General features: G+C 47.4%; 48 protein-coding genes and 1 rRNA gene (1 of these 49 running past the window's edge). 22 read left to right on the top strand and 27 right to left on the bottom strand.

All coding sequences use genetic code 11. From position 1 onward, the window contains the following. Nucleotides 1-256: the 5' portion of a hypothetical protein gene (locus tag MO387_RS09770; RefSeq protein ID WP_006079655.1), read on the bottom strand. Its footprint begins 92 nt before the window's first position; only the first 256 of its 348 coding nucleotides appear in the window; its start codon is at nucleotides 254-256; the stop codon falls past the left edge of the window. Between the two features lie 374 nt (nucleotides 257-630). On the opposite strand from MO387_RS09770, the gene MO387_RS09765 reads away from it, so the two are divergent. Further along, on the top strand, nucleotides 631-2,502 hold the full coding sequence (locus MO387_RS09765) for a methyl-accepting chemotaxis protein (protein WP_107949832.1): 1,872 nt from the start codon (nucleotides 631-633) through the stop codon (nucleotides 2,500-2,502). A gap of 82 nt (nucleotides 2,503-2,584) precedes the next feature. Here MO387_RS09765 and MO387_RS09760 read toward each other — a convergent pair whose 3' ends face one another. Beyond that, complete coding sequence (locus MO387_RS09760) at nucleotides 2,585-3,556, bottom strand: LysR substrate-binding domain-containing protein (protein WP_107949830.1); 972 nt, start codon at nucleotides 3,554-3,556, stop codon at nucleotides 2,585-2,587. A gap of 113 nt (nucleotides 3,557-3,669) precedes the next feature. On the opposite strand from MO387_RS09760, the gene MO387_RS09755 reads away from it, so the two are divergent. Both MO387_RS09755 and MO387_RS09750 read left to right on the top strand, forming a co-directional pair. Further along, nucleotides 3,670-4,878 carry a multidrug effflux MFS transporter gene (locus MO387_RS09755; protein WP_106649064.1) on the top strand — a complete coding sequence of 403 codons (1,209 nt, stop codon included), beginning with the start codon at nucleotides 3,670-3,672 and terminating at the stop codon, nucleotides 4,876-4,878. A 156-nt stretch (nucleotides 4,879-5,034) separates the two neighbouring features. After that, nucleotides 5,035-5,658, top strand: coding sequence for a tRNA-uridine aminocarboxypropyltransferase (locus MO387_RS09750; protein WP_107949827.1), 624 nt, complete (start codon nucleotides 5,035-5,037; stop codon nucleotides 5,656-5,658). Between the two features lie 504 nt (nucleotides 5,659-6,162). On the opposite strand, the gene MO387_RS09745 is transcribed toward MO387_RS09750, so the two are convergent. Next, nucleotides 6,163-8,283 carry an EAL domain-containing protein gene (locus tag MO387_RS09745; RefSeq protein WP_107949826.1) on the bottom strand — a complete coding sequence of 707 codons (2,121 nt, stop codon included), beginning with the start codon at nucleotides 8,281-8,283 and terminating at the stop codon, nucleotides 6,163-6,165. 293 nt (nucleotides 8,284-8,576) lie between these two features. Between MO387_RS09745 and MO387_RS09740 the strand changes: the two genes are divergently transcribed. Both MO387_RS09740 and MO387_RS09735 read left to right on the top strand, forming a co-directional pair. Continuing rightward, on the top strand, nucleotides 8,577-8,948 hold the full coding sequence (locus MO387_RS09740) for a hypothetical protein (protein WP_199908772.1): 372 nt from the start codon (nucleotides 8,577-8,579) through the stop codon (nucleotides 8,946-8,948). A 104-nt stretch (nucleotides 8,949-9,052) separates the two neighbouring features. Then, nucleotides 9,053-9,703, top strand: a complete 651-nt coding sequence (locus MO387_RS09735; protein WP_107949824.1) for a methyltransferase domain-containing protein — start codon at nucleotides 9,053-9,055, stop codon at nucleotides 9,701-9,703. A gap of 85 nt (nucleotides 9,704-9,788) precedes the next feature. On the opposite strand, the gene MO387_RS09730 is transcribed toward MO387_RS09735, so the two are convergent. Both MO387_RS09730 and MO387_RS09725 read right to left on the bottom strand, forming a co-directional pair. Next, the gene (locus MO387_RS09730; RefSeq protein WP_107949822.1) at nucleotides 9,789-10,118 is read right to left on the bottom strand and encodes an antibiotic biosynthesis monooxygenase; all 330 of its coding nucleotides are present in this window, start codon (nucleotides 10,116-10,118) and stop codon (nucleotides 9,789-9,791) included. Beyond that, the gene (locus MO387_RS09725) at nucleotides 10,115-10,498 is read right to left on the bottom strand and encodes an NIPSNAP family protein (protein ID WP_107950384.1); all 384 of its coding nucleotides are present in this window, start codon (nucleotides 10,496-10,498) and stop codon (nucleotides 10,115-10,117) included. Before MO387_RS09725 ends, MO387_RS09730 begins: the two co-directional genes overlap by 4 nt. A 64-nt stretch (nucleotides 10,499-10,562) precedes the next feature. Between MO387_RS09725 and MO387_RS09720 the strand changes: the two genes are divergently transcribed. The 6 genes from MO387_RS09720 to MO387_RS09695 all read left to right on the top strand — a co-directional run bounded on the left by MO387_RS09720 (nucleotide 10,563) and on the right by MO387_RS09695 (nucleotide 18,036). Continuing rightward, the gene (locus MO387_RS09720) at nucleotides 10,563-11,294 is read left to right on the top strand and encodes a winged helix-turn-helix domain-containing protein (protein WP_107949820.1); all 732 of its coding nucleotides are present in this window, start codon (nucleotides 10,563-10,565) and stop codon (nucleotides 11,292-11,294) included. A 145-nt stretch (nucleotides 11,295-11,439) separates the two neighbouring features. Next, nucleotides 11,440-11,874, top strand: a complete 435-nt coding sequence (locus MO387_RS09715; protein ID WP_107949819.1) for a hypothetical protein — start codon at nucleotides 11,440-11,442, stop codon at nucleotides 11,872-11,874. Between the two features lie 194 nt (nucleotides 11,875-12,068). Next, nucleotides 12,069-12,968, top strand: coding sequence for an Imm49 family immunity protein (locus MO387_RS09710; protein WP_107949817.1), 900 nt, complete (start codon nucleotides 12,069-12,071; stop codon nucleotides 12,966-12,968). A 678-nt stretch (nucleotides 12,969-13,646) separates the two neighbouring features. Then, nucleotides 13,647-15,077: an amidohydrolase gene (locus MO387_RS09705; RefSeq protein WP_107949815.1), complete on the top strand. Its 1,431-nt coding sequence runs from the start codon at nucleotides 13,647-13,649 to the stop codon at nucleotides 15,075-15,077. Nucleotides 15,078-15,214: 137 nt separating this feature from the next. Continuing rightward, nucleotides 15,215-16,546, top strand: coding sequence for a pitrilysin family protein (locus tag MO387_RS09700; RefSeq protein WP_012090519.1), 1,332 nt, complete (start codon nucleotides 15,215-15,217; stop codon nucleotides 16,544-16,546). After that, nucleotides 16,543-18,036, top strand: coding sequence for a pitrilysin family protein (locus tag MO387_RS09695; RefSeq protein ID WP_234420974.1), 1,494 nt, complete (start codon nucleotides 16,543-16,545; stop codon nucleotides 18,034-18,036). Before MO387_RS09700 ends, MO387_RS09695 begins: the two co-directional genes overlap by 4 nt. Nucleotides 18,037-18,167: 131 nt before the next feature. On the opposite strand, the gene MO387_RS09690 is transcribed toward MO387_RS09695, so the two are convergent. Continuing rightward, nucleotides 18,168-20,189 carry a S9 family peptidase gene (locus MO387_RS09690; protein WP_107949813.1) on the bottom strand — a complete coding sequence of 674 codons (2,022 nt, stop codon included), beginning with the start codon at nucleotides 20,187-20,189 and terminating at the stop codon, nucleotides 18,168-18,170. A 294-nt stretch (nucleotides 20,190-20,483) separates the two neighbouring features. On the opposite strand from MO387_RS09690, the gene MO387_RS09685 reads away from it, so the two are divergent. Further along, a complete protein-coding gene (locus MO387_RS09685; RefSeq protein ID WP_107949811.1) occupies nucleotides 20,484-21,038 on the top strand; it encodes a hypothetical protein in 555 nt (184 codons plus the stop codon). Between the two features lie 42 nt (nucleotides 21,039-21,080). On the opposite strand, the gene trmL is transcribed toward MO387_RS09685, so the two are convergent. Then, nucleotides 21,081-21,545, bottom strand: coding sequence for a tRNA (uridine(34)/cytosine(34)/5-carboxymethylaminomethyluridine(34)-2'-O)-methyltransferase TrmL (gene trmL, locus MO387_RS09680; RefSeq protein ID WP_107949810.1), 465 nt, complete (start codon nucleotides 21,543-21,545; stop codon nucleotides 21,081-21,083). A 159-nt stretch (nucleotides 21,546-21,704) separates the two neighbouring features. Here trmL and MO387_RS09675 point away from each other — a divergent pair, with 159 nt between their 5' ends. The 3 genes from MO387_RS09675 to MO387_RS09665 all read left to right on the top strand — a co-directional run bounded on the left by MO387_RS09675 (nucleotide 21,705) and on the right by MO387_RS09665 (nucleotide 24,432). Then, nucleotides 21,705-22,478 carry a transporter substrate-binding domain-containing protein gene (locus tag MO387_RS09675; RefSeq protein WP_107949808.1) on the top strand — a complete coding sequence of 258 codons (774 nt, stop codon included), beginning with the start codon at nucleotides 21,705-21,707 and terminating at the stop codon, nucleotides 22,476-22,478. Between the two features lie 126 nt (nucleotides 22,479-22,604). Then, nucleotides 22,605-23,462, top strand: coding sequence for an EamA family transporter (locus tag MO387_RS09670; RefSeq protein ID WP_107949806.1), 858 nt, complete (start codon nucleotides 22,605-22,607; stop codon nucleotides 23,460-23,462). Between the two features lie 28 nt (nucleotides 23,463-23,490). Then, nucleotides 23,491-24,432, top strand: a complete 942-nt coding sequence (locus tag MO387_RS09665) for a LysR family transcriptional regulator (RefSeq protein ID WP_012090512.1) — start codon at nucleotides 23,491-23,493, stop codon at nucleotides 24,430-24,432. On the opposite strand, the gene MO387_RS09660 is transcribed toward MO387_RS09665, so the two are convergent. Next, nucleotides 24,416-25,297 (bottom strand): patatin family protein, encoded by an 882-nt coding sequence (locus tag MO387_RS09660; RefSeq protein ID WP_107949804.1) that lies wholly within the window; start codon nucleotides 25,295-25,297, stop codon nucleotides 24,416-24,418. The genes MO387_RS09665 and MO387_RS09660 overlap by 17 nt on opposite strands. A 78-nt stretch (nucleotides 25,298-25,375) precedes the next feature. Then, a complete protein-coding gene (locus tag MO387_RS09655; protein ID WP_107949802.1) occupies nucleotides 25,376-26,389 on the bottom strand; it encodes a LysR family transcriptional regulator in 1,014 nt (337 codons plus the stop codon). A 124-nt stretch (nucleotides 26,390-26,513) separates the two neighbouring features. Between MO387_RS09655 and MO387_RS09650 the strand changes: the two genes are divergently transcribed. Continuing rightward, nucleotides 26,514-28,514 (top strand): ligand-gated channel protein, encoded by a 2,001-nt coding sequence (locus tag MO387_RS09650; RefSeq protein WP_107949800.1) that lies wholly within the window; start codon nucleotides 26,514-26,516, stop codon nucleotides 28,512-28,514. Nucleotides 28,515-28,598: 84 nt separating this feature from the next. Here the strand turns inward: MO387_RS09650 and MO387_RS09645 are convergent, their stop codons facing one another. Then, nucleotides 28,599-28,847, bottom strand: coding sequence for a hypothetical protein (locus MO387_RS09645; protein ID WP_107949798.1), 249 nt, complete (start codon nucleotides 28,845-28,847; stop codon nucleotides 28,599-28,601). 131 nt (nucleotides 28,848-28,978) lie between these two features. Next, on the bottom strand, nucleotides 28,979-30,316 hold the full coding sequence (locus MO387_RS09640; protein WP_107949795.1) for a coproporphyrinogen III oxidase family protein: 1,338 nt from the start codon (nucleotides 30,314-30,316) through the stop codon (nucleotides 28,979-28,981). 379 nt (nucleotides 30,317-30,695) lie between these two features. On the opposite strand from MO387_RS09640, the gene MO387_RS09635 reads away from it, so the two are divergent. Further along, the gene (locus MO387_RS09635) at nucleotides 30,696-31,607 is read left to right on the top strand and encodes a bile acid:sodium symporter family protein (protein ID WP_063882367.1); all 912 of its coding nucleotides are present in this window, start codon (nucleotides 30,696-30,698) and stop codon (nucleotides 31,605-31,607) included. A 72-nt stretch (nucleotides 31,608-31,679) separates the two neighbouring features. On the opposite strand, the gene MO387_RS09630 is transcribed toward MO387_RS09635, so the two are convergent. Continuing rightward, entirely contained in the window at nucleotides 31,680-33,071 is a 1,392-nt protein-coding gene (locus MO387_RS09630; protein WP_107949793.1) for an SEL1-like repeat protein, read from the bottom strand. A 198-nt stretch (nucleotides 33,072-33,269) separates the two neighbouring features. Here MO387_RS09630 and MO387_RS09625 point away from each other — a divergent pair, with 198 nt between their 5' ends. Further along, entirely contained in the window at nucleotides 33,270-33,455 is a 186-nt protein-coding gene (locus MO387_RS09625) for a hypothetical protein (protein WP_107949791.1), read from the top strand. On the opposite strand, the gene MO387_RS09620 is transcribed toward MO387_RS09625, so the two are convergent. The 3 genes from MO387_RS09620 to MO387_RS09610 form a co-directional block, all read right to left on the bottom strand. Next, entirely contained in the window at nucleotides 33,418-34,308 is an 891-nt protein-coding gene (locus MO387_RS09620; RefSeq protein WP_107949789.1) for a hypothetical protein, read from the bottom strand. The genes MO387_RS09625 and MO387_RS09620 overlap by 38 nt on opposite strands. A 133-nt stretch (nucleotides 34,309-34,441) precedes the next feature. Next, a complete protein-coding gene (locus MO387_RS09615; protein WP_107949787.1) occupies nucleotides 34,442-35,983 on the bottom strand; it encodes an esterase-like activity of phytase family protein in 1,542 nt (513 codons plus the stop codon). A 353-nt stretch (nucleotides 35,984-36,336) separates the two neighbouring features. Further along, a complete protein-coding gene (locus MO387_RS09610; protein ID WP_107949785.1) occupies nucleotides 36,337-37,920 on the bottom strand; it encodes a methyl-accepting chemotaxis protein in 1,584 nt (527 codons plus the stop codon). 666 nt (nucleotides 37,921-38,586) lie between these two features. Here MO387_RS09610 and MO387_RS09605 point away from each other — a divergent pair. Beyond that, a complete protein-coding gene (locus MO387_RS09605; RefSeq protein ID WP_107950378.1) occupies nucleotides 38,587-40,644 on the top strand; it encodes a TonB-dependent receptor in 2,058 nt (685 codons plus the stop codon). 80 nt (nucleotides 40,645-40,724) lie between these two features. On the opposite strand, the gene MO387_RS09600 is transcribed toward MO387_RS09605, so the two are convergent. From MO387_RS09600 to MO387_RS09545, 12 genes are all read right to left on the bottom strand, one after another. Beyond that, complete coding sequence (locus tag MO387_RS09600) at nucleotides 40,725-41,708, bottom strand: formate dehydrogenase subunit gamma (protein ID WP_106649085.1); 984 nt, start codon at nucleotides 41,706-41,708, stop codon at nucleotides 40,725-40,727. A 77-nt stretch (nucleotides 41,709-41,785) separates the two neighbouring features. Beyond that, on the bottom strand, nucleotides 41,786-42,355 hold the full coding sequence (gene fdh3B, locus MO387_RS09595; protein WP_105250558.1) for a formate dehydrogenase FDH3 subunit beta: 570 nt from the start codon (nucleotides 42,353-42,355) through the stop codon (nucleotides 41,786-41,788). A gap of 29 nt (nucleotides 42,356-42,384) precedes the next feature. Further along, complete coding sequence (locus MO387_RS09590; protein ID WP_107949783.1) at nucleotides 42,385-45,237, bottom strand: molybdopterin-dependent oxidoreductase; 2,853 nt, start codon at nucleotides 45,235-45,237, stop codon at nucleotides 42,385-42,387. A gap of 17 nt (nucleotides 45,238-45,254) precedes the next feature. Continuing rightward, nucleotides 45,255-45,455, bottom strand: coding sequence for a twin-arginine translocation signal domain-containing protein (locus tag MO387_RS09585; RefSeq protein WP_006084531.1), 201 nt, complete (start codon nucleotides 45,453-45,455; stop codon nucleotides 45,255-45,257). Between the two features lie 384 nt (nucleotides 45,456-45,839). Next, on the bottom strand, nucleotides 45,840-46,868 hold the full coding sequence (locus MO387_RS09580; RefSeq protein ID WP_006083567.1) for a formate dehydrogenase subunit gamma: 1,029 nt from the start codon (nucleotides 46,866-46,868) through the stop codon (nucleotides 45,840-45,842). A gap of 49 nt (nucleotides 46,869-46,917) precedes the next feature. Then, nucleotides 46,918-47,514, bottom strand: coding sequence for a formate dehydrogenase FDH3 subunit beta (gene fdh3B / locus MO387_RS09575; protein ID WP_006083566.1), 597 nt, complete (start codon nucleotides 47,512-47,514; stop codon nucleotides 46,918-46,920). Nucleotides 47,515-47,540: 26 nt separating this feature from the next. After that, complete coding sequence (locus MO387_RS09570; RefSeq protein ID WP_012090497.1) at nucleotides 47,541-50,393, bottom strand: molybdopterin-dependent oxidoreductase; 2,853 nt, start codon at nucleotides 50,391-50,393, stop codon at nucleotides 47,541-47,543. Nucleotides 50,394-50,410: 17 nt separating this feature from the next. Then, nucleotides 50,411-50,608 (bottom strand): twin-arginine translocation signal domain-containing protein, encoded by a 198-nt coding sequence (locus tag MO387_RS09565; RefSeq protein ID WP_006083564.1) that lies wholly within the window; start codon nucleotides 50,606-50,608, stop codon nucleotides 50,411-50,413. A gap of 174 nt (nucleotides 50,609-50,782) precedes the next feature. Continuing rightward, nucleotides 50,783-51,460 carry a molecular chaperone TorD family protein gene (locus tag MO387_RS09560; protein WP_107949781.1) on the bottom strand — a complete coding sequence of 226 codons (678 nt, stop codon included), beginning with the start codon at nucleotides 51,458-51,460 and terminating at the stop codon, nucleotides 50,783-50,785. A 10-nt stretch (nucleotides 51,461-51,470) separates the two neighbouring features. Next, nucleotides 51,471-53,132 carry a 4Fe-4S binding protein gene (locus MO387_RS09555; RefSeq protein ID WP_199908828.1) on the bottom strand — a complete coding sequence of 554 codons (1,662 nt, stop codon included), beginning with the start codon at nucleotides 53,130-53,132 and terminating at the stop codon, nucleotides 51,471-51,473. A 189-nt stretch (nucleotides 53,133-53,321) separates the two neighbouring features. Beyond that, nucleotides 53,322-53,987: a DUF3306 domain-containing protein gene (locus MO387_RS09550; RefSeq protein ID WP_107949776.1), complete on the bottom strand. Its 666-nt coding sequence runs from the start codon at nucleotides 53,985-53,987 to the stop codon at nucleotides 53,322-53,324. Next, the gene (locus MO387_RS09545) at nucleotides 53,987-54,451 is read right to left on the bottom strand and encodes a DUF3305 domain-containing protein (protein ID WP_006083560.1); all 465 of its coding nucleotides are present in this window, start codon (nucleotides 54,449-54,451) and stop codon (nucleotides 53,987-53,989) included. Before MO387_RS09545 ends, MO387_RS09550 begins: the two co-directional genes overlap by 1 nt. 319 nt (nucleotides 54,452-54,770) lie before the next feature. Between MO387_RS09545 and MO387_RS09540 the strand changes: the two genes are divergently transcribed. The 3 genes from MO387_RS09540 to MO387_RS09530 form a co-directional block, all read left to right on the top strand. After that, on the top strand, nucleotides 54,771-55,625 hold the full coding sequence (locus MO387_RS09540) for a formate dehydrogenase accessory sulfurtransferase FdhD (protein ID WP_107949775.1): 855 nt from the start codon (nucleotides 54,771-54,773) through the stop codon (nucleotides 55,623-55,625). Between the two features lie 70 nt (nucleotides 55,626-55,695). Beyond that, the gene (locus MO387_RS09535; RefSeq protein WP_006083558.1) at nucleotides 55,696-56,601 is read left to right on the top strand and encodes a helix-turn-helix transcriptional regulator; all 906 of its coding nucleotides are present in this window, start codon (nucleotides 55,696-55,698) and stop codon (nucleotides 56,599-56,601) included. Nucleotides 56,602-57,446: 845 nt separating this feature from the next. Then, nucleotides 57,447-57,671 (top strand): 16S ribosomal RNA (locus tag MO387_RS09530); the annotation flags it as partial.

Here is a 57,671-nt window from a genome sequence, read left to right as displayed (position 1 = left end):
TCTGTGGCTCATCTGCAGCATGGGCGTGTTGCTTGGCGTTTGCCTGTGCCTGATTAAATTTAGCCAACTGACGCGCCATGTAAAAACGGCTAAACAGGACTAAACAACCGAGCGCAATGGCGCCAAATAAAAGCACGAATGGCAATAAAAATAGCGATAAACAGATAAGGCTAACGCTAATTGCCATGGCTAACCAAGCCCGTGGGCCAGAAATTCGGGTCTGCAGCGGGCTCTGTTGGAACTGTTGATAAATCATAAGAACTCCTCGATAGGCAGTGGACATTTAGTGTGCAATAGCGAGTGCGTCTAGGTCACGTTAATCTTGATTAATTTACTTTATTTTACCTCTGAGGCCATTGGGCTGTTACGTATCATCCCGATATGTGATCTCGTGGTCACCTATGTTGTGCATCGAATAACGGTTAGTTAATCATATGTTTTCGCTCGAATCTTTTTGATGTAAATCTGAGCAATTTCTTTGCGAACTGTACAGAGTATGAGAAAATTAAGTTCAGATTAAGCTGCAGTTTTAACTCAGTTTGCCGCTTTATTAAATTAGTTTTAAATGTTCGTTCAACTCGCTCAGACACCCTCTTGTTTCACTGCTTTGTTAATAAATTAGACGCCAACATGAACTCATATTCGCTCAAGCAAAAAATTCTGTTCTCCGTCGTGGTAGCCCTTTCACTCGTGATTGGTTTGTTGTCATGGCAAAGTTATTCCAGCCAAAAGTCTCAGCTGTTAAAAAACAGCCTAGAACAAGTGCAGCGCTTAGGTGAGCAGCAGGCTGAGCGTATTCAAGAATGGTTGGCCGGCCGCCAAGATATTATGGGGGCACTGGCGAGCAAAGTTGAGGGTGATAGCCTAAATACGTTACAACAAGCACAAGCGTCTGGCCGTTTCCAGTTGACCTATTTTGGGAGCCAAGCGGGGCAAATGCTGGATTCTGATCCGAGTGTAGACCGTACTGGTTATGATCCTCGTAGCCGTCCTTGGTATCAACAAGCCATCAGTGCACGCGGTCCTATCTTGACTAAGCCTTACGTGGATGTGGCTTATAACATTCTGGTTGTGACTATGGCGCAGCCTACCGCACAAGGAGTTGTGGGTGGTGACTTATCTATCGCGAGCCTAGTTGACGGTGTTAATCGGATGAAGTTACCGGCCAACGGTTATGCCATCATGATGCACAAAGACGGCACAGTTATCGCTTATAAAGATCAAGCGAAGACGATGAAACCTATAGGTGAAATCGACAACGATCTTAATCGTAACTTGCCAGAACAGAGCCGTGCAGCGGGTACTCTGTTGCCTATGTATTTTGAAAATGAAGGACGCGATAAGTTAGTTTGGAGCGTTGATATCCCCAATACAGATTGGGAATTAGTGTTAGTGCTTGATAAGGAAACGCTAGAAGCACCACTGTCGAGCCTGTTACTCACCCAACTGGGTTTATCAGCACTCGTACTGCTGTTGAGTGTGTTAGCGATTTCTTGGTTAGTTGGCATGTTACTGGGTCCATTGAGCCGAGTATCGCAGGCACTGGCGCGTATCGCCGATGGTAATGGTGATTTAACTCAACGTATTTCAGTCGACACTCAAGATGAAGTGGGCGTACTTGCCGACAGCTTTAACCGTTTTGTCGGCAGTCAACATCAGCTGATCAGCCATATTCGCCAGTTAGCGAATGAGTTAGATGCCGATGCTGAACGTAGTCTGGCCACCACACAAACCTCGGTGACTGAACTACAACGTCAACAACAGGAAGTGGCTATGGTCGCGACCGCAGTCACAGAAATGGCGAGTGCTACCAATGAGATTGCGGCCAATGCTGAAAACACGGCAACGGCGGCTCAACAATCTGCAGCGAGCAGTTTACAGGGTAAAGAGTTAGTCAATAAAACCCGTAACTCGATTAATTCGCTGGCCGATGAAGTGACTCAAGCGACCGATGTCATTGCTGATTTGAGCCGTCACGCTCAATCAATTTCAAGCATTCTAGCGACGATTCAAGGGATTGCAGAACAAACCAACTTGTTGGCGCTTAACGCTGCCATTGAAGCGGCGCGTGCTGGTGAGCAGGGTCGTGGTTTTGCCGTGGTCGCGGATGAAGTGCGCGTGTTATCGCGCCGTACGCAAGATTCGACTCAAGAAGTGCATACCACGATTGAAACACTGCAACGCACAACCGCCAGAGCCGTCAGCTTGATGGAAAGCAGCCAAGCATTAGCGGGTCACAGTGTTGAAGATGCGAATGCGGCGGCAAAAGCCCTTGAAGAAATTACTCAAGCGGTCAACGTGATTTCAGATATGGCAGGCCAAATTGCGACTGCAGCGGAAGAGCAGACTCAAGTGACGGGTGAAATCACTCAAAATACGGTTGCGATTAAAGATGTGACCGATGAGATTACCGCCTCGGCCATGGCTGATTTGGCACAGGCGCGAGACTTAAAAGCCCGTGCTAACGATCTTAATGCACAGGTCGCGACCTTTATTCTGTAGTTACTACTTGTAGTGTTTCACTTTGATAAGAGCCCGATAACGCCTTTGCTTTATCGGGCTTTTTATTGGTGGAGATTTGGTATTAAAGCATTTCTGCGGGAGTAAATAGCTTAGCGACACTCTGGCAAATCGTTTCTCTAATCCATTTATGCCCCTGATCTTCATCATTTCTTTGATGCCATAACAATACATAGGCCATGGGCATAAATTCGAAGGGTAAGGGCAGAAGTTTAAGCGGATAGAGCTGGCAGGCGTGCCGTGCAAAGCTCGAAGGCAGAGTGAAAATTAAATCGCTGTGGGCGCACACACTGGCGGCACCATAAAAATCGGGTACTGTTGTACTGATCCGGCGTCGATGGCCGAGATCGGCAAGAAAGTAATCCAACGCCCACCAATCGCTGCCTTCACAGCGAACCTGCACATGGGCCATGTCGAGGTAGAGTGGGAGATCCCATTGTTCTGAAGTCAGCGCCGCCATCAATGGGTGGTCTTCACGCACTAAACATACTTGTTGATCGGTAAATAGTGTTTGATAGGCAATCCCTTCGGGCAGGCGATCCACCTGAAAATCGGACAATGGATGCAAGTCCCGCCCTGAAATACCAAAATCAATTTGCCCTTGTTGCAAATCCTGCATCGACTTTTCGGTCCAGACATAGGAGTCAAGTTTGACATTGGGCGCCGTGGTCAGCATAGGGCCGATAAAATATGGGATTAAGGTTTCATAGGCGCTTTCCACCATGGCAAAGGAGAATTGTCGATTGCTACTGGCGGGATTGAAGGTCGGAGGCTGAGTGAGTTGATACAAGTCTTGCAAAATATTCGGCAGTTTTTGTCCCAGAATGAGGGCGTGCGCCGTCGGTTTTAAGCCGTGGGCCGTGCGCTGAAATAGCGGATCATCTAAGGTTTCTCTGAGCCGATTTAAGCTCTTACTGAGGGCTGACTGGCTTATATGTAATCGGCTTGCGGCGCGAGTCACGCTTTGCTCTTCTAGCAGAACTTTGAGTATGACCAGCAAGTTAAGATCGATTCTGGCTAAGTTGTCGATATTCACAGATATTCCTCAGAGGAAATTTACTTTGGAAATTATACCATTTCTGTTCATACCTTGAGTTAATTAAAATAGCGCCCACTGAAATACCTTTTCCTGATCAACTGAGATTATTTATGCGGCGCAATCTATTACCTATCCTGATGTCTATGGTGCTTCTTAGCCCATTAGCCATCGATATTTACTTACCTTCAATGCCGACTATGGCGGCAGAATTCGCCGTATCTGCCAGTGATGTGCAATCCACGATCGTATTATTTTTATTCGCTATGGGTTTAGGTCAAGTGTTGATTGGGCCATTAGCCGACCGTTATGGTCGCCGTCCCGTGGCTATTTTCGGGGTGTTACTCTACTGTGCGAGTAGCCTTTTAGCAGCTGCAGCTGTCGAATTTCATTGGTTACAGATTGCCCGTTTGCTGCAAGGTTTGGCTGCCTGTTCGACTTCTATTGTGGTGTTCAGCGCCGTACGTGACTGCTACGATCAAAAGGAAGGCGCTAAGATTTACAGTTACTTAAATGGCGCCATTTGCGTTATTCCCGCATTAGCACCGACCTTAGGCGGCTTATTGGCAATGCAATTTGGTTGGCGCTCAACCTTCGTCTTCATGACGTTATATGCCATGTTGATGATGCTTGTTGTCGGTTATCGCTTACCTGAGACTCGACCTGCCAATACGGTCACCACTGGCCCACTTTACCGTTGGGGTCGATATAAGCCTGTACTGGGTAACGCTCATTTTTTGTTTTATGCCTTTGCTTGTATGTCAGCGATGGCCGCGATTTTGTGTTACGTGTCGTATGCGCCAGTATGGTTGATTGGGCATTTAGGGCTTTCTGAGCTCATGTTTAGTGGTCTATTTGGTTTCAATGCCGTGTTTAATATCGTGGCCTGTTTTACTGCACCCCTGATCATTCGCAAACTCGGTAATCGTCCTACAACGATTTTGGCCCTGTCCATACTCGTTTTGTCTGCAGCGCTCACTGTGGCGGGTCAGCAATTCGGTCCGAGTACTGGAATGATGGCAGCGTTTGCCTTTATGTTGCCTATGTTGATGTTGGGGGTTGGATTTTCCTTCTTACTCGGTCCAGCGACCAGTATGGCTCTGTCGGCCTTTGGTGAACGAGCTGGTACTGCCGCGGCTATGTTAGGTTTTATTCAGATGAGCGGTGCGTCCGTGCTTGCTGGACTCGTACAACAAACGAGTTTAACCGCACCTTATGCAGTGGCCTTAGTGATGGGCGTATTTCCTCTCGGTTTATTATTGATGATGGCGCTGAGTCGATTTGACCACTGGCATCAAGAGCAGTTAGCTGGCGAGCATTAGTTCGCAGCACAGGTTAATTACAAAGTCGTTAATCACAGAGTACACCCTTTACCCGCAGTTTGTTTGACCGCGAACTGTGGGTATTTTTTATTGTGCCTTGTACCTCTTTATCCTTTGGTATACTCGTAAAATAACTTACTCAAACAGGGGGAAAGCTTGTCCCGCCACTATTGTGCTATTTGTCGTTATCCCCTGAATGCTTGTCTGTGTGCGAGTGTTCAACCTATCTCTCCAATGACTCAGTTGGTGGTTTTACAGCACCCGAGTGAAGTCGAACATAAAAAAAATAGTGTGCGGGTATTGAGTCTTGTGGTCGCTGAAACGCAAGTTTATGTGGGCGAAAACGAGGCCGACTTCAATGGTTTACGGGAACATTTAGCGGCGTGTAATAAGCCGATTTATCTCGTCTATCCCTCTGAGCAAAGTGTGAGTGTTGAACAGCAGCCTATCAATCCAGATTGTGTATTGCTCTTACTCGATGGTACTTGGCGCAAGGCGTTTAAGATGTTGCAGCTGAATCCTTGGATAACCCAGTATCCTGCGGTGCATTTGGCTGAAGGTTATGAGTCGCGCTATCGGATCCGTAAGTCGAGTCGTAGCGACAGTTTATCGACCTTAGAAGCTTGTGCTTATATGCTAAGCGCCCTTAATCCTCGGCTTGATGTTCAGCCCTTAATGACGGCATTTGATGCTATGGTTGAACTGCGGATTAAGGCGATGCCGAGCACTGTGCAGGCTCGTTATCAGAACTCAAACAAACCTAACGGCGAGACTAAGTGAATGTTTTGACATTATTTAGCCTTAGAGGTTTTAGGTCTGAATTAATGCCTTTAAGTTATTGAGTTTTGATACTGCGTACGAATTAAATTAGTCAAAATCTTATTCAGATCACGCTAACTTAGTGTGAAATACGGTTTAATAACAAGGATTCATTTGCGCAGCAAATGATGAGATAGCTTTGCCAGCCAATTGCTTTGCAGGGGAGTGATTCCATTGTTAATCACAATTAGTTAATGGCGTGCTGGCAGGGCTATCGAGCTTTAAGCTTTGTATTTTTCCGCAATGATATTGCAGCAATATTTCTGCTTAGCCTCTAATTTTAATCAAAGCTCATCCGATAAAACAGTTGTATATATGTTCATTGTTCGGAGCAAATGATGAGATGGCTTTGCCAGACAATAACTGGCTTTGCAGGGAGTGATTCCATTGTTAATAACAATTCGTTAGTGGTGTCCTGGCTGGGCTATAGAGCCGATGCGAACATCGGCAGATTTCTAATTCGTTCTAAGCTAAGCGTTTTTCCGTAAGAAAGGTTTGGGTGAAGTTATCGACTGAACTTGGGTAGCCAAAAAGAAATCCTTGGGCAAAACCTTGGCCCATGTCTGTCATTATGTCCCTTTGTTGTTGAGTCTCTATGCCTTCGGCGACGAAGTGAATATCGAGTGCCTGCGCGAGTTGCACTATGGCATTGCAGAGCTTTTGTCCTGATACTTCGTTTAAGCGCAAGGCAAACTCGGCATCAATTTTTACACTGTCTATGGGCAAAGTGCCTAAGCGACTGAGTGAAGATAACCCAGTCCCAAAATCATCAATGGCAATGCTGACACCTAAGGCTTTGATGCGATTGAGTGTGAGTCGTGCTTGCTCAGGTTGGCGTAGCAGTGCCGATTCGGTGATTTCTAAAATCAGTGCCTCAGCAGGTAAATTAGCCATTTCCAAGGCATTAATCACTTGGTCGATAAAATCTAAGTGTTCCAATTGCAGTGGCGACACATTGACTGAAATTCTAAAGTCTGCCTGATTATGTGCCCGCCATTGTGCCGCTTGCACGCAAGCCTGTTCCAATACCCATTGACCAATACTGACAATTAACCCTGTCTCTTCCAGCAATGGAACAAAATCGGCGGCGTCATAATACTCGGTAGGTGATTTTTGCCAGCGCAGTAGGGCTTCGGCAGCTATCGTTCGATTAGTGTGTAAATCCACTATGGCCTGATAGGCGAGAGTGAACTGTTTTAAGCTATGAGCATGCCTTAGACTATTGATTAACTGCAGCTTTAACTCCGCGGCCTGGCTCATAGCCTTATCGTAAAACACGAGGTGCGGTAAGCTCTTTTTAGCACAATACATGGCCGTATCTGCAAGGCTAATTAGCTGTCCCGCTTTATCACTGTGGGTCGGAAATAGCGCAATGCCGATACTCGTGCCTAGGAAAAACTTTTGCCCTTCAATTTCAAAGGGGCTCTCAAATAGACTAAGTATCTGCTCTGCAAACAGTTGGATTTCATCTTTGCAGCTGCAGTCTTGCAGTACTAAGGTAAACTCATCTCCACCCATGCGTGCTATGTCGGCTTTTTCGATACAACCGGCTTCGAGTCTGGCGGCGACGAGTTGTAACACCCGATCGCCCATGGAGTGGCCGAAGCTGTCATTGATATTTTTAAACCCATTGAGATCTAAAAACATCAGCGCACCTAATGTGAGAGGATCCGTTTTGAGCTTCTCTAGTGCTTTATTGAGGATCTGCTTAAGGTGGAATCGGTTAGGCAATCCAGTCAAGGTATCGTACATAGCACGGGTCGTCAGCTGAGTTTCGAGCAGCTTTTTCGTGCTAATGTCACTGAAAATATTCACATTATAGTGATCGCCATCTTCGGTAATGATTTTTCGACTACTTTGCCATGCTGGGAAATTGCTACCATCTGAACGTTTTTTCCACGTTTCACCCTGCCAAAAGCCCCTTTGTTTTAGTGCAATTTGGCATTCGGTTTCTTCTCCTAAATGATGGCTTTTCAACTCTAAAAATTCAGGGGTTTTACTAATAAGCTGCTCGGCGCTATAACCGCAAATACGGCACATGGCTTTATTAACGGCCAAAATCTGATCATCTGAGTCTGTGATATACACAGCTTCGGCACTTTCTTCGAGTGTCGTCGACAAAATCTCTTTGGGAATATGGGCAAAACCATCGGAAATAATTTCGCGCATTTGATTACGGCGATTGAGCGCTTGAAATTCCACGAGCACAACGGGCTGTTGCTGCAGATAACAGCGATAGAGGTTTACTCGAGTTGGCAGTTCATTGCCGAGTTGACTCAGGTGTAGCCAGTTGAATTCAACATTCTTACCCGCAATGGCTTCGAGGATCATTTCCCTCGCATATTCAACACTGTTGCGGCCGGATGATTGAATTCTCGGAGAAAAGTCATAGGGAGTCGCATTCACAAAGGCATCATACTCAGTCTCAAAATAACCGAGTGTCGCTTGGTTGGCGCTAATAAAGCTGAAGCCTTGAATTAAGGCTAGGGGAGTTTTGTGGGGATGTGCTTGCCAGAGCGACAGCTTTTCTTGCAGTACTGGATCATCCGTACTGAGTTTCTTAAGTAAGTGTTGCCATCTGATCATTTAGGATACTCCCTTGTGACACATATAAGGTCACATCCTATTTTTTAGGTCTTCGTTGATACGAAGTTGCCCAATAGTACATCATTCCAATGGGGTTAAAAATAAACCTAATTGTTGTTTCACTCAAATAGAAACTCAAAAAGTGTAGTTTAAGACTTGTATTTAAGCATATTTTTTAAGAACACCTGCTGCATATTTCAAACTTTGACAGATTTTATGCTATGTTTTTCGCATCGTGTTTGAGTTGGCTGTTATCGTTCATCCATCCGATGACCAAATAAAGGAGGCCGGAAATGGCGCATTTATCTAAGGTGCTCATCTCTAAAATGTTGATGTCGTTCATACTGATTTCCAGCATTCATCTTGCTGTGGCTAATGCCGCCGATGCGCCAAAGCCAAAATTAACCCTAGAGCAAAGAGCCGATAAGGCCCGTATAGACTCCCAGCGATTAGAGCAGGCCCAATTAGAGAAGGCGCGCCAAGCCGCCAAGGAGACTGCAGAGCGAGAAGATAAAATCAAACAGCAGTCCCAAACCCATGATTGGGAGGCTCAGCAAAAACTCAAGGCACAGAAACAGTTCGACGAGAGGGAAAGCCGCGAGCAAAAATATTTACGGGAAGCAAAAGAAGCCGCAGCAAAAGAGCGTAAAATCCCAAAGCCTTAAGCGGGCCATCGACACCGTCGATTTCAGCTAGGCAGTGTTAGCCTTATTTGTTGGCATTGCGACTACTCTCATTAATTGCACCTTACTATCCCTAGGAATTGTTGTTGAATATCTGCCCCTTATGCCACGGCACAGAATTACTCGCTTATCATCAGGATAAAAAGCGCGACTATCGCCAATGCCAAACCTGCCAACTGGTTAGCGTGCCTCCTGAGTTTTATCTCTCGGCCGAGGCCGAAAAAGCCGAGTACGATAAGCACGAGAATCATGCCAATGATCTTGGCTATCAAACCTTTTTAAATCGCACACTTGAGCCACTACTTAGCCGTGTTAGCACTTCGGCCCAAGGGCTCGATTTTGGCTGCGGCGAAGGCAAAGCCTTGAGCTTGATGGCAAAGGCGCGGGGTTATCAAATCGATAATTACGACCTTTATTACGCTAATAACCCCGCAACCTTAGTCCGCCAATACGACTTTATTACCTTAACCGAAGTTATAGAGCATGTTAGCGATGCCGCAGGTTTGCTTGCCCAACTTGATAGGTTATTAAAACCCAACGGCATTTTGGCTGTGATGACTAAACGCGTACAAGATCAGACTGCATTTACCCGCTGGCACTATAAAAACGATCCCACCCACATCAACTTTTATGCCGAAGCGACCTTTGAATGGCTCGCGCATCACTATGGCTGGCGACTCGAAATCATCGATAAAGACGTAGTGTTCTTATATAAAGAGATGCATAAAGTAAATTAATGCAGTCGTAGCGGTTTAACTAAAATCATGTCCTTTACCGCTAAGACTGGATGCTAGCGTGGTCCGCTACTCAAGTAGCAGCATATCAGTTGCTCCTTGGTGCCTGAGCACGGTCGAACATGCCATAGTCACGAACAACTTCGGCAACCCGTAGGCGATAGTCGGCGAATAATTGTTCGCGTCCTTGAGTTTGTGCCTCGCGGTGATATATCTGTTGTCGCCAAGCCTGTACCGCAGCCTCATTCTCCCAGAATGACAGCGATAATAAGCGTTCGGGATTGACCATGCTCTGAAACCGTTCGATTGAAATAAATCCTGCAATTTCACTCAGGCTCGATTTCAGGTCGGCGGCTATCTCTAAATACCTTTCTTGGCAGCCGAGATTCGGCACGACTTCAAAAATAACGACCATCATAGTTTTGTCTCCGCAGCTCTTTGATAGGTCTTGGCTATCGGCTTTAGGAAACTGCGTTTTTCACTCAAAATAAATTCTCCTTGCTTGGCCAGCTGAAAATTTGCCTTGCCTGCGGCTTCTGTCTTCAGTTTGTCTCTATAGCGTTCATAGTGGGCCAGGCTATCGAAGCTAATGAGACCAAATGCAGTGTCATTGGTGCCTTCGTGTGGCAGAAAGTAGCCAAGGAGTTCGCCGCCGTAGGCTGGAATAATATCGCCCCAGTTTTCAGCATATTGGGCAAATTGTTCCAATTTGAACGGGTCTATTTTGTATTCGATAAAACAGGTAATTTTCATAGTGCTTGGCGCCATTGACTTGTGTGCTAAAGGTTTTAGTTGCATTGTAATTACCTGAAAACTTAATGCTTCGATGGTTATCGAACTGTCCCCGAATGAGATTACAAGCATGGAACCTAACATTGCCTTTATTGCCAACTTGATTGGTGACGCAGCCCGCTCACGTATGTTGATTGCTCTTATGGGCGGACAGGCATTGACGGCGACAGAACTGGCTCTTGAAGCTGATATCACACCGCAGACTGCCAGCAGCCATTTAACTAAGTTGGTTGAAGGCGAACTATTGCTCGTGCGTAAGCAGGGGAGGCATAAGTATTTTCAGTTGCAGAGCCGCCAAGTGGCCGAACTGTTGGAAAGTCTGCTCAACATAAGTGCTGCCATTGCGAGCCCTAAGGTCATTCATGGGCCTGCGGACTCTAGATTGAGACTGGCTCGTGTTTGTTATGACCATCTCGCGGGTGAATTGGGTGTTGCACTTTACGACAGCTTAAGTCGGCAGAATTTGATCGCCCATGAGGGGAACGACACAAACATCACCGCGGCAGGGATGACCTTTTTTGCTAAACGTGGTGCGGAGCTCTCGTTGCTGGGCATCACGGATGGGGAAATAGATGGTTTAAGTTATGTGCCGAAAAGTCGTCAATCTCGCCGCCCTTTGTGTAAGTCATGCCTCGATTGGAGCGAACGCCGCAGTCATCTTGCAGGTGTTCTAGGTCAATGGATTCTTAAGGATATTTTGGCTAAAGGCTGGGCAGAGAAAGCCCTCGACACCCGTGCCCTACAATTTTCAAGCCGAGGGTTAAAATCCTTTCGTGCTGACTATGGCATTGCGACAAAATAGACAATTTAATGTTGTCTATTTGAGGCTGAAAATCATATTGTTAATTATGGCTAGCCATTTTTACTTGTTATTCCAGAATTCAGATGGAAAGGAATAGAAGGCATTTGGATGGGGTGTTAATTTGAACTAAGTTAGGAGGCGTTGGATGATAAAAACATCTTTAATTTTATTCTTTCTTCATGTCTTCTCATTTTCTGTATTGGCAAATGAGGCGTTAAAATTTGAGGTCAATGGAAATAACTTTTATATAACAATATATAATAATTCTGAAAAAAAAGTTGAGCTTAATTATATTCTATGTTTTGAGCCATTGGGTGGTATCAGTTTTGATATAAAGGATGAAAATGGAGTCATCTATGGCATAAATGGCATGTTTGATTCTGGTTGTGCGTTAAACGAAAAAATATCAGTGCCTCGTTATGGAATTATTGGTCAGATAGTAGATAAAGACCTAGTTAAAATGATCTATGATCCCGTTCCTAAAAAATTACATGTAACAGCAATGTTTTGTGAGAATTATTTTACTAGGGAAAAATGCTTAACAAGCAATACACAAATTGTAGATTTTTCAGTAAAATAACTATTCTCATATTAATTCTTGAGTACAAAATGAGGCTACTCATAGTTAAGTGAATATGACACTTAAATTTTGCACCTATTTCGTAATTAACATAAATGTAGTCATAGAGCCTATAGAGACATGTTTACTGAGTGGCATTGTCACTCATGACGATATAGCTATGCCATTTCGGTATAGAGGAAGGTATTAACAAGATGCAATCAGTCGATTTATCCCGTCCGTTACCCTTTCATCTAGAAAGGCTCAAAGGTCATGCTTGGCTTTATCAGGAACGTTTGGAAAGTCTGGATTGGGTGATGAATATGATCCGCACTGAATCCAGAACTCTAGATTTATTCGATATTGCTAACGATCATCTCGCTCTTGCATCAAAGGCGTTGCATAGCGCCGCAGCTCCGGCACGCGCCTTCGAGCACCTGCAGCAGATGCATTATCTGGGCATTAAGGGCTATAAACGTAAGCTGATGGTCGATGGCGATACCCTCAGTGTCAAGATCCCCGCAGACACCTTAGTGCTGAAATCACTGCCTGCAGATAACCGATTTTTATCCTATGCAGACTGGACTATCTATTTTTGGAGTGCGGTACTGCATGATCAGTACCAAGATATAACCTATTTGGTCAGCATCAAGGAGGCCGATAACTTTAATTGGGAGTTGGATCCGCCTTCCCATATGATGAGTGATATTTTGGCCGGTTTCTTCCGTGTGAAAGCGGGCGATGTGGCAGCGTTGATCCAAAATTTCGTCAGCGCCACTGAGTTTGGCAAGATATCGACGGCATCTTACGATCATGTGGCGAATGTTACGCTGCCAACCATTGACGTCATGTTGAAAATTTTCGGCGGTGCCGAAGAACCCCAATATCGGCAGGCCATGTACCTAGCGCTGCAATCCCACGATAAGTTTTATAGCCTGCCACGTATGGCGGGCAAAGTCGTTGGCGATATCTCTTTGCCGCTAACCGCGTTAGCAAAGTTAGCCTACCGTAAGTTTGGTTATACCTTAGGGTTCTACAGCGATTATGTCCCAGAAGTTATTTATCAAATTGAGGATCAAGCTATTAGCTTCGAACAGTTAGAGCCGATAAGCTAAGTACTATTGGATTTGTCCCTTATACAAGGCCATTAAAATCGGGCTCATAATGGCTGTCACAGTTTTACTAAATGAGAAAACGGCAAACTTTATGGCAGTTGAGCCCTGTCTTAATGCTTCTTCGCCTCCAAGCGTGTCCGTGATTATTCTTACCTAGGTTAATTCACCACGCCACCTAAAATCCGCCCTTTTATGCCCAGTTAGCGGCTATTGTGGGGGCGGTTTCCCCTCTAAAATTAATTAAATCTCTTAAGAACTGATTCAACTACCGTAATTAAGTGTGCACGCATGGCCAGAAAATGCGGACGTTCAGACATTCTGAGTGCTGCTATGGAAGTGACCGTCCGCCCCATGGTCGCTTATTCACATCCATGCGATCGGTCCTATACAGCAGATGCCACGTTCGAGCACCTATGACTGGCTGTGCTTAACTTAATTTCATAATAAATCAATTGGTTAAGTATTGGTTTTACTTGCAAAAAATTTTTATACTCTCAAGATCGAACAGACTGATTTACCTCAAAGCTGGATTCCCGCTCAGAAGTATTGCGGGAATGACGACTAGAGACCGTCTCCAATAAAGCACTGTCTCTTTTACCTTCATCATTAAATCTGTTAACAATTCCTCAATGTCCGTGTAGTTTAGGTAGCTTATAAAAACAACAATAGGTTATCGCTATGACTTTACCCTCTGTATCACCATCTGCTATTTCAAAATCTGCTATCTCAACATCATCGATCCCAAGATCATTTGGGTTTAACTTTTCTGCAAACCAATCCCGTTTTTCCAAGACCTTACTCGCTTCGGCCTTAGCCTTGAGCTTTATGGGCGCGGGTTTGAGTTCGGCGCAAGCGGCGACCAGTGCTATGCCGGATGCGGCTAAGTTGGCGGCGGGTGTGGAGCAAAAGGTGATCGACTGGCGCCGCGATTTACATCAACATCCTGAGTTGTCTAACCGTGAATTTCGCACCAGCAAGATTATTGAAAAGCATCTGAAATCATTAGGTTTAGAAGTACAAACGGGTGTGGCGCATACGGGCGTGGTGGCTATCTTAAAAGGCGGAAAGCTGAAAGGTGGCAAGTCTGGTCCCTTGATTGCGATTCGGGCGGATATGGATGCTTTACCTGTGACTGAGGTGGTCGATTTGCCCTTTGCCTCTAAAGCGACCGATACCTATCGTGATCAAAAAGTGGGGGTGATGCATGCCTGTGGCCACGATACCCATGTGGCCATGTTGATGGGCGTGGCTGAAAACCTCGTGAAAGTGAAAGACAGCCTCGCGGGTGATGTGATGTTTATCTTCCAACCTGCCGAAGAAGGCGCGCCAGACGGGGAAGAAGGCGGCGCGGAGTTAATGCTTAAAGAAGGGTTGTTTGCTAAGCGTAAACCTGACCAAGTGTTTGGTATGCATGTTACCTCCAGCATGCCGAGTGGCATGATTGGTGTGCGCAGTGGCCCGGCGATGGCGAGTGAAGATTCCTTTACGATCAAAGTGAAAGGTCGCCAAACCCATGGTTCGCGCCCTTGGAATGGGGTCGATCCTATTGTCGCTGCGGCGCAAATTATCACCAACGTGCAAACGATCGTCAGCCGTCAGGTGGATATCACTAAAGCCCCTGCTGTGGTGAGTTTTGGTGCGGTTAATGGTGGCATTCGCTCTAACATTATTCCCGATGAAGTCGAGCTGATTGGTACGATTCGCACCTTCGACCAGCCCATGCGCGCCGATATCAAAGTGCGTTTAGCTGAAATGGCCGAGTTGTCGGCGAAAACGCTTGGTGCGAGTGCGACCACAAAGATCCACCCAGGTTATCCTGTTGTGGTCAATAATCCCGAGTTAGTCGCTAGCATGCGTCCAGTGCTTGCCAGTGTGGTGGGCGATAAGATGCTGATTGAACCTGGGTTAATCACAGGTGCCGAAGACTTTTCTTATTACGCCTTAGAAGCGCCGGGGATGTTTTTCTTCCTCGGGGTGACGCCAAAGGGAACGGATCCAGAAACCGCGGCCAGCAATCATTCTCCGGCATTCTATGTGGATGAAAGTGCGCTAAAAGTGGGAGTTGAGGCCATGACTAAAGTGGCGTTGACTGCGCTTAAGGCGCAATAAGTCGGACAGACGTTATTCCGTAAGCTCTTCGGTATAACTTGAGCTTACAAAAAATCGGCGCGGGATAAGCATCCAGCGCTTGATTTGTTAATCAATATGCCATCATATGTGAATTTTTACAGCAAGGAGCGAACCAAATGAAGCGCACGCTATCGGCTCTGGTGTTGGCCATGGGACTTTTTAATCCCCTAAGCCAAGCACAGGCCACCACGGCAGAAGACATTAAGAGTTTCACGCTAGATAACGGCATGAAAATCATGGTGCTAGAAGATGCCTCAATTCCCAATGCCAACATGTATTTGTTTTGGAAAGTCGGTTCACGTAACGAAGTGCCCGGCATTACCGGTATTTCGCACTTTTTCGAACATATGATGTTTAACGGTTCAAAAAAGTACGGCCCAAAAATGTTCGACCGCACTATGGAAGCCGCAGGTGGCGCGAACAACGCCTATACCACTGAAGACATGACGGTTTATACCGATTGGTTCCCCGCTAATGCGCTCGAAACTATGTTCGATCTTGAAGCCGACCGTATCGCAAACTTAGATATCAACCAAACTATGGTCGATAGCGAACGTGGTGTAGTGCAGTCGGAACGCTCCACTGGCTTAGAAAACTCTAACTGGAATGCCCTTGAAGGTGAGATCAAAGGCGTGGCATTTTTAGCTCATCCTTATTCTTGGTCGGTGATCGGCCATGAGTCGGATATTGCCGCTTGGACGCTGGAAGATCTCGTGCAGTACCACAAAACCTATTACGCGCCGAACAATGCTGTGGTCGTGATTGCCGGTGATGTAAAGGTTGCCCAAGTTAAAGCCTTGGCCGACAAGTACTTTGCGCCTATTCCGGCACAAACTCCGCCTAAAGCGATTCGTACCGTAGAACCAGAGCAAAAGGGCGAGCGTCGTACTTTTGTGCAAAAGGCATCGGTGAGCACACCGAATGTGATGCTGGCGTACCATATTCCGGCGGCGACTCACGCAGATTTTTATGCGCTGGATTTATTAAGCTCGATTTTAAGCCAAGGTAATAGCTCGCGTTTATATCAATCACTGGTTGATAAACAAGTGGCCTTAGAAGCGCAAACCTATATGCCGATGTCGGTCGACCCGAACCTCTTCTATGTGATGGGTGTTGCCACGCCTGAGGTAAAAGCCTCGACGCTGGAGCAGGCGCTGATTGAACAAATTGATGCGATTGCGACAACGGGTGTTACTCAGCAAGAACTGGATAAAGTTAAAAATATCAAGTTGATGGATTTTTATCGTTCAATGGAAACCATTAATGGCAAGGCCAATACCATAGGCACCTATGAGATGTATTTTGGCAGTTATGACAAGCTATTTAATGCGCCAGAAGCCTATAACAAGGTGACGCCAGCGGATATTCAACGTGTTGCCCAAACCTATTTACGTAAATCGAATCGCACTGTAGCTGTGCTGGCGGCAAACGAGGAGATCTCTCAATGAAATCAACGGCAGCGAAATCGATGGCAATGAAATCGACAGCAATGAAATCACTTATGATGGCATCACTCGGGAAACCTTTTAAGTTAATGGCCGCATTAGCCCTAGGCACAAGTTTAGCCTTAGCGGGTTGTGCTACGACATCGGCGCCAAAACGTGTCGAAACTGGCAGCTTTGTGATGCCAAGTTACGACAAGTTCGTGCTGGATAACGGCTTAACTGTGTATTTAATGCCGCAGCGCGAAGTGCCTTTAGTCACCTTAAATGCCGTGGTACGTGCGGGAGCTGTCAATGACACCACCGCAGGCGTGGCGCAAATGACAGCAGAAGGTTTGTTGTTAGGGGCGGCGGGTAAATCTAAGGCGGATATCGAGCAGCAAGTGGATTTTCTCGGTGCAAGTTTAGGCGCTGAAGCGGATAAAGAAGGCAGCTATCTCAGCGCCGATTTTATGGCGAAAGACACTGACGTCATGCTGGGCTTATTTAGTGCGGCGATGTTAACGCCGGACTTTGACGCCGCCGAGTTCGATAAACTCAAGCAACGCGCGATTGCGGGATTGCAGCAAGATAAAGAAAGCCCACGGGCGGTGATTGGTCGTTACTTCGATAAGCTGGTATTTGGTGGACATCCTTATGGTAATGCGGCTTCGGGTAACAGCGATTCACTTGAACAAGTGACAGTGTCGCAGCTGCGCGCTTTCCATAAGAGTTACTACCAACCGGCCAATACTGCGATTACCGTCGTGGGTGACTTTGATGTTGCTGCGATGAAGGCCAAGCTGACGCAAACCTTTGGCCAGTGGAAAGGCAGCGAAAAGCTGGTGCAGCCTGACTTAAATCAAGGTTTGCCTCAGTTAACTGCAGCGAAAGTTTTGCTGGTGGATAAACCCGATGCCATCGAGACAACCTTTGTTATCGGCGGTTTAGGCATTAGTCGTGACAATCCAGACTATGTCGGTTTAACAGTAGTGAACACTATTTTAGGTGGTCGTTTTACCTCTTGGCTTAACGACGAGCTGCGGGTAAACGCGGGCTTAACCTATGGCGCACGCTCAGGTTTTAGTCCTTATACTGACTCGGGTGTGTTCACTATCAGCACTTTCACTAAGACGGAAACCACTCAAGAAGCGATTGATCTCGCACTGAAAACCTATGCTCGTTTATGGGAGAAAGGCGTAGATCAAGCGACCTTAGATTCGGCTAAAGCCTATGTGAAGGGCCAGTTCCCACCTAAGTTTGAAACCTCAGGCCAACTGGCGGGATTATTGTCAGGCATGTATCTGTATGGCTTCGATGATAAGTTTATCAATGAGTTCCAAGCAAAGGTGGATGGTTTGACCTTAGCTGAAACCCAAAGACTCGTGAAAACGTATTTCCCGCAAAAAGATCTGCAATTTGTGCTGATTGGCAACGCGGCTAAGATTGCTCCTATCGCCGCTAAGTATGGCAAAGTGCAAACCGTGGATATTAAAGCCACGGGATTTGGCCAATAAGCCAAGTCATTTTAAATCAAGTTATTTTAAGTTAAGTCTTAAAAAATAAGATGTTAGTTTAGGTTCTGGTTTAAGTTAACCCATTAAAAAGGTCTGCATTGCAGACCTTTTTTGTCTCTTATGGCTGACGTTTAACGCGCGCCAGGTTCGGTAAAGTGGGTCATCCACTTCTTCACTTCGTTATACCAGTAGACTGAGTTATTAGGCTTCATAATCCAGTGATTTTCATCGGGGAAATAAATCATCCGCGATTCAACATTTCGACTTTGCAGGGTGTGAAACAGCTCGAACCCTTGGGTCGCCGGCACTAAGTAATCGAGTTGGCCATGACTGACTAAGGTTGGAGTGTTGAAGTTAGCCGCAAAGTAATGGGGCGAAATGGCTTTATACAGTTCTGGGTTATCCCAATAGTTGCCAAATCGGGTGCTGTGCACGGCAAAGTCCGACGCCATTTGTGCATACATGTCATAAACCGCAGCATGGATCAACAGGGCTTTAAAGGGATGCGGCTGACCCAAAATAATCGAGGTCAGGTAACCACCATAACTAGCGCCGCCCGCCACCATGCGATCACTGTCTATCCAGCTTTGTTGTTTAAACCAGTCTGCCGCCTTGAGCACATCCTCAAGGGGTTTTGTCTTCCAATCGGGATTGATGGCATCGGCAAATTCCTGACCAAAGCCGCTCGAACCGTGGAAGTTTGGCCACGCAGTGACATAACCCCAAGAAGCAAAGGTTTGCGCGTTCCAACGGTAATGGAAACCGTCGGTAATGGCATTGTGTGGACCGCCGTGGACGAGCATAAACAATGGATATTTTTTGCTACGATCAAACCCTGCGGGATAGTGAACCCACATTTGAATATCTTTACCTTGATAGCCTTTGTAGGTAACTGATTCATAAGTGCCTAGGTCAACATCTTTAAGAATATCGTCGTTAAAGTTTTCTAGGCGTTCAATCTTACCATTACGGGGATTGATGCTGACTAAGCGAGCGGGATACAAGAAGCTCTGATTGGTGGCAATCAGTTCGCCGTCTTTGCCTATGGCGGGTTGGCTAAAATCGGTCGCCTCTGTGATGGCTTTTACTTTGCCGCTCTTGGCATCGATAGAGTAAATGCGGTTTGTGGCGGCGTCCTCCACTGTGGCATAAAAGCCCTTGTTGTCGGGTGTCCAACTGAATTGAGAGACTGAACGGTCCCAGTCAGCAGTGAGTGTTGTGAGTTTACGGCTGTCGATATCCAGCAGCATCAGCCTTGAGGTATCGGCGTAGAAACCGGGAATTTTCTGGCGGGTAAAGGCGAGCGTTTTACCGTTAGGGCTAAAGCTAGGATTCAGATCCGGCGCTTGATTATCTGCGGTGAGATTTTCGGCCTTGTTGCCCCCAATCGCAGCGAGAAATATATCAATTTTAGGATCGACTTTATTCTCTGAGCCATAGGCATTGAAGGCAATCCAGCGTTCATTGGGGGAAACATCATAGCTTGCACTGCTTTGGTCTGAGCGTGGTAATTCATGGCCCGCAGGCTGGGTGATATTTTCGACATTACCGCCTTTGGCCGGAATTCTAAATACGTGGGCTTGGCGACGTTCATCTAACCAGTGATCAAATTGGGAATAGGGCAAGGCGTTCCATTGATGGGCGGAAACCTTATTGTCTATATCTGTGGCGAGCTGGGTTTTCATTTCTTCCCAGCTTTGATTAGGAAAGATATTGCTGATGAAATACAGATGCTTGCCAACCCACTTAATGCTGTTAACGCCAGTAGGAATATCGGTTAAGCGCTGCGCTTCACCCGGACCGTCCATCGGCAGCAGGTAAATTTGGCTCGCCTCGTCTTCATTGCGCTTACTCACAAATGCCAAGGTTTTGCCGTCGGGGGAAAACACGGGCTCGCTCACCCTTAAACCTTTGGCTGTGATGGCTCGGTTATGCTTGCCATCGAAATGCCACAGCTGGGTTGAGCCTTTATCGGCTTTTAGATCGTACTCTGTGACTGGCGCGATAATGTGTTCGCCCGTTGGAGATACAATCGGGCTACCGATACGTTTGAGTTGCCAAAGCAATTCTGCTGAGAGTGGTTTGCCCTGTTCTGCAAATGCCGAGCTAAAGGGCATCAGTAAACAGAGTAATAAAATGCCTGTCTTCTTCACTATGAGTCTCCTTGTGATACAAACAGTTACTAGGATTATGATGTTGCGTATTTTTGCTCAGTGGCAAGTTAGCATGAAAACCCGCTATGCCTGAATAAGCTGTTATGTAAGCAACTGTGAATCTTTGTTGGGTATCTCAGCTCAAAAGCGGTTGATGTAGGCGGTAAACAGTCAGGCTAACTGCAATACAAAAGCGTTCATTCCGTCGTTAAAGGAATCGTTTGTAATGGGGGATTTGTCGATTGATGCTTTTAACGCTAATGTATTGATCTGTTTCGGGTAGGTGCTAAAGATATGCCACTTAAAATCGACCGTTTGAACCTTATGCTGGGTATTGCCATTGTACTGAGCGTGTTTTCGTCCTTCTCAGTCATGGCCGCTAAGGTCAGTTTCAAGGAATTTTGTCCACAATTAGTGGGGCAATGGGCGGGTGATGCTGCCAAGGCGGGGGAGATTCCGAGGAAAGTGGCAGTAACGGGCTTTTGCTCCCACGATCAGCGCCAGTTGATCTTATCTGTGAGTATCGGCACGAGGGCGCCCTTTAGCGAAACTTGGTGGTTTAGGGAACAAGGCGATCAAGTATTACTGACCTATTACGACGGTGTGGCGGAAGATAAACAGCAAGTCTTTAGTTTATATCGACAAAATGGGGATTATTCCCTGCTGGGGGAAGGCGTTGTTAATGCGAGACCCGCTTTGATCCAGTTACTCTTTGATGCTCAGACTCAGGCTCAAAATCAAGCGGCTGGATGGCAATGGACGCAGAATATTCAATATTTAGACGATGATGTTGATCGCTATCAGCTGTTTCGTGGGATAGAGATGACGCCTGTCGCGCCATCTCCTTAGCCGCCCCTTAGCCACAAATCAGCGATTTAGCTTCGACAGCGTTTAAAGTGCGCCAGCAAAATCCAGTTGGCGCCACGCTTCATAGCTGATAATCGCCACCGCATTTGACAGATTCAAACTACGGCTGGTGGCCGCCATTGGAATACGCAGTCTCTGCTCGGTCGGGATAGATTCGATAATCGCCATCGGCAAGCCGCGGGTTTCAGGGCCAAATAACAGCACATCATCTTTCGCAAAACTGAGTTCAGTATGTGGGCGGCTGCCCTTAGTGGTACAGGCCATAATGCGTTTGCCTGCCATGGCTTCAAGGAAGGCATCGAAGTTTTTATGGCGAGTCACATTGGTTAAATCAGCATAGTCTAAGCCCGCGCGGCGCAGTTTTTTCTCTTCAAAATCAAACCCTAGTGGCTCAATTAGATGAAGTTGGCTGCCGTTGTTGGCGCATAAGCGAATGATATTACCTGTGTTAGGTGCGATTTCTGGCTCATAGAGTGCGATATGGAACATACTGGCCCGCCTATAGAAAAATGACGACCGATTATACGGCAAACGGCAGCTAAGCGCAGTGACAGAGTATGCTTTATCACGTTCTCATTTGGATGCGAGGCATGAACGCCACAATCGTTGTCGTCTGCTAAGCTTGAGAAAGCCACCGAGGGACCACTCATGTTCAGTCACTTTATTAACTTGTGTATTTTTTCTGTGCTTTTCCTTCACAGCATTTTCACCCCAGCTTATGGCGCGGATGATGCTGTCACTAATGCTGGCGGCAAGCGGCAGATGACGGCTTATTTAGGGGAGATCCCTGGATTAATTAATGCCGATGGCACAGGGCCATTTGTGGAATTGGTTAAAGCAATTGATAGGGCAGATCCTGAGGTTGAAATTGATATTAAGGTTTTCCCGCTTTCACGGGCTATGCTAGGCGTGACGCTTGGTCGTGCTGATTTTGGTTTGCCCGCAATCCGTAATAATGCCGCGTTAGATGCCTTACCTTACCGTTTTAGTTCTGTTTCATTTGGGCAAGTTACCCACGTGCTTTATACCAATGTGGATAAGCCGATAACGAAGGCCATGTTATTTGATCAGCAGCAAACGGGGCGCGTATTTACCGTGGAGGCGATTCCAGATTACATGCCTATCCCTGCGGAACCTTCGATAACCATTAAACGTTCTTTGCTAAAACTTTCCCATGGCCGTATCGATGCCTTCGTTTGGGCACAGGAAGAGGCCGATATGATGCTGAAACAGTTGAAGTTGCATAATATCCACCGTGAAGACTTTGGCGATTTTGAAGATGTGTTTGTGATTGCCAAGGGCCCCGAAGGGGATGCCGTGGATGCATATTTGAGCCGCATGATTGAGCTACTGCGGCAGACTGGAGAGTTAAGCCAGATTTATCAAACTATCCATCTGTCCTACAATGACTGGCAACCTTAGTTTTTAAATCAAATAGTTAACTTGATTAACTCCCACCGATAACGAGATATTCATAAACTTCACTTGCTAGGAGTGAAGACTGAGAATAACATATCTTCATGTCAAGATACTTTTTAAAGAGTTATTATGCCTTTTGTAATCGCCTTACTCGCCCCTGTATTTTGGGGGACGACCTATGCGTTAGTGAGTCTCTACTTACATGACATGTCGCCCTATTGGGTGGCGGTGTGGCGCGCGCTGCCTGCGGGGATACTGATGTTGATGCTTCGTCCTCGCTTGCCAACGCTGGTGTGGTCAAAGCTCGGTTTGCTGGCTTTTTGTAATATCGGTGCCTTCTTCACCTTGTTATTTATCGGCGCGTATCGTTTGCCGGGCGCAGTGGCGGGGACATTAGGGGCGACGCTGCCGTTAATTTTCTTAATCTTAGCTTGGGTGATTGATAAAAAACGCCCTGGGATGAAGTGGTTACTATTAGGCTTAATGGGCCTTGGCGGGGTGATTTTACTGCTTAACCCGTCGGCGGATCTCGATCCTATCGGCGTGTTGTGCATGTTGAGTGCCACGACGTTAATTGCTTTCTCTTCTCGCTGGATGCAAAAGTGGGATGTGGGTGACTTTTTAGTGCTCACAGCATGGCAACTGTTTTTGGGCGGCTTGATGTTAATCCCGCTGGCGTGGTTTATGGCGGGCCCGCCGCAATTACCGAGCCTGACAGTGGTGCCGTCGTTACTATGGTTAGTGATTGCCAACACCGCCATCGCTTATTGGGCTTGGCTGTGGTCGATGCGAAATTTAGGACCAGAAATCATGGGCATGGTCGCTTTAGTCAATCCCGTGGTTGCCGTATCATTAGGGGTTATGATCGTGGGTGAGACCTTAGACATGCGTCAGTGGGCGGGGATAGGTGTAATATTACTGTCGCTGTTATTGATGAAATTGCCACAGAATTTAAGGTTAAACCCATTTAAAAAAGTGCAGCCCTAGTCAGTATTTTGGGGTAAATGAGGGATAGATGCTAAAACGTTTGGATCTGAATTTACTACCCGTACTTGAAATCCTGCTTGAGGAACAAAGTGTGACCGCCGCTGCGGCGCGGTTGCATTTGAGCCAGTCGGCGGTGAGTAAACAACTGACGCGCTTGAGGGAAGTGTTTGATGATCCTCTGTTTGAGCGCACCGCCTACGGCCTAAAACCGACGCCTAAAGCCTTGTCGCTCGCGCCTGAATTGCGCCAATGTTTACAGCAATTGGCGCAATTTACCCGGCCCGACACCTTCGAGCCCGCCTTAAGTCAGCGGCAGTTTAGAATGCATTTGGTTGAAACCACATACTCGCTGACCTTCCCGCATTTTATGCCCTCACTGCTCGCCCAAGCGCCCGGTGTGAGTCTCAATTGCCAAACCTGGCGTCTCGATACTATGGACAGATTACTGCGCTGCGACATCGACTTAGCCATAGGTTGCCGCGAGTGGGACGAGCGTTCGCCTATGCATGTGAATCATATTCCCGATGACTTGTGCCATGTCGAGCTAGTGCAGGATTATACTGTGTGCTTGATGCGCCGCGATCATCCGGCGTTAGCACAAGAGTGGAATTTAGACACCTTCTTGAGCTATCGCCATCTGCAAGTGGCTTTTGGTGGCATAGAGCATTGGTTGCTGGATGATGTGCTGCAACTTGAGGGCCGTCAGCGCGATATCGCCGTGAACATGACCGACTTTCAGAGTGCTATGGCCCTGTGTGAACAAAGCGATTTAATTCTTTGCGCGCCGTCCCGTTATGCCTTTGCTGTGATGAAATCCTTCGAACTTCAGTCTTTGCCATCTCCTATCAAGCTGATCCCCGGCGCGTATTTATTGATGTGGCATAAACACTTCGAGCATGACTTGAGCCATAAATGGCTACGTGAGTTGATCATCAGCCAAGTGCTGCCGTCGATTACGCCTCGGGTTTAGGCTCTTTTGGCGCCGTTAACCAAGCGGTTAATGTGGGTAAGACTGCTTTTCCATCCGCTAGCCCTTGTTGATAGACGGCGGTCACTTTATCGATATTGCGATCGAGTCTGGATAAATTAAGCGGCAGTGCTGGGCGGATCACAAAGGCGTTATCAGCTGCAACGGCTTGGTCTAACTCGGTTAATGCTTGATTATAAACTCGGTGGCGTTCACTTAACGCATGGGCAACTGCGGGGTAGCGTTTATAGGCTTTACGAGCTAACCAATTCATTTTCATCGCGGATTTTTGGTAATGCTGATCTTGAGTCAAGATCACCACTTGGCGTGAGTAACCATCTTTGCGTGATTGTGCTAACGGTATCGGTTCGCCTATGCCGCCATCGAGGTAATGATGTTGGTTAATCACGCTGGGTTTAGACATAAAAGGCAGGCTAGAGGAGGCGATGAGCACGTCGAGTAATTTATCGTGGTCGTCAAAATCGGCCATACCGAAGTAATCGGTTTTCCCTGTATTGCAGTTAAAGGCGCCGACCTTAAATTCGGTATGACTATTTAAAAATGTATCAAAATCAAATGGCAGTAACTCATAGGCCATGCGGCGATAGGTAAAGTCGGTGTTGACATAGTTGCCTGTTGCCAACCAATGGCGCAGGCCCATATAGCGTTTATCGTTGAGATATTGCTGCTGAATTTGAAGATTACGCCCAAATTGGCGGGACACATAGGAAGCGGGATAAATGGCACCCGCAGACACCCCAATCACATAGCTGAAGTTGAGCGACTGCTGCAAAAACGCGTCTAACACACCTGCGGTATAAATGGCTCTGAGGCCGCCACCTTCCAACACTAAGGCCACATCTTTCATCGAGTTACATCTTTTTTATCGGCTCATCCCAGCAGAATACCCCAGCTTAGCGCAGAAATGAATGCGGATAGGGCACGTTTAAGAAGCGTGGTCGACGTCGGTGTGATGGGACGCTTGCTTGGGCTTTATGGGTAAGATATTGGTTACGCTACCCTTTGTGCCGTCTTTTTGAACACACTGTTTAAAGTGATAGGCAGGGGTAAAATCCGCCTGACTGAAGTATTGGCTAAGTGTATTGAGCGCTTCTTTCACTTTTGCGGGCTGCTTATCCCGCGCCGAAGTGACGCTGTAAACGCTGTAGGTATTGAGTGACCATTCGGGTAAGAGGGTCACAAGCTGGCCGCTTTCGAGGTATTTATGCACTTCAGGTTCGGGCAGAGCGGCAAACCCGAGACCATCGAGAGTGAGTTGGATTAATGCCTGCATATTGTTGACCGTAATGCGCTGGCTTGTCAGTTCGAAGCATTCTTTGCTGCGGCTGTGAGTTAAGGTTTCACTGTTAGCGCTGGGGTGATTAATGCGATTAAAGACAGCTAATTCAGCGGGATGCAGAATAGTTTTGTGCATTGGCAGATAATCGGGCGAGGCGCACAGCAACATGCGCCAATCGGCTAAGTGGCGGGCAATTAAGTTGGAATCGGATAAAGGCCCGATGCAAATCGCCAGATCTATGCCCTCGTTGACTATATCTATTGGGCCATCCTGCAGCAGTAAATTCAAACTTATCTGCGGATGCGCCGCCAACAGGTAGTTAAAGGGCTCGCTCAATAGGCCGCCGCCAAAACCTATGGGCGCGGCAATCTTTAATTCCCCCGAAGGAATCCCTTTCAAATTATTGAGTTTCTGCTCTGTGCTTTCGACTATCGCGATGACTTTTCGGCAATTCTCATAGAACAAGCTGCCCGCCTCTGTGAGGGTAAGATTGCGAGTATTGCGATGGAATAGACTGATCCCCATATCCATTTCGAGCTTAGTCACTTGTTGACTTACCGCTGAGGAGCTGAGGTTTAACTGCTGCGCTGCGGCACTCATTGAGCCCTTTTCTGCGATTGCCGCAAAAACGATCATGCCTTTGATCATGTTTTTATTCATTTTTAAGTAACTCTTACAAGTGAATACCTAAAGTCTAACTTGAGCTGATTGTAACATAGGGATACATTGCCGTATTGAAAATTGTTCTCATTTACAATCTTTGCCCAATGGAGACTTGTCGGTTATGTTGTTAAGTCGTAAGAAGTACCTCGCTCAAGTGATCACCGCTTTATGTTTGTTGCCCGCAGTGCCTGTGACAAATGTCCTTGCGGATACTGCGCCTGATAAAGAAAAGATGATGGAAAGAATCGTAGTGACCGCATCGGGATTTGAACAACAAATTCGCGACGCGCCCGCATCTATCAGTGTGATCACCCGTGAGGATCTGGATAACCGCTTCTATCGCGACTTAACCGATGCCATGTTAGAAGTCCCCGGTGTGGTGATTACCGGCGGCGCCGACCGTCAGGACATCAGCCTGCGGGGCATGGGCAGCCAATACACGTTAATTTTAGTGGATGGTAAACGCCAATCTTCGCGCGAGACACGTACTAACAGCGACGGTCCAGGTGTTGAAGGCGCTTGGACGCCACCATTGGCGGCCATCGACAGAATTGAAATTGTTCGCGGGCCTATGTCATCACTTTATGGTTCGGATGCCATTGGCGGCGTGATCAACATTATCACCCGTAAAGTGCCGAATGAGTGGCAGGGTGAAGTGCGACTCGACACAACATTGCAGGAAAAGTCGACCTCAGGAAATGTGTACCAGAGTAACTTTTTCGTCAACGGTGGTTTGATTAAAGATCTGCTGGGGATGCAACTGTACGGTCAATATACTCAGCGTGAAGAAGATAATATCTACGGCGGTTACCGTGGCCGTGATGCGACGAATCTGACCGCGCGTTTTGCGCTCACCCCCAATGAAAACCACGACATCATGCTCGAAGTTGGGGTGTCAAACCAAGAACTCGACAGCAGCTTAGGCAAAACCGTTACACCGCTGGCACCGGGCGAAGCCTGTGGTCGTCGCGGTTGTCCTCAATCTTCAACGACAGAATACGAAAACAGCACCATTTCGCTTTCACACACAGGGCGTTGGGACTTTGGTACCTCGGATTCTTATATCAAGCATGAGGTTTTTGATAACAAAACCCGCAAGATGAAGATCACTAACACGGATGTGCAATCTAGCCTGATCACCACCTTAGGCCAAAGCCATACGGCGACTTTTGGTGCGGCATTTAACCATCAAGATTTAACCGACGAAACGGGCAATCAGGTTAGCGACTTAACCGATATCAGCCGCAGACAATGGTCGGTATTTTCTGAGGATGAATGGCGCATAGTCGATAACTTTGCCCTGACCATGGGGCTGCGTTTGGATGATGATGAAAATTTTGGTCACCATGTCAGCCCGCGCGTTTACGGCGTGTGGGGATTAACCGACAGCACCACCTTAAAGGGCGGCGTGTCGACGGGCTTTAGGGCGCCGAGTTTGCGCCAGACAGTGCCCGATTGGGGACAAGTGAGCCGTGGCGGCAACATGTACGGTAATCCAGATTTACAACCCGAAACCTCAGTGAACTATGAGTTAGGTGTGTATTCGGATCTGACCGAGAGCATTACCGCCAGTGCGGGTGTGTTCTATAACGAGTTTAAAGATAAGATCACCCGTGTGGCCTGTCCTGCGACTCAATGTACCGATGGTCCCAATCAATTTGGTTCCGACCCAACCACTTACGTGAATATTGACGATGCTGTGACTCAAGGGATTGAGCTGAGTATCGACTATCGGATTCGCTCAAACCTGAGCTTTACGGGTAACTACACTTACACGGATTCAGAGCAAAAGACGGGTGCTTACAAAGGCAGCCCATTGAATCAATTGCCTAAGCATTTGATCCAAGCGTCGTTCAACTACGAGCCTATTGATAACTTAAGCACTTGGTTGAGAGTGAACTACCGTGGCGAAGAGAGCCAACCGACGACGGGACCGTCGTCGAGCAGTTTTATCGCACCTTCTTACACTCTGCTGGATTTAGGGGCTAACTATCAGTTGAACGATAGCCTGAAATTTAGCGCGGGCATTTACAACGCCTTCGATAAGGACATTACCCAAGAGGAATACGGTTATCTTGAAGATGGTCGCCGTTACTGGTTAGGTATGACCTACAGTTTTTAAGCCGATACCTTATTGCTAACATTTAAACGAAAGCCAGAGCATTGACTCTGGCTTTTTGTTAGTTGTATTCATCAATAGGAATGACTATTTGTTTGCTAGCGGGTGTGCGCGGGCGAGTTCGATGGCCGCACCTATGGCGTTTCGCGCTTGGGGACTGTTTTTCCAGCACGTGGTGCGCAGCATGCTGGCGACTAAGTTCGCGATATCATCCACTTCGTGTTGTGCCAGTTGTTGTAGTGAACTGATACCAATTTCTTCGAAGCGTTTAATCACAGTAGGACCAACGCCTTTGAGTGCCAATAAGGCATGTTTTTCTTGTTCATTAAAACCCATAACCCATACTCCTTTATGACTGGGATCGCGCTCAAGCTAGCATTAAGGCAAGACTACCTTTAAACCAAGTTAACAAAAAGGCCCTCGAAGGGCCTGTTTAGTCTTTATGGATCAACAATCATCCGTAAGTGTTACATATCACAGGGTTTGAGCGGTTTACGCAACTGGGCGCGCACGTTGTCCATGCCTGAATAAAACTCTTTCATCATCAAGAGACCCATCATCTTACCGTTGTCGGTCACGATCAGATTGTCGGGATCCCTGGGGTCATTCTTGATCGCGCCAATTAACTTCATCGACGTCATTTCTTTAAACAAGGCGGTATCTAAATTGACGCCAAAGGTGTCGCGGAAATATTTACGTGATAAACGGCCGGAGAACATGCCCAGCAAAAAGCGATATTGCATCACGTCTTTTTTGCTGTAGTTCTTTTGTTGCTCGACGCCCATTTGACCCGCTGCGATGCGTTCTTGGTACTTACGTAGCGAAAAAGTGTTCACATATAGGGTGTCATTCAAGAAGCTGAATGAGCCTGAACCTACGCCTAAATATTCGTCGTAGTCGATAACGTATTCGTCAAACCCTTCGTCATCGGTTTTACCAAATGCCCATGCAGATAATTGATTATATTGGCCATTCAGGCTGTTTAATATCTGGCGATATTGGTTAGCCATATCCGCCTGCGGCGCCGCTAACTTGCCTTTTACACTCTTGCGAGTCTGGTGGGTGATCATCAGCGGATAAGTGGTAATTTGTCTTGGATCTAAACGCGATGCCATGTCGAGATCGTGTTGGATCACTTCATCGGTTTGGCCGCGGAAACCAAAAATCAGATCGACGTTGATGATCGGGAACAGCTCTTTGGCGCCCATGATCTTGTCGAAGGTTTGTTGACCCGTACCGAACTTATCGAGTCGGTCGGTCATTTTTAAAATATCGTCATTAAAACTTTGTACGCCGATGGACATGCGATCCACTAAGCCTTTGAGTTGCTTAAAGCCTGGGCTGTCTAAATGCTGCGGATCGGACTCGCAGGAGACTTCTTTAATGCTCGGGAATAGGGTTTTCGCGTGTTCGATAGTACGGGCTAATTCATCTTCTAATACTGTGGTGGTGCCGCCGCCAATGTACATAGATTCAAAGTCATAGCCGAGGGCTTTAACCATTTCCATTTCTTTACGCAATGAGATGAAATAGGCGCGCGCCTTGTCTTCCTTGAACATGAAACGGTGGAAGGTGCAGTAAGAACACAGGGTATGGCAGAAGGGGATATGCGCGTACAGCATATACTTTTTGCCTTCTACGGGCGCTGGCATCATTTCTGCGGAAAGGGTATCGAGGCGAAGATTCTTATCGACGTAGTACTGCATGACTCGTTCCATCGAGCCGAGCATCCAGTTAGGGACGGTAATATTCGCTTGATAAGGCGTTGCGATAGCGCCGCTGAGCGTTTGGATAACTGAAGACATAACGATTCCTATCTGTGAGTGCTAACCGTAAACACCGAAATTGCTTTAGGTAATTCACGACCACCTAGCGCAATAAGACTACCTCGTATGTAATTGTTAAAACGTGAACTGGTTATAAGTTACGGTTTCCTAACAAGGAAATCACGGGCTTTTTGTTAAGCAGATCATGTTTTAGCGATCGAGAATGCATTTTTATCCTGCGCTTTGGGGCGGAATCTACTGTGAATTTGGGGAGTTAACTTAAGGTGTCAGTCGAAATGTGGAGAATAAAAAAACACCATTCCAGGTTTTTATTGCTGGTGGATTGGCGCTTGTCTATCCGAGGCTCGACTGTCATCATCCGAGCGATAAAATAACCTCCTGATCTAAAGGGCTAGCTATGTTGGTAAACGTAAACCGCTTCTTCCCGCTGTTGGCACTGATAGGCGCAGTGACAGCTTATCTGATGCCGAGTTGGTTTACTGAGCTTAAATCCGCCATAGTGCCGCTGTTGGTGATCATCATGCTCTCTATGGGGCTCACCTTAGATCTGCAGGATTTTGCTAATGCATTCAAACAAAAACGCGCCGTGCTGACTGGGCTGATACTGCAATTTTCGGTCATGCCGCTCAGCGCATTATTGATCAGCCAGTTATTAGGATTAGATAGGGAACTCACCATAGGCATGGTGTTGGTGGGCAGCGTGGCAGGCGGCACCGCCTCAAACGTGGTCTGTTACTTGGCAAAAGGCGACGTGGCTTTATCGATAACTATGACGGCACTATCGACCTTAGCGGGCGTAGTATTAACGCCACTGATTATTAAGTTGTTGATTGGCGAAATGATCGATATTCCCTTCGCCGACATGCTACTGAGCTTAGTGAAAATCGTGCTGTTCCCCGTTAGCGCAGGCGTGATCATCAATCATTTTTTTAAATCGCTGGTGGCCAAAGTCGCTCCTGCATTGCCGTTGATTTCAATCTTGGCAATCGTGATGGCGATTACCATTATCGTGGCGTTAAATGCCAATCAGTTTGATAAAGTTGGCCCCATTATTTTGCTGGCAGTGTTCTTACATAATGGTTTTGGCCTCGCTTTAGGCTACTTTTGCTGCCGTTTATTAGGCTTTAACCACACAGTTTGTAAAACTATCTCTATCGAAGTTGGCCTACAAAACTCCGGTCTTGCCACTGCTTTATGTATTAAATTCTTTAGCCCTATTTCCGCCATCCCTAGTGCCATCTTCTCGATATGGCATAATTTGTCTGGCGCCATATTGGCGGGATATTGGGCGAGGGAATCGCAAGATTAATAAGATGTTGCTGGCGAAAATAGACAATACCTGTGACCTAGCAAGCGCGGCCACAGGCTTAGATTGCTGTGACTAATTAACCGGTAATGGGGTCTCGACGGGCATGAGTGTCAGCTGCAAGATATTTTCTTGCTGGCTTAATGCCAGTGGCAGGGTGTAGTTGGGAAAGCGCAATCCGAATACGGCACCTTGTTGTAATAAGCGATACAGCTGATCTGTCATGGCAATCGTTAAGCTGGCACAGCCATGCTCGTCGACTCTGCCTTCAAGTGGTAAAGCAATTTTGTCAGTTAAGGTGAGATACGCCGCCATACGCCAGTGCGAGTTTTCTCCAATATTGTATGTGCTGCCATGCAATTGGTTGTAGCCTAAACCACAGGCTTGCAAGCTTAATTGGATTTTGGCCGCTGTGGGTAGCGAAAGAGTCTGTTGCCGCTGCTGTGCCAGAAACGTGCCCCACGCCAGCCGATTTATAACTGAGTCCAGTGAGATGGGAACATACTGTTCTTGCTGTTTTAGTGCATTAAAGCGGGCAATGCCTTGTTCCAATTTAGTGAGATCGTCTTCATATTCCAGTTGTGCCTTAAGCAGTTCATAAGCGGGAGCCTTCGCTTCTTCCATTCCCGCTAACGCCGCTTTCTCGTAGTATGCCAGTGCTTGCACTTTATCGGTTTCTGCGCCCAAACCGCGCTCTTCCATGCTGCCTAAATGATAGTTAGCGATGGCAACTTGACGTTTAGCACCTTGTAAAAATGCGGCTTTCGCACCGCTGTAGTCATTTTCATTCAACAGTAGGGCGCCGTAGTTTGTCCACGCCGTACCATCATCTGCTGCCATACCCAATTCTAGCCACTTTATGGCTTGCTGGCGTAATTGCGGGAGGTCGAGACTTTCTCTTTCGCTGCCGACACTTTGCATCGCTATTAAGTAAGCGCGCAGATACTCGCGTGAGGCACTATCCAAGTAAAGGTTATCTGGTTGAAGTTCAAAGGCTTGCCCAAAATAACTCCCTGCTTGCTGCGCCGCTTCGATTGCTTTCGTGAGATAGAACCTTGAAATGGGATCTGCCGGACTGTGTGCTCGCCCTAGGTTATATAAGGTCGGTAGTTTAAGACCCCGCGCCAGCGCTTCTTCTAACAAGGGGATGGCCAGCATTTTTCGATCATTATCCAGCGCCATACTGCCTAGGTTATGGCTGGCACGGGCCGAACCTAAGGCTCTGGCCTGTTCATAGTATTGGCTAGCGGTGGCATTGTCTTGCGTGACGCCGCGGCCGAGATGGTAGGCTTTACCCAGTAGAAATAACGCCTCAGCATTGTTTTCTGCGGCTTGTTGCTGCGCTTGTTGCAAGAAAGCGTCGTATTGTTGTTGCTCAAATAACTGTTCCAGCGCGGATTTTTCCGCCGTTGCAGCAAAGCTTAGGGTCAACAGTAATAGGAGAGTCGCAATCGTGAATATCTTCATAACATCCTTGTCGTTAAGCGGGTACTTGCAAGCGGTAGTGCTAGTGAAGTTGGCTAACATAGTGGCTTGTTATGCTACAAGCAAGTCTTGCTGTTTGCCACTGTGTTATGACTTGCGGATGAATTGCAGCGATAGCACTGCCGTGACTAATGTGTGGCATTGCCAGTTTGAAGGGGGGCTCCCAAAGGGCGGGTTTCAATGCGCTTTATACTGCGTTCAAGGGTTTCGACAGAGCACCACTATGCCTTCAAGCCTTCGCCATGTCTAAAGCGCGTTGAACTCCCGCTGAATGAACAGATATTTAATACGATTGGTATTAGTGTTAACGACGCTGATTTGTGTGTCATTATTGACTGCAAAAATTGGGTGTTGCTGCATAGATAAAAGCAGTTTTAGTAAGTGAACTCGTTGAGTTCCATGCACTCAGTTGCGCCATAGCGTCGAAAGCCAGCTTGGCTCTTTGCACGACTTTGGCGGTGTAATTGCTATTGGGATCTTTATACTTAAAGGACACTTCGGCAATCACGGGTTGCTGCGAGGCACTTGGGGAGCTGGTGTACCACAGCGTGAGTTCGAGTGAGGCATCTATGCTACCTAAATCGATTTCACTGCCTTCAAACACATATTCGTTAATCGTAAGGCCACCGACTTTGGCGAGTGTGAGATTGCTACTTAAACCGTAAGCGTCGGCAAAGCCTGAAAAGTGACTATTTACATCGGCCATATCATTTAAGGTGCGGGTGTTTGGCGTGGTGGTTGAATGGCTATATACAATGCGGATGCCATTATTGATATCGGTACTGATGTCGGCTTCGAGTTTAGTGTCGGCTTGATTATCGGGTGAGCTGAGATCTTCAAAGTCAGCAATAAATCGATCAGGGCTGCGAAATTTCAGGGTTACTTCACTTTTGCCATCGCTCGTTCGGTCACGAAAGATATAACCTAACTGCTTTAGCTGACAACTGGTTGGGGTGTCATAGAAGGCTACTTGACGTGTTTTGGTTAATGCCCAAGAGCCTGTGACATTACGACTAATTGCGTTGCTAATGGTTTGTTTAGCATCCGTTAGATAGCTATTGGCGGTTGTACTTTGAGTGGCGTAATTAAAGTGGCTTGGGTCGAGCAGTAACTTATATTCCCTTGATGTTTCAACAGGATTTGCTTGTGCTGCATATGAGGCGAGCAGGGTACTTGAGGCTAACGTGAATGACATCATCGCCTGTGAAGCAGTTTTCATCGATTAATCCTTAAGTGATGTGCTGATGCAAGGTGGTTTACGCTTTCGTTATAACGACTTCTATTGCAACTTTAGTGTGTTATGAGCCACCACTATAAGACAGTGATGGCTCATGTGGCTGAATACTTAATGGTTATTTGTCAGCCGATAAGGGTAAGTCGTCAACGATATACAAAGTGTTGCCGTCGATATCACTTTGCGCACTATCGAGATATTTCTGTTCTAAGGTGTTGTTATTACTCCAAGTGGCGAAGTCGTCGTCATTTAGCACACCCAAACGCTTGTTATCAATTAGCCACAAACCTTCCATTTTGTCATGGGGATATTGTGTTTTGGCAGCCATATCTAGCACCAGTGATTTTGTCGCGGGTATGATGCCATTGGTTGCAAGTGCCTCCCAGCCATCGCTTAGCGCTACCTGTTCTAAGGTTTTACCTTTAAGGGTTAATCCTAGCGCTGCATCTTGGGCGATATCAGCTTGTGCAGTGACGGTCTCGAGATCCGTCGCGCCGCTTATATCTATCTTGTATACATGCTTCATCACATCAGTGTCGATATTAAAAAACTTGCCATCACGTTCTAACACTAAAAATTGGCTGTTACTTAAGGCAACGATCGCTGAGTTAGAGTTCTGGGCAATTTCTTGCTGATACAAATATTGGCCAATAGCGCCGGTCGACAAGTTGATAGTCACGATTCGAGTCAGGGTATTATTGTTAACACTCTTATCGGGATTAGAAATGGTCGATTGCATTATGCCCACAAGTGTCGACTGATCGGGCGTGATGGTCAGCCCTTCCATTCCACGGTTGGCACGGCGATGAGCAAACTCTGCTGGCAGGCTATATAAGTTGCGCTTATCGTCTGCGAAAGGATTAATACGCGCTATTTCTACGCCTTCAGCCGAGTAATGCACTATATGTGGACCATACTCATCGCTGACCCAAAAACTGCCATCATCCATGGCGGCAAGACCTTCGGAATCTAACCCATAATCATCGAGTTTGATGGGGTTGGTCTGGGCATTATAAGGCTGGCTCATGTCTTGACGAATGACTTCACCTGCTGCGTCATAGGGGATTTCTCCTGTGCCGCCAAGGCTGCTGCTATTGGGAAGTCCGGTGATCAAGCTGCCATCTGGGCGTTTAAATAAGATGTCTTTGACCTTAGTGATGGTGCCATTGGTTTGGAGTTCAAATAAACCGATACGTGGTGTGTAGTCCGGCGTTGGAAACATCTTACCTTTGCCTAAACTACCTGTGTAATCCGCATTCGGGCCGCGATCGGTTAGGGCATAAAATTGAATAGGATTATTGGGATTTGGCGCTGCATCAGAGCCATAGCCGCCGTTACGAATTTCAAATTTAGTACCAGACATAGCGCCATTGTCTAAATCATTGCGCAGCACAGTGAAAGGTAGATGCACCGCTTTATCCGTAAACAGGTCGGCATTACATATATAGCTGCTATCAACCACTTCATTACCGTCGAGCTTGCCGTTATTGTTGCTATCAAGACCTGAATCCGTGCGAGTGCCGCCCATCCAGCAGTGGCTATCACCGCCAATTAAGGTGGTTTGTGTGGTAAGGCTACTGATGTCTTTATCATCCGAATTACAAGCACTCAGTAGCAAAACTGACAGGCACAAGCCTGAGGTGACGAGCACATTTTTCATCTTAATATATCCCGATTCTCAAAGTGATTAGCTATGTTGTTGGCAGGTAATATAAAGTTAGGCTGTGAACTAAATGTGACAAGTGTGCCGCTTAACGTATCGAGTACGAATACGGTGTGTGGGCGTTACATGGAAGCTGATTATGGTGTAGTTGAGTGGCTGAGTGAGACGTTTTATTGATGTTTAATATAATATAAACAATTGATTATCATGATTATATTTTCTAAATCACTTAGGTTTCCTGACAGCGATTTATATTGGAGGTGTGATTCTTTTTGTTTTTCATCAAAAAAATCTGCGGCCTAATAATTTTTGTTATTAGGCCGCAGGTTTAAAAGCTTAGTTCAGTAAACTTAAAGCTTAAAATGCGCGACCACGCCGACGAGTTGTTCTTTCGTCGCGGCCAAAGAGGTTGCGCTATTAAGGGTGGCTTTACCGCTTTGATTCAGTTCATCGACCATTTCACGAATGGTGGTCAGATTACGGTTTATTTCTTCGGTCACGGCGCTTTGCTCTTCGGCGGCGGTGGCAATTTGAGTGCTGAGCCCATTAATATCGAACACATAAGCGGTCAGGGTATCGAGGTTTTCCGTTACCAGAGTGGTTGTGTCGGCGGCTTGTTGGCAACTGTGTTTGGTTTGCTCCATTGCGGTCACGGCTGCATCGGCACCGCGGCGTAAACGTTCAAGCATCTGATTGATCTCGGATGTACTGGCTTGAGTACGAGCGGCCAGTGTACGCACTTCATCGGCGACAACAGCAAAGCCTCGACCTTGTTCACCTGCACGGGCGGCTTCGATGGCTGCATTAAGCGCGAGCAGATTGGTCTGATCGGCAATTTCACCTATTACATTCAAAATCGCGGCTATATGACGAGTGTTTTCGTTCATATCATTAATCGCATCGGCTGCTACATCGACTTTAGTCACCAAGGCAATCACAGTGTTGGCGGCCTGTTCAACGGCTTTCTTCGATTTATCAGCTTGTTCATTGGCTTGCTGAGTAAACTGGGCTGCAGACGCGGCATCACCTGCAACGTTATGGGCAGTCGCGCTCATTTCTGTCATGGCCGTTACGACTTGGTCGGTTTCAACTGCGTGAGTTTGTAGCGCACCACTATTAGTATTGGACTGCACATTCAGTTGGCCAATTTGGTCAGACATGTGATCTGAGGCTTGGGTAATATCTGAGATGATATGGCGTAGATTATCGATAACGCGATCGAGATCGGTGGCGAGTGAGCAGAGTTCGTTGTCACCCTTTATGTTTGTCTTATGTGTCAGGTCGCCATTGGCTAGGCGTTCCATTACCAGCTTAATGTCATTGACGATTCGGACTAAGCGTTTGCTCATAAAGAGCGCGCTGAGAAGTGAGGCGACGATGGCAATTAGGATTAGGCCAAGGAGCAATGCCTCGGTGGCGTTCACTTTGTCTTCGGCTTGTTTGCCAAGATCATGGTTTCGCTGAGTGATCAACTTAACTAATTGATTAATCTCATTGCTTACTTTGGGTCCAAGTGCCTTGCGCTCGAGTGTTAGTTCAGGCTCTGCGCCAGTTTGTTTGGCGTAGTTGATTTCTTGCTGATACAGACGCACATATTGCTCAATTTGCGGCAACAGCGTGCGGATCGTTCTGGCATCTGGCCCCATAAAATCGGTGTTGAAGTTTGCGAGTTTCTCTATGAGCAGCTGCACATTTCGTTGTTGTGAGCTGATGGCGTCAGTGTTATGGACTAATGTTGCTAAACGCAGTTCAAAGAAGGATTCACGCACACTAGTGAAGGTTTCGGCGAGCTGGGTATTGTTGATCAGTTTGCTGCTGGTGTCATTGAGTTCGGCAAAGCCCCGATAGGAGAAAATACCGATAATGATCAATAGAATACTCGAAAATACTGAAGGCAGCGCCGTCAATGTGCTGGTTTTTGCATTGTTAAACATGGTGGCCTACTGAGGTATAAATCGAGAGAGGTGTAATTAAATTACATATAGCGGCCATTTTAACGCTTGGTATTACACAGTCGCAAGGTGATATTCTGAGCCTTTTTGGCGTAAATTTATGTTTTTAAATGGGTTGTTATTATTTTGTTGGTTTGAAATAACCTCCTGGTTGTTATCTGTTGTGTAATTAAAATTCAATAATATCTCAGTTAATTGATTTTTAAGGTAAAAATAAAGCAGGGTTAGCCGCCATTCTACAGTTTATTAACAGTGCAAAAGGCGATTGTGACGCAGATCGCAAAACACGCAAACGCTGTCCAAAGGGTTTGTCTGGCAAGCTTCTGCTCGTACTATCAATTACACGATCTGCTCCTCAGGTGGGAGGAATAACGGCACTTCACTCTTTGTTTCGCGATCACGAGCTTGCCATGGCGAACAAAATTTAATCTCAAAACGTCAACAAGCTCTAGCCCCTGTCAACGTAAGTCGCACTTATTCCCGGTTCACTCTTTTACTTATCATCACACGCAAATTTGCGGTCAGTCACAAAGTCACAAGCTTAATGTAAATGATATTGGTTATCATTTGGATTTAAGATTGTTTTAATGTAGATTGTCGGCATTTCAAGCTAACACCGTTTAATCAATGATTGCTGTCGAGGTTTTTATGGAATGCAGGGCGTTTAAAAAAAGTGCAATTGCCGCAATAGTTTCGAGTTTGTTGATATCTTCAGCTTATGCAGGCGTAGATGCTGAATCTTCTGAACCTATTGAGAAGATTACTGTTTATGGTGAAAAGATTGAGCGTAGTCTTAAGGATACAACCTCTTCTATTTCGGTGATCGACAAGGAAGCGCTCGACAGCGGTCAATATCAATCCACCTCGAGTGCTTTATCTGAAGTACCTAACGTGGTGGTGCTATCGGGTTCTGTGCCGGATATCCGTGGGGTTTCAGGTAACGGCTCAGCCTCTGGATTTAACTCTTTTACCGGAGGCGCTCGGGCGCGGGTATCCACCTTAGTCGATGGGGTTGCTGAGCCTTTTGTTGCCGATCTTACTGGTGATACTGGTCTGTGGGATATCCAACAAATTGAGGTGTACCGCGGCCCACAATCGACGATTAACGGCCGTAACAGCATTGGCGGCACAGTGTTTATTAAAACCGAAGATCCAACCTTCGATTGGCAAGGTGCGGCTCGTGTCGGTTATCGTAATCAAGATAACTTTATCGACAGTGCTGTGATGCTCTCAGGCCCGATCCTCGATGATGAGTTGGCATTTAGGGTGAGTGGACAAAATGTGACAGGCCAAACCTACAATAAAGGCTTGGAATACGAGACTAATCCCGCCACTTTTGATCAAAATGAACTGATCACCAATCGCTGGCGCGGCAAATTCCTGTGGCAGCCGAGTGCGATTGAAGATCTCAAAGTGCTCTACAGCTTTTCATACAATGATGAGAAAGGTGACTCTGGGCGTAACTATTTTACCGGTGATGATCCTTGGGCGTTTAAGCCTATTTTCCAGCGATATATCGAGACTAAATCGACGACTCACTCAGTGAAAGTTGATTATGACCTCGGTGAAGGGCGCGCCTTAGATCTTATCGTCGCTTATATGGATTATGACTGGGGCTTTGAATCCTATGAACCCCTTGTCACGGCGCAGCAATATGTGGATATGAGCGACCAGAGTTACACTGTCGATGGTAAATACAGCTTTGGCCTTAAAGATAAAGACTTCAACGGCTTTGTGGGTTTAGCGTACTTTAAACGCAGCCAAGATTTTGGCAGTACTGGCAGTTCCGTTTACAGTGGTGATGACAGCACTAAGTCCACCTCCATTTACGGTGAAATAACCTATGGGCTTGCCGAGTCACTCTGGGTTACTGTCGGCGGCCGCGTGATGCGTGACGAGCAATTACGTAACTTCAATATGCTCTATCAGGGCAGCCAATTGCAGGAAAAACTCGACGATGCCAATACCGTCACCCTGCCGAAGCTGGTGTTGCAATATGCGCTGAATGACAGCACGACCTTGGCGGCCAGTGTTCGCCGGGGTTATAACTCGGGCGGCGGTGCGCTGTCGTTAGCCGAAAGTGAGTATTACTATTACGACGAAGAGTACGTCAATACCTATGAACTCAGCAGTCGCAGCTCATTTGCCAATGGCGATGTTAACTTGAGTGCCAACCTCTTCTACAACGATTTTGATGGTTATCAAGCGTCTAATAGCGCCCGCAAAATTACCAATATCGATAAAGCGGTCAGCTACGGTATTGAGGCTGAATTTAGTGCCATGTTAACCGAAAACCTGCAATTTATTTCGGGCGTAGGTTTGCTCGATAGTGAGATCAAACAAGCGGATCCTAGCTATGGTGACATTATCGGCAATCAGCTGAACTCGGCGCCGCACATGACCGCCAATGCGGGCTTAAAATATTGGTTGGGCGATGCGTTTTCTTTCGGATTTTCAGGCAACTATGTGGGTGAGTATTTTGCGGATATCAATAATACCGAATCACGGGTGGCTGGTGACTATGTGGTGGCTCGCTTAAGCCTCGATTATCAAACCGATAGTTGGAGAGTCAGCGGTTTTATAAACAACCTGTTTGATGAGCAAGCATTGACGGTAAATGAACCCGCCAGCCGCAGTTACCCCGATGGTTATGCGGCGATTATCGACCCCAGAAATCTGGGTGTCTCTGTGATGTACCGCTTTTAAGCGCTCGATTTAACGCACTTATTTTACCCATAAAAAAACCTCCACAGCATGCTGTGGAGGTTTTGTATTTTCAGCGACTTTTACTCTTTATATGTCAAAGTGCCATTGGCTTTGATTTCGTCGTACCACAGGTTGTGGTGTTGAGTTGCCCAGTTTTCATCACAATAACCGGACACCATACACTCCATACCGCCTTCAGACATTACCGTTGCCATGAAGATATGCACGATAGAGAAAGCACAGATCACTATGGCGCTCACTGAGTGCAGCACGAGTGCGATCAAGCTTAATGTACGGCTTGGTTCGAAAAGATTTGGGAACAGTAACAACATGCCCGAGGCTGAAATCACTAATCCGAACAGGGCAAAGGCCCAGAACCACATTTTCTCACCGGCGTTGGCAAAACCTGCGTCTGGGTGCTTACCTTTAAACGGGCCAAAGTTAATGTAACCACCGACCACTAAGAACCACTTCACGTCGTACATTTTTGGTAGCTGGTTTTTCGCCCATAGGGTGGTCATTAATGCCCAACCTATCATGAAGGGAATCGCCATCACGTCATGGATTTGCTTAGCGCCATAGACGATAGCTTCCCATATGCCTTCGCTGAGCCAAGGTTGGAAGAAGAAGCGACCCGCTAGCAAGGTTAAGCCTGTTAAAATCAACAGCAAGCACGGGATTGCGCCTAACCAGTGGATTGAAACGTCAAACTTAGACCAGCGATGCACTAACTTGCCTGAAAAACCATGGTGTAGCTTGGAGATGCCGTTCACCTTGATAAATAAGACAAAGATAATGATCATGCCAAATAGCGCTGCCATTAAGGCCGGTGCTAACCAGTCGCTACGTAGTTCGAGCACCCGCAGATCATAGGTATTGATCGGTTGGGCGTGGAACTCGCTTTGGGAGGTAGTGTATCCCGTGGCGCCATCCTTTAGCTGTGCCCAAATTTGGGCATCAGAGGCTTGAGGTTGGAGCGCTTGGTCATCACCACCATTGGCTAGACACACGGCACTAAATAACAGTGCTATGGCTAAGCCTATGTGTTTGAACCATTTGTTCATCATACATCCTCTCTCGCTTAGTGGCGCCTGCCTGCAGGCGCCAAGCTAAGTCTGTGGACAGATCCTGTTGACCTGAATTAATTCCAAGCCGCGTTTTTAGCGCCACGGTAAGCCACGCGCTCACGGAAGATGCTAGAAACCACCTCTGCATCACCCGCTAACAGGGCTTTAGTCGCACACAGTTCTGCACACATAGGCAGTTTGCCTTCGGCAATACGGTTTGAACCGTATTTTTGGCGCTCTGCATCTGAGTGGTTTTCTTCTGGGCCGCCGGCACAGAAGGTACATTTATCCATCTTACCGCGGCTACCAAAGGCCCCTTTTTTCGGGAACTGAGGTGCGCCAAACGGACAGGCGTACAAGCAGTAACCGCAACCAATACAGGCATCTTTGTCGTGTAGCACTATGCCGTCGTCAGTTCTGTAGAAGCAGTTTGCAGGGCAAACCGCCATACATGGCGCGTCTGAGCAATGCATACAGGCGACAGAGATAGAGGCTTCTCCGCGTTGACCATCGTTAATGGTCACGACGCGGCGGCGTTGGATACCCCACTCGAGAGCGGAGTCGTTTTCGTTTTTACAGGCAGTGACACAACCGTTACATTCGATGCAGCGCTTGGTATCACACAAAAATTTCATTGTAGCCATAATGGCAATTCTCCTAGCTTAAGCTGCACTTACGCTTTAACGATCTGACACAGTGATGCCTTGGTTTCCTGCATTTGTGTCACAGGGTCATAACCATAGGTCAGCGCAGTGTTAGCGGATTCACCGATAACGTAAGGCACTGTGCCCTCTGGATAATTAGGCGCTAAACTTTCGCCATGCATCACACCCGCAAAGTGATATGGCATAAAGGTCACGCCAGGTTTAACGCGTGGCGTCACCATAGCTTGTACCTTAATGCGGCCACCTTCGGCGCCTTCTAACCACACGAAATCACCGTTACGAATACCGCGATCAGCAGCATCGGCAGGGCTTATCTCAACAAACATTTCCTGTTGAAGTTCTGCTAGCCAAGGGTTACAACGAGATTCTTCACCGCCACCTTCGTATTCCACTAGTCGACCTGAGGTCAGTGCCAGTGGATACTTGCCGCTCATGTCTTTGTCTTGGATTGACTTATACAGAGTTGGCAGACGGTGCACTTGCATGTCGGCATAGGTAGGGTATTTTGCCACTAAGTCACGGCGTGGCGTGTATAACGGCTCACGGTGCACAGGTACTTGGTCTGGGAAAGTCCAAACAATACAACGTGCTTTGGCGTTACCAAAGGGAATGCAACCGTGCTTGATCGCCACGCGTACTATGCCGCCTGACAAGTCTGTCTTCCAGTTGCGGCCTTCGGCTTCGGCTTTTTCTGCAGCAGTCAGATCATCCCACCAACCGAGTTGTTTGAGCAGCTTATCGGAGAACTCTGGGTAACCGTCTTGGATTTCAGCACCTTTAGAGAAAGAGCCTTCGGCCAATAGGTTTTTACCATTGTATTCAACACCATAACGGGCGCGGAAGTTACCACCACCGTCTTTAACGTGTTTCGATTGGTTATACAGAATTTGGGTGCCAGGGTGTTTCGCTTCTGGTGTGCCCCAACATGGCCAAGGTAAACCGTAGGTTTCGCCTTTCGCTGGGCCGCCTGCAGCTTCGAGCGTCTTATTGCTGAAGGTGCCCCAGTTTTGGGTGTGCAGTTTCAGGCGTTCAGGGCTTTGGCCCGTCATACCGATAGTCCACATACCGCGGTTGATTTCGCGGGTGATGTCTTCAATCACAGGCAAATCATTTTCTTTGGCGATGCGTTTAGTGTACTGCTCAGCAAACCCTAGTTTTTGCGCTAAGCGATACATAATTTCGATATCGGTTTTAGATTCAAACAATGGCTCTATGACTTTTTCGCGCCATTGCTGACTGCGGCCAGAGTTTGACACTGAGCCTTCAGTTTCAAACTGTGTCGCTGCTGGTAGCAAGTAAACACCATTCTTACGGCGATGCATCACACCTGCCATCGTTGGGAATGGATCGACCACCACCACAGTGTCCATCTTGTCTAAGGCATCACGCACGTCACGTTGGCGGGTTTCTGTGTTCACCGATTGTCCCCAGAAAAACGCCATGCGAATGTTATCTTGCTGCGCGAGTTTGCCTTTTTCTTCTAGCACACCATCGTGCCAGCGAGAACAAGGGATACCCGGCGTAGTCATAGGTTCACGGCCAAGATAAGTGCCTTGATCGAAACGGCTCTTCATCCATTCCATGTCCAGATCCCACACGTGGGTCCAGTGGGTCCAAGCACCTGTTGTTAAGCCGTAGTAACCCGGTAAGTTATCGAATAACAAACCTAAGTCAGTCGCGCCTTGCACGTTATCGTGGCCACGGAAAATGTTAGTACCGCCGCCAGAAACGCCCATGTTGCCTAAGGCTAATTGCAGAATACAGTAAGCACGGGTGTTAGCGTTACCGACGTGGTGCTGAGTACCACCCATACACCAAATCACAGTACCTGGACGGTTTTCTGCCATCAGTTTTGCGGCTTGATAAACCTCGGCTTCGCTCACGCCAGTGATGTTTTCCACTTCTTTAGGTGGGAATTTTTTCGCTTCGGCGCGAATGGTATCCATCTCAAAAACACGTTGTTGGATAAAGGTTTTATCTTCCCAACCGTTTTCAAAAATGTGCCATAACATACCGTAAATAAAAGGAATATCTGTACCTGGACGCAATGCGCAGTGCAGATCTGAATGCGCCGCAGTACGAGAGAAACGTGGATCAACCACGATCAACTTAGCGTTGTTTCTTTCTTTCGCGATCAGAATATGTTGCATCGCCACTGGGTGGGCTTCTGCAGGGTTGGCACCGATAAAGAAAATCGCATTCGCGTTTTGGATATCGTTAAAGGAGTTAGTTTGCGCACCGTAGCCCCAAGTGTTAGCAACACCGGCTACCGTGGTAGAGTGACAAATACGAGCTGAATGGTCGACGTTGTTTGTGCCCCACATGGCCGCTAGTTTGCGGTACATGTAACAACCTTCGTTTGAGAATTTAGCGCTACCCATGAAGTACACTGAGTCTGGGCCGGATTCTTTCCGAATGTTGAGCATTTGGTCGCCCACTTCGTTAATCGCATCTTCCCAAGAGATTTTTTTCCACTTGCCATCAACCAATTTCATTGGATATTTCAGGCGTTTTTCACCGTGACCATGTTCACGCAGTGCCGCACCTTTAGCACAGTGACCGCCGGCGTTGAAGGGGTGATCGAATGCGGGTTCTTGACCCGTCCACACGCCATTTTGTACTTCAGCATACAGACCACAACCGACGGCGCAGGCACTACAAATAGTACGTTTGACTTCGATAGGGGCATCATGCGGCACTTCTTTGGCTTCGACGCGACGCATCATGCCTGTGCCCATTAGTGATGCCGCCGCAATACCACCAGTGGCAATACCTGCGTGCTTCATAAATTGACGACGGCTAATGCCTAACGCCGGTTTGTCTGCCACTGGGGCGACACTAGACTTGCGAGTTAACTTCATCGCTGACTTCTCCTAGATTAGCTGCGCAAGCTATTGTAATAGCTGCTGATGTGCGCAGTTTCGTGGTAACCCTTTGACGCTTTGGTGGTTACCTTGCTGCTCTCGCTGGCCTGTGCCACGCTCATGCCGGTTGCGGCAATCGCGGCACCCGCTACGCTGCCGACGGTGAGCGCTTTGAGCAAAGATCGGCGAGATAAATCGCTGGGTTGCTGCTTCATGCTGACTCCTGAAATTAGGGTTTAGTTTTTTGAGATCGCACGGCTTTTTGTGGGATTCATCTTGTTATCAAAAAGTGAAGATTAGCGGTGGAAAAGATAATGAAATCATCTTGTTTGCCATCAATCATCGCGCGTGACGGCAATATAGTAGGAAAGGGTTGAGTAGGAATTGATCTAGGACAGTTTGCAGTGTTGAAATCGGCTGCCGTACTCTTAAAGCGTTAACTCGCTCATAGTTTCACAACTCCCTTAGGAGCAGGGCGCTGGCGGCTTTTTGTATCATGGTGTTTCAGGTGTTAAGTTTTTGTATTGTCTAATGAAGTACAGATAAAAGAACACCCCGCATGGCGGGGTGTTTTAAGGACCTAAAAGCTGCGGTTTAACTTAGTCTTTATATTTTAAGTTGCCGTTGGCTTTGATTTCGTCATACCAGAGATTGTGGTGCTGGATTGCCCAGTTTTCATCACAATAGCCTGACTTCATACACTCCATACCGCCTTCGCTGAGTACGGTCGCCATCCAAATATGCACTATGGTAAAGGCAATCAGAATAATGGCGCTGATAGAGTGGATCAGTAGCGCGCCCATGGAGGCTTCGCGCGGTAAGTCTAAGCCAGGTAACACCAACATGATGCCAGAAACACTGATAAATAAACCAAACAACATCAGGGTCCAGAACCACATTTTTTCACCGGCGTTAGCAAAACCACTGTCGGGGTGTTTACCTTTGAATGGGCCAAAGTTGATATAACCACCTACCACTAAAAACCATTTCAAATCATACATCTTGAAGGTTTGTAGTGGCATCCATTTGACGACACAGACAGCCCAAGCTGCGATAAAAATGGGACCAGCCCAATCGTGGATGGTTTTGCTGCCGTAGATCAATGGCGCCCACAGATCAGGCCCTAACATTGGTTGAACAACATGCTTACCTAACATTATGGTTAAACCGGTAAACATCAGTGTCAGGCAGCTGCTCGCCATGATCCAGTGGATCCACAGATCCGCCTTAGACCAACGTGCCACTAACTTGCCTGAAAAGCCTTTGCTGAGTTTTGATGGACCATTCACCAGATAAAACAATAAGAAAGCCCCGAACACACCGACAACGGCCAAAGCCATAATCGGGGTCAGATATTGGTTTCTCAGTTCTTTACCTTGGTTACCGGCAACGTTAATCAACACCCCAGTATCTATCCCTTTAGCAGTGGTATAGCCGGCATCGCCTGCTTTTACCGCCCGCCAAAGATCGGCATCGCTGGTTTGCGCTTTCGCCTGTTGTTGACTCGATTGCTGATCACTTGCGTGTACTGGGCTTGCGCTCATTACTGAACCTAATCCCAATCCCATGACGAGCACCAACAGAGCAAACAGACTGCGCAGTGATTTGTTTAACTGTTTGTTTAACATTTTCACTCCTTGCCAGAGGTTAGGGATGACTCCCTAACCCTCGCTCTGCTTAGTTAATCTCACCTGTCTTGGGGTTGTAACCCCAAATCACGTTAGGATTGCCACGAGAGGCCATACGTTGACGGTAGATATTGGATACCACTTCCGCATCACCCGCGAGCAGAGCTTTTGTCGAACAAAGCTCAGCACACATAGGTAACTTGCCCTCAGCAATACGGTTTGCGCCGTATTTTTTACGCTCGGCTTCGGAGAAGGTTTCTTCTGGGCCACCGGCGCAGAAAGTACACTTGTCCATCTTGCCACGACTACCAAAGGCAGTCTTTTTCGGGAATTGCGGTGCACCAAATGGACAAGCATAGAAGCAATAACCACAACCGATACAGGTATCTTTGTTGTGTAGCACTATGCCGTCTTCGGTACGATAGAAACAATCTGCCGGACATACGGCCATGCAGGGAGCATCAGTACAGTGCATACATGCCACTGAAATAGAAGCTTCGCCAGGTAGACCATCGTTAATCGTCACCACGCGGCGACGTTGGATTCCCCACTCGAGAGCGGAGTCGTTTTCGTTCTTACATGCAGTGACACAACCGTTACACTCGATGCAGCGCTTGGTGTCACACAGAAATTTCATGACTGCCATAATGGCTTATCTCCTCATCAAGTAGGTTAGGCTTTGCTGATTTGGCATAGGCTGGACTTAGTTTCTTGCATCTGAGTCACAACGTCGTAGCCATAAGTTAAAATGGTGTTTGCCGATTCGCCTATCACGTAAGGCACTGTGCCTTCAGGATAGTTTTTCGCTAGGCTTTCGCCTTCAAACACACCAGCAAAGTGGTATGGCATAAAACATTCACCGGCAATAACACGCGGTGTCACCATAGCCTTAACCGTGATCTTGGCGCCTTCTGGGCCATGCACAAAGACATTGTCACCGTCACGCACGCCGCGATCCGCAGCATCCGCAGGGTTCATCTCGATGAACATTTCTTGTTGCAGCTCAGCAAGCCAAGGGTTAGAACGGGATTCTTCACCGCCACCTTCGTATTCCACTAGACGACCAGAGGTCAGTGTCAGTGGGAAGCCTTGGGTAAAGTCCTTATCCTGGATTGACTTATACAAGGTCGGCAGACGCGCAACCATACGGTCTTCGTAGGTTGGGTACTTGGCGACTAAGTCACGACGAGGAGTGTAAAGTGGTTCGCGATGTTTCGGGATATCATCTGGGAAAGTCCAAACGATACAACGGGCTTTAGCATTACCATAGGGAATACAGCCATGCTTGATCGCAACACGTTGGATGCCACCAGAAATGTCAGTTTTCCAGTTTTTGCCTTCGGCGCGTTTTTTCTCTGCATCTGTAAGTTCATCCCACCAACCCAATTGCTTGAGCATGTCGGCGGAGAATTCAGGATAACCATCTTGAATCTCACTGCCTTTAGAGAAAGAACCTTCGGCAAGAATGTTGACGCCATCATGCTCAACACCGTAACGGGCACGGAAGTTACCGCCACCGTCTTTCACGTGTTTTGATTGATCGTACAGGATCTGGGTACCAGGATGTTTCATCTCTGGTGTACCCCAACATGGCCAAGGTAAACCGTAGACTTCACCCTTAGCAGGGCCGCCTGGTGCTGTTAGATTATTGACATCGAAAGTGCCCCAGTTTTCTTGGTGCATTTTCAAACGCTCAGGGCTTTGACCTGTGTAACCCACAGTCCACATACCGGTATTGAATTCGCGGGTCACATCTTCAATCAAAGGCTCTTCGCCATTCACTTGAATGTGCTTACAGAATTCTTTTTCAACGCCCCATTTTTTAGCGAACTTGTACATGATGATGTGATCGGGCAGAGACTCAAACAGTGGCTCGATGACTTTAGTACGCCATTGGAGCGAACGGTTTGAGGCCGATACTGAACCATAGGTTTCGAATTGCGTCGCCGCAGGCAATAGATACACACCGTCTTTACGTTGGTGCATAACACCTGCCATGGTTGGGAAAGGATCGACCACAACCACAGTATCCATCTTGTTCAATGCTTCACGCACTTCACGACCACGGGTTTCAGTGTTAACCGATTGTCCCCAGAAGAACGCCAGACGGATGTTGTCTTTCTGCGCAATTTTGGTTTTATCTTCTAACACCCCATCGTGCCAGCGAGAGCAAGGAATACCGGCTGAGGTTTGTGGTGTTTGGCCTAGGTATTCACCTTGGTCGAAACGGCTGGCAATCCATTTAGGATCGAGATCCCATACATTTGACCAGTGAGCCCATGCGCCTGTCGTTAAGCCGTAGTAACCGGGTAAGTTGTCGAATAACAAACCAAAGTCAGTCGCGCCTTGCACGTTATCGTGACCACGGAAGATGTTGGTCCCGCCACCAGAAACCCCCATGTTGCCAAGGGCTAACTGTAAAATACAGTATGAACGGGTGTTGGCATTACCGACGTGATGCTGGGTACCGCCCATACACCAAACGATAGTGCCGGGTTTCGTTTCGGCCAGCATTTTAGCCACACGGTACATTTGCGCCTTAGGCACGCCTGCAACCAGTTCAACTTCTTCTGGGGTGTATTTTTTGGCTTCTTCACGGATACGCTCGATGCCGTATACGCGTTGTTTGATAAACTCTTTATCTTCCCAGCCGTTTTCAAAAATGTGCCATAACAGGCCATAAATGAAGGGGATATCTGTACCTGGGCGGATATGCACGTACTCGTCAGATTTCGCTGCAGTACGGGTGAAACGTGGATCAACAACAATCACTTTCGCGCCGCGTTCTTTGGCGACTAGAATATGTTGCATTGCCACTGGGTGCGCTTCACTTGGGTTTGAACCCACAAACATGATGCACTTAGTGTGGCGGATATCGTTGATAGAGTTGGTTTGCGCACCGTAGCCCCAAGTGTTAGCAACACCGGCTACCGTGGTAGAGTGACAAATACGGGCTGAATGGTCGACGTTGTTCGTGCCCCACAGTGCCGCTAATTTGCGATATAAATAAGCTTGTTCGTTCGAAAACTTGGCGCTGCCCATAAAGTAAACGGAATCTGGACCTGACTCTTGACGAATCGCTTCCATCTTGTCGCCGACTTCATTAATCGCTTGATCCCAAGAGATCTTTTTCCACTTGCCGCCTTCTAACTTCATTGGGTATTTCAGGCGTTTTTCACCGTGGCCGTGCTCACGCAGTGCCGCACCTTTCGCGCAGTGTCCGCCTTGGTTAAAGGGATGGTCAAATGCCGGTTCTTGACCTGTCCACACGCCGTTTTGTACTTCTGCATATACACCACAGCCGACGGCGCAGTGAGAACAGATGGTACGTTTAACTTCGGTGGGAACATTGTGGCCTATGTCTTCTTGGGCTTGTGCTTTACGCATCATGCCTGTGCCCAGCATGGACGCCGCAGCGATGCCACCTGTGGCAAGACCTGCCGATTTTAAGAACTGACGACGATTGAGACCCAGTGCTGGCGCTTTAGATTCGACAACCTGGTCTGTTTTGCGGGTTAATCGCATCACACACTCTCCTCTGGTTAGTTGTTCAACGACGCATAATAGTTACGGATATGGTCGGTTTCGCGGTAGTTCTCACTCTTAGGCTCTGTGGTTGCTGCCGTTTTTGTCGAAGCTAACGCCTGACTGCTCACGGTTACCACTGCGCCTGCCGCACTGCCGAGTGCCAATGCTTTGAGCAATTGACGACGGCCCATGTCGGAAGCTGGCTTCTTCATAGTGTCTCCTTGTGTTGCGGGATAAGGTGGCACAAACGGCGACCACCTCGGTTATTGTGAAAGCCTAAGCTTTCGTTATTGTTGCGAAGGTGCGTGTGACTTCACCTTCGCTGCTTGAACTCATCTAGCATTGACATCTAACACGCACATGCCGCGCTATTATTAAGCTTAGTCTTAGCTCATTAATTCCACAGGTTTTGCTAAATCGCTGGTGGCCGGTTGTAGGTCGGCGCTGCCTGGGCAATTGACGGGAATATCTAAGCTCAATTGTTCAAAGGCACTGGCTTCCATTTCAAAGAAGGCTTTTGCCAGCTGGGCGACGGTCGCGTAAAACGCAGCGCTGGGCGCTTTAGCTAAGTTGTCGCAGAAGCGGCCAATCCAACTGCCGATATGGCGTTGGTAAAAAGCCAGTTGGCGATAGCTCGGCGCTTCTAAAATCAGGGTTCCCATCACTTCACACAGGGCGGCCACGTGATCTTCGGGTTCTTTAACGTTGTCTTCGCGTTCAAATCCAAGTTGCATCAGGTCTTGGCGCAGTAATGCCAGCGGTTTGTCCATTAAGGAGCCTGTCATAAACCAACTGCCATAGGGGAGGATTTCACCAGAGCCTACGCCAAGGAATAGCGCAAAATACTCGTCTTCAAGCTGTTCATCGTTGAACTGCTGGGCGGCGAGCTGCACGGATAACCAAGCCTTGGTCATCTCGTTGTCTTCATTGGCATCGATTTCAAGATTGGCCAAAAATTGCAGCAGTTCAGGGCTCGGCTGACGGCGCAATAGGGCGGCTAACAGTTGATAGATATCGGCTCTCAACTGATCGTTTTCTGAAACTTGTCTTACTGATTCGGTCATAGCGGATCTCTTATCGCAGTTGCTTTTCAGGATCTTGAAGAATGTCTTCAAACATGTCTTTTACCCGGCAGTCGCCACACATTTTCAAGCGCTCAATATTGGCAGAAAATGCGCTGTGCGCGCCGACCATATCCAGCATCCGATGCACCATAGATTGGGTCGCAAAAGGAGAGCCGCAGCGAATACATTCGAAGGGGGCTTCTTCTTTCAGGGTGTGTTGTTGCTGACGAGCAGCTTTATCAAAATTAATTTGTGGCGTTAGGCTTATCACTTTTTCAGGACAGGCCGCTTCACATAAACCGCATTGCACGCAGTTTTGCTCAATAAAGTGTAGTGCAGGTTTGTCGCCGCCATCTTGCAATGCCACGGTTGGGCAAATTGCCACGCAGGACATACACATAGTGCACTTTTCGACATTCACGCTGACTTTGCCAAAGGGAATGTTGTTGAGGCTAAGGCAAGTATCGATTTCACCCGCTTGGCTATTGAGGTGATCTATCGCTTCAAATAGCGTGTTGCGTTTAGTGGTCGAGGCAAATGCAGCGGGCACGATCACGGGCCAATCTAAGCTGATATCGAGCATCGAATCTAAATCGGCAAGCATGCTTGGGTCGATGAGGCTGATACGTTGCGGCTGACCCATCTCATCTAAAATACTGTTGGCTAAAGAAAGTTCGCCTTTAAGCATTTGCGTGAGGGTTGGCGCTGTGGCGTCGGTATTGAGGATCAGCACTTGGCGTGCGCCCCATGCGAGTACCGACAGCCAATGATCTAAACTGGCAACGGTAATTTCTTCTAGGGCGACGGGGATAATGTCACCCGCTAGATCGTCGGTGATAAAGTCGGCGCCGACGGCATTGTCGTGGAACAAAATTACCGGTGCGGTTTGGGCGTGCTCGCGGAAACGACTAACGACTTTGTTCAGATATGAATGTAAGGCCTGCGGCGTCGGTAAATCGTAACTGATGGCACCCGTTGGGCAAGCGCTGGTACAACTGCCCGCGCCGTGGCAAAGGTATGGGTCGATTTCAATTTTCTTCGCCACGCTACTAATCGCATCGGCTGGGCAAAAGTTAAGGCAACGATTACAACCATTGATGCCATTGCGGTCATGGGCACAAATATCTGGGTTGATTTTGACGTAGCGAGGCTTATCGAATTGGCCGACAAGATCGGGAATTTGCGCGAGGGCATCTTCGAGTTTTTCAGCGTCTTGACCGACATAGAAATAACCGGGTGGCAGCATTTCTAAGTTCAAACAAGCTGTGCTGCTCAAATCGAGCACGATATCGAAATGGGGTTTACGAATCGACACTAAACTGAGTTCGGCCGCGCCATCTTGATGTTCAACACTGACTTGGAATTGGCCTAAAAAGCCTTTTACGCCAATGAGTTTGTTGTAGTAACTTTCGACATCGGTTGCCGCCGCCATCACACGCTCAAGGTGCGCTTCATCTTGGCTGGTAATGGCTTCATTGGCTAAAATCACGCGATGGGCCATAGTGGACAATTTGTCCGCGGCAAGGCGAGCCAGATCTTCTGGGCCGATAATGAGGACATTGCCTTCGGTGGTGTAGCTGACGGTTGGCGGGATCAGATTCTGCAACATCTGAGTTTGCGCTAACACCTGTTGCCGCGCTTGTTTTAACGCTTCTTGGGTTTGATTGGTCATCAAATGAGTGCTCACATTGCGTTCCTGAACAGTACTTTGGCTGTTTCTTGTTTTACTGTATCTGGGCAGATTTAGGCGGCTGGTAATAAGTAAGTCATTGCCTTTTCTGCTTTTATCTAAGCTTTTTTATGTCTTAGTACAGCAATTCACATACCAAAGTTACGGACATTAAAATTAGCTAAACTGACGTTAAACAACTCGGGTTTGGGCCTGAGCCAAGGGCTCTGGTGCATTTTGGGGTAGGTCATCAGTCTCCCCATCCAAATTGTCCGCTATCGGCTCTGCTGCCAATTCGGTGTCGACTTCTTGAGTCGTGGTTTCGCTTACATCAAGACTAGCGGATGGATTAGTTTCTGCAGCTTGTTTGGCTAAGGCTGACTCTTCATCCGGCGTTTCGCTGTCTTTGGTGATGTAGCGGAAGACTTTTTGTGCTAATTCTGCTGAAACTTCAGCGCTGAGTTTGGGCTGATTACTGTAATCGAGCGCATATTCCAAAAGCCCATCTATCTCGTTGAAATGCGGTTGTTTCCACAGCGCTCTCAGAGCCGCAGATTTCGCCGCCGGATCAACATTCGCGCCCATAAAACTCGCAAAGCTACCGCCAATTTCAATTTCGTCAGGATTAGGTAAATCCGCCGCCGTGAGCATGCGATTCGGATCGTCATGCTCGGCAGTATTGGACTCTAATGCGGGCTCTGTCGATTGAAGCGGCTCAACTGCCACAGTGGCTTCGGTCGCGATCGGCGCTTGAGGCGCGGCTGCTTGATTTTCTAGTGCTTGCTCAGCGGCAACTTGTTCGCGACGCTGGTTCCAGCGACTCAGTAGCCCAGCCGTTTTTTGCGTGGATTCAGCCATTAGTCTCTCCGAAGTGGATCGTGACTCGGGCCTTGATTCTTACGGCCATCGACATGCTTACGGCGATGAGCGGCGATTTCGACTTCGCCATGCTGGGTGATAAAGGCTTCAATCCAACAAGCGATGGCTTCTGGCATCAATAGGTTGATAACAGGGGTATTGCCCTCAAGACAACCTGCGGCGACGTTTTGATCTGCCGACAGTGCTGCGGGTATCCAAGTGCCATCGGCCGTTTCATCGCACACTAAATATAGCATAGCGTTGTCTACATCGAGATTGAGGCGATAGCTGGCGCGCTCGTCTTTGTGCAGTTCGAGGAGCACTAAGGTCGCGTCGTCAGGGGCTTGATGGGTAGCGGGAAGTAGGTGTTCAATTTCCCATTGTACTGAGGTCCAGCGGCCAACTTGTTTCTCTACTTTTTTAAGTGAAACGTACATGGGCCAAACATTCGTTGTATGTTGCATTGTCTCTCCGTCTCAGCCGTGTTGATGGACGAACCGTAGATCGAACGGATCGGTTTTACCAACAAATTGCGATAAAAGGTCACTGCAATATTGGTGCCAGTAAACATGGGGTATTAGTTTGAACTAGATCATCAAAAACCCCCTAAAAAGTGGACATTTTGTCCAGTGCTGGGTTTTGTTTGGGACATAAAAGGGCTAATGAAAAATCAGCATTGCGGCAGATCACGCATTTAACCCCGAGTTTTATGCCTAGGTACAAATATTGCTATGCTCAGGCCATGACTCGTTAAGCGGTAGTATTATGATTTCGGAAAACAGCATGGGCACAGATAAAGACGTTGCAGTTAACTCTCATCAGTGTTCTTTTGTGAGAACCCAAGCGGAAGTACCGTTAACCATTGCCGTAAAAGCAGTGAATGAAGCAGGGGAAGTGCTAGATAAATTTGTCGCCTGCGAACGTCCACTTACCGTTTATTTAAACTGGCGTCCGATAGTGACGCTGATGACACTAGGGGCAAAACCTGAGTCTCTGGCGTTAGGTTATCTTAAGAACCAAGGCTTTATTTCGGATGTGAGCCTGCTGGACTCTGTCATCGTCGATTGGGATGTGAGTTCTGCGGCTGTGGTTACCCGTGAACAAACTGTCGATCTCGACGAGAAACTCTCCGAAAAAACCGTGACGTCAGGCTGTGGTCAAGGCACAGTTTATGGCAGTTTCATGCAGGATCTAGATAACATCAATTTACCTACACCGAGTTTGAAGCAAAGCACGCTGTATAGCTTATTGAAAAATATCAACGAATATAACGAAACCTATAAGAATGCTGGCGCTGTGCATGGCTGTGGTTTGTGCGAAGACGATAAGATTATGGCCTTCGTTGAAGATGTCGGCCGCCATAACGCCGTCGATACCTTGGCTGGGGATATGTGGCTGACGCAGGATCGTGGTGATAATAAGATTTTCTATACCACAGGCCGCTTAACCTCCGAAATGGTGATTAAAGTCGCCAAGATGGGGATCCCCATTTTGCTATCACGTAGCGGCGTGACTCAGATGGGCTTAGCACTGGCGCAGCAGTTAGGCATTACTATTATCGCCCGCGCTAAAGGTCGACACTTTTTGGTGTATCACGGCAGTGAAAATCTGCAATTTGATGCCAATACAGCTCCTTAGCCCCAAGTGAGCTAAGACAGTAATGCTAAGACTTGCCATGCAGTAATGAAGAATAAGACAAGGAAACAAGATGACGTCTGCCAGTGAATTGGTTTACATGAGCGCGAAGCAAGTGGCCGAGTATTTAGATCTTAACGAGAAAAAAGTCTACGCCATGGCCAATGACAGAATTCTCCCCGCCACTAAAATCACCGGTAAATGGCTATTCCCGAAAGTGCTAATCGACCGTTGGGTGATGGATTCGTGCCACAGCGGCATGCTCACCGACCGTTTATTGATCACCGGCAGTGACGATCCACTCTTGTCTATGCTGGTGGCGCGCTTGATGGCACAAGTTGGTAGTCGTGAGTTGATAAGCTACAGCGCGACAGGTTCGCGCTTAGGATTAGAGCTACTCGCTAAAGGTTATGCCGATGTGTGTACCTTGCACTGGGGCAGTATGGAGGATCGCAATATCCGTCATCCAGCCTTACTTAAAGGGTATAACAATCACCAACAATGGATCATGGTGCACGGTTACTCCCGCCAGCAAGGGTTGATCATGCGTGCCGATATGCACCACAGATGCCAAGAGGAAGACAAAGTCGTGAACTTACCTTGGCGTTGGGTGAGTCGTCAGGGCGGCGCGGGTAGCCAGCAACATTTAGAGCATTGGTTGCTAAAGCAAGGTGCTCGCTTAGATCAGCTTAATGTCGTGCTGACGGCCTATAGTGAACGCGAGCTGGCAGGTTATATCGCCCGTGGTGATGCCGATATAGGTTTTGGTTGCCAATCGGTGGCATTGGAGAGTGGTTTGAGTTTCGTGCCACTGATTAAAGAGTCCTTCGATTTTGTTATGCCGCAAAGCATTTACTTCCGTCGTCAGCTTCAACAACTCTTTACTATGTTAGCGAGCGGCCACTCGAGGCAAATGGCGGCGCTACTGGGTGGCTATGATCTTACCGACTGCGGACAATTACTTTGGAGTGCGAGCTAATCCGCTCACTCGGAAATAGATGAAGCTGAATAGAGTCGAATGATCTCTGCACTACTTATGACAGTTACTTATGCTGCTACTTATATAGCGAGTTACCAAATAAGGATTAAAGAGATCTCTCCCTGTCCCTGATTGAGTCATTTCGGCTTTCTATGGCGATGGGATATTTCGGCTCTAGTAGCCGTTATCCTTATCTAAACTTTATAGAATCTATGTGTAAATCTCTTCGCCTTGATGCATTACATCCTCAAAATATGAGGTAGAACTGCAGAAAGAACGCTATTTTGTGGATAACTTTGGGGGTAAGTGGTGGGTATCTTGTGTCTAGTTTAGATAATCAGAATTAACTGCAAATTTCCTTAAAATAGGGGTTGCGCACTTTCTCAATCTCCCTATAATGCGCATCCACTGACACGGCAGACAGCGAAAGCAAGCTGACGAGTTAGGTTGAATTGAATGGCTTACTCTCTGTTGAGAATGGCACTTAATTCAATCGCAGCAAGAAGTTGAAAATACTCCTTGACGCGAAACGGGAAATGCGTAGAATACGCAGCCCTAGCCAACTGGAAGCGTTCGGCGCTCAGTGTGGTACTCACCTTCTCTTATGAGGTTGAGTTGCTCTTTAACAAGATAAAACAAGAAATCTGTGTGGACACTCACAGGTGTTGAGTTAATCGAAACTGCTTAACCTTCGGGTTGGCAGTCAAAAATTTAAATCAATGTAACAATGAGTGTTCATAGCAATATGTACAGTTTGTTTAGCCCTTCTTTTATAGGGAGTGCGAGAAACAAAAAATCAGAATTCATTGAGCCGCTGAAGTCGCAAGACGGAAGCAACAAAACTTTAATTGAAGAGTTTGATCATGGCTCAGATTGAACGCTGGCGGCAGGCCTAACACATGCAAGTCGAGCGGCAGCGGGAAGATAGCTTGCTATCTTTGCCGGCGAGCGGCGGACGGGTGAGTAATGCCTAGGGATCTGCCCAGTCGAGGGGGATAACAGTTGGAAACGACTGCTAATACCGCATACGCCCTACGGGGGAAAGGAGGGGACCTTCGGGCCTTCCGCGA

It is taken from the genome of Shewanella sp. N2AIL, from assembly GCF_022690845.1.
GTDB classification, from domain to species: Bacteria; Pseudomonadota; Gammaproteobacteria; order Enterobacterales; family Shewanellaceae; genus Shewanella; species Shewanella baltica.
The sequence above is the reverse complement of the archived record's forward strand: the minus strand, read 5'-3'. Positions and strand labels throughout refer to the sequence as shown.

Bases quoted from the DNA above. Each gene is read 5' to 3' on its own strand.
- MO387_RS09625 (WP_107949791.1), top strand. From the start codon at position 33,270: ATGCGCTTTATACTGCGTTCAAGGGTTTCGACAGAGCACCACTATGCC.
- MO387_RS09615 (WP_107949787.1), bottom strand. From the start codon at position 35,983: ATGAAAAATGTGCTCGTCACCTCAGGCTTGTGCCTGTCAGTTTTGCTA.
- MO387_RS09705 (WP_107949815.1), top strand. From the start codon at position 13,647: ATGACTTTACCCTCTGTATCACCATCTGCTATTTCAAAATCTGCTATC.
- MO387_RS09640 (WP_107949795.1), bottom strand. From the start codon at position 30,316: ATGTCTTCAGTTATCCAAACGCTCAGCGGCGCTATCGCAACGCCTTAT.
- MO387_RS09665 (WP_012090512.1), top strand. From the start codon at position 23,491: ATGCTAAAACGTTTGGATCTGAATTTACTACCCGTACTTGAAATCCTG.
- fdh3B (WP_006083566.1), bottom strand. From the start codon at position 47,514: ATGGCAGTCATGAAATTTCTGTGTGACACCAAGCGCTGCATCGAGTGT.
- MO387_RS09590 (WP_107949783.1), bottom strand. From the start codon at position 45,237: ATGAAGTTAACTCGCAAGTCTAGTGTCGCCCCAGTGGCAGACAAACCG.
- MO387_RS09535 (WP_006083558.1), top strand. From the start codon at position 55,696: ATGACGTCTGCCAGTGAATTGGTTTACATGAGCGCGAAGCAAGTGGCC.
- MO387_RS09710 (WP_107949817.1), top strand. From the start codon at position 12,069: ATGCAATCAGTCGATTTATCCCGTCCGTTACCCTTTCATCTAGAAAGG.
- MO387_RS09725 (WP_107950384.1), bottom strand. From the start codon at position 10,498: ATGCAACTAAAACCTTTAGCACACAAGTCAATGGCGCCAAGCACTATG.
- MO387_RS09540 (WP_107949775.1), top strand. From the start codon at position 54,771: ATGGGCACAGATAAAGACGTTGCAGTTAACTCTCATCAGTGTTCTTTT.
- MO387_RS09655 (WP_107949802.1), bottom strand. From the start codon at position 26,389: ATGAATAAAAACATGATCAAAGGCATGATCGTTTTTGCGGCAATCGCA.
- MO387_RS09565 (WP_006083564.1), bottom strand. From the start codon at position 50,608: ATGAAGAAGCCAGCTTCCGACATGGGCCGTCGTCAATTGCTCAAAGCA.
- MO387_RS09600 (WP_106649085.1), bottom strand. From the start codon at position 41,708: ATGAACAAATGGTTCAAACACATAGGCTTAGCCATAGCACTGTTATTT.
- MO387_RS09720 (WP_107949820.1), top strand. From the start codon at position 10,563: ATGGAACCTAACATTGCCTTTATTGCCAACTTGATTGGTGACGCAGCC.
- MO387_RS09745 (WP_107949826.1), bottom strand. From the start codon at position 8,283: ATGATCAGATGGCAACACTTACTTAAGAAACTCAGTACGGATGATCCA.
- MO387_RS09645 (WP_107949798.1), bottom strand. From the start codon at position 28,847: ATGGGTTTTAATGAACAAGAAAAACATGCCTTATTGGCACTCAAAGGC.
- MO387_RS09610 (WP_107949785.1), bottom strand. From the start codon at position 37,920: ATGTTTAACAATGCAAAAACCAGCACATTGACGGCGCTGCCTTCAGTA.
- trmL (WP_107949810.1), bottom strand. From the start codon at position 21,545: ATGTTCCATATCGCACTCTATGAGCCAGAAATCGCACCTAACACAGGT.
- MO387_RS09635 (WP_063882367.1), top strand. From the start codon at position 30,696: ATGTTGGTAAACGTAAACCGCTTCTTCCCGCTGTTGGCACTGATAGGC.
- MO387_RS09660 (WP_107949804.1), bottom strand. From the start codon at position 25,297: ATGAAAGATGTGGCCTTAGTGTTGGAAGGTGGCGGCCTCAGAGCCATT.
- MO387_RS09670 (WP_107949806.1), top strand. From the start codon at position 22,605: ATGCCTTTTGTAATCGCCTTACTCGCCCCTGTATTTTGGGGGACGACC.
- MO387_RS09630 (WP_107949793.1), bottom strand. From the start codon at position 33,071: ATGAAGATATTCACGATTGCGACTCTCCTATTACTGTTGACCCTAAGC.
- MO387_RS09550 (WP_107949776.1), bottom strand. From the start codon at position 53,987: ATGGCTGAATCCACGCAAAAAACGGCTGGGCTACTGAGTCGCTGGAAC.
- MO387_RS09650 (WP_107949800.1), top strand. From the start codon at position 26,514: ATGTTGTTAAGTCGTAAGAAGTACCTCGCTCAAGTGATCACCGCTTTA.
- MO387_RS09740 (WP_199908772.1), top strand. From the start codon at position 8,577: ATGGCGCATTTATCTAAGGTGCTCATCTCTAAAATGTTGATGTCGTTC.
- MO387_RS09730 (WP_107949822.1), bottom strand. From the start codon at position 10,118: ATGATGGTCGTTATTTTTGAAGTCGTGCCGAATCTCGGCTGCCAAGAA.
- MO387_RS09765 (WP_107949832.1), top strand. From the start codon at position 631: ATGAACTCATATTCGCTCAAGCAAAAAATTCTGTTCTCCGTCGTGGTA.
- MO387_RS09570 (WP_012090497.1), bottom strand. From the start codon at position 50,393: ATGCGATTAACCCGCAAAACAGACCAGGTTGTCGAATCTAAAGCGCCA.
- MO387_RS09585 (WP_006084531.1), bottom strand. From the start codon at position 45,455: ATGAAGCAGCAACCCAGCGATTTATCTCGCCGATCTTTGCTCAAAGCG.
- MO387_RS09555 (WP_199908828.1), bottom strand. From the start codon at position 53,132: ATGACCAATCAAACCCAAGAAGCGTTAAAACAAGCGCGGCAACAGGTG.
- MO387_RS09695 (WP_234420974.1), top strand. From the start codon at position 16,543: ATGAAATCAACGGCAGCGAAATCGATGGCAATGAAATCGACAGCAATG.
- MO387_RS09605 (WP_107950378.1), top strand. From the start codon at position 38,587: ATGGAATGCAGGGCGTTTAAAAAAAGTGCAATTGCCGCAATAGTTTCG.
- MO387_RS09685 (WP_107949811.1), top strand. From the start codon at position 20,484: ATGCCACTTAAAATCGACCGTTTGAACCTTATGCTGGGTATTGCCATT.
- MO387_RS09560 (WP_107949781.1), bottom strand. From the start codon at position 51,460: ATGACCGAATCAGTAAGACAAGTTTCAGAAAACGATCAGTTGAGAGCC.
- MO387_RS09715 (WP_107949819.1), top strand. From the start codon at position 11,440: ATGATAAAAACATCTTTAATTTTATTCTTTCTTCATGTCTTCTCATTT.
- MO387_RS09580 (WP_006083567.1), bottom strand. From the start codon at position 46,868: ATGTTAAACAAACAGTTAAACAAATCACTGCGCAGTCTGTTTGCTCTG.
- fdh3B (WP_105250558.1), bottom strand. From the start codon at position 42,355: ATGGCTACAATGAAATTTTTGTGTGATACCAAGCGCTGCATCGAATGT.
- MO387_RS09545 (WP_006083560.1), bottom strand. From the start codon at position 54,451: ATGCAACATACAACGAATGTTTGGCCCATGTACGTTTCACTTAAAAAA.
- MO387_RS09620 (WP_107949789.1), bottom strand. From the start codon at position 34,308: ATGAAAACTGCTTCACAGGCGATGATGTCATTCACGTTAGCCTCAAGT.
- MO387_RS09675 (WP_107949808.1), top strand. From the start codon at position 21,705: ATGTTCAGTCACTTTATTAACTTGTGTATTTTTTCTGTGCTTTTCCTT.
- MO387_RS09755 (WP_106649064.1), top strand. From the start codon at position 3,670: ATGCGGCGCAATCTATTACCTATCCTGATGTCTATGGTGCTTCTTAGC.
- MO387_RS09700 (WP_012090519.1), top strand. From the start codon at position 15,215: ATGAAGCGCACGCTATCGGCTCTGGTGTTGGCCATGGGACTTTTTAAT.